A 55,919-nucleotide genomic window follows, 5' to 3' on the forward strand; every position below is an offset into this window, starting at 1 on the left:
CCGAACCCGGAAGTTAAGCTTCTCTGCGCCGATGGTACTGCACTCGGGAGGGTGTGGGAGAGTAGGTCACCGCCGGACAATCTTTATGGAGGGCCCCGACTGGTTCAGTCGGGGCCCTTCTGCATTTGTGCGGTGCCGCAGGGAGTGGGGCGTGGCTGGGAGCGGTGCGAGCAGTCAGTAGGGTTGAGGTGTGGATTATCGTGCCGTCGAACGCGCGATCTTGGAGCGCGGCGTCGAGTGGGACTTCGAGCCGACGCTGGACAGGATCGCGGCCCTGCTGGACCTGCTCGGCTCACCGCAGCGGGCGTACCCGGTCATACACATCGCCGGCACCAACGGCAAGACGAGCACCGCGCGGCTGACCGAGGCGCTGCTCAAGGAGCGCAACCTGCGGGTGGGGCGGTTCACCAGCCCTCATCTGGTGTCCATGCGCGAGCGCATCACCGTCGACGGTGAGCCGCTCAGCGAGGAACGCTTCGCGCAGGTCTACGAGGAGATCATCCCGTACGTCGAGCTCGCCGACACCCAGGGCCGGCGCATTCAGTTCTTCGAGCTGCTGACGGCCATGGCGTTCGCGGCGTTCGCCGACACGCCCGTGGACGTGGCGGTCATCGAGACCGGGATGGGCGGATCGTGGGACGCCACCAATGTCGCCGACGGCACGGTGTGTGTGATCACTCCTATCTCCCTCGATCACACCGACCGGCTCGGGCCCGACATCCCCAGCATCGCCGGGGAGAAGGCGGGCATCATCAAGCCCGGCGCCACCGCGATCCTGGCCCAGCAGGAGCTGGCCGCGGCAGAGGTGCTGATGCGGCGCTCGGCCGAGGTGGGCGCGGTCGTGGCGCGCGAAGGGCTGGAGTTCGGGGTGATGAGCCGCGAGGTCGCCATCGGCGGGCAGCTGCTCACCCTGCGCGGCCTCAAGGGCGTCTACGACGAGGTCTACCTGCCGCTGTACGGCGCTCACCAGGCGGGCAACGCGGCGTGCGCCCTGGCCGCCGTCGAGGCGCTGACGGGCGGCGACGACCCGCTCGACGCCGACCTCGTGCGCCAGGCCTTCGCGCAGGCGTCCTCGCCGGGGCGCATGGAGGTCGTCCGCCGTACTCCGACGGTCGTCATCGACGCCGCCCACAACCCCGGCGGCATGCAGGCGACGCTGGAGGGGCTGCACGAGGCGTTCGACTTCGCGAAGGTCATCGGCGTGGTCGCGGTCATGCGCGACAAGGACGTCGAAGGCCTGCTGGAGCTGCTTGAGCCGATCGTGGACGAGATCATCGTCACGCGTAACTCCTCGCCCAGGTCGTTGACGGCGGACGAGCTGGCGGCGCTGGCCGAGCCGATCTTCGGCGAGGAGCGGGTGCACGTGGAGGACCGGCTGGACGACGCCATCGACAAGGGCATCGGCATCGCCGACGCCGAGGGTGAGTTCAGCGGCACCGGCGTGCTGATCACGGGGTCGGTCGTCACGGCGGGGGACGCGCGGCGGCTGCTGAAGGCGGACGGCGTCTGATGACCGGATGCGACGCGTCGGGCCCGCCGGGCGTACCGGCCCGGTTGATGAGGATGAAGGGGGGTCCGAGATGAGCTTTCAGGTGACGCCGGGCATGCGCAGGCTCGGCGCCAGCGTGCTCGGGATGGAGGCGATCGTCGCCGGGCTGATCACGCCTGTCGCGATCGTCATCGGCAAGGTCGAGCCCGCGCTGGCGGTGACCGTCGGGATCGGGCTGGCCGTGCTGTGCGTGGTCGCCGCCGGCCTGCTCAAGAAGCCGGTCGGCTACCTGCTCGGCAGCGTCGTCCAGGTGCTGGCGATCGCGAGTGGGTTCCTGGTGACGTCCATGTTCTTCCTTGGGGCGATCTTCGCGGCGCTGTGGATCACCGCGATTATGGTCGCTCGCCGTGTCGAGGGCGCTACTACCCGCTAAAGTCGGCCTACATGGCCGTCCCCCCGATCCAGCGGTCGCTCCGTTCGGTTGCGCCCGGAAACAGCTGGTTGCTCGACACTCTGCTCGGGCTGCTGGTCGTCTGCGCGTTGCCGCTGGCGATCACCACGATCCCCAACACGCTCTCCGTCGTCGCGAGGCTGCTGCCCGCCGACATCGACCAGGTCGGGCTCATGCGTACGCACGGGCTCGCCCTGCCCGTGCTCATGCTGGCCGTGCCGCTCGCGGCGGTGGCGCTGCGGCGGGTTCCTGCCGCGCACCTCATGCTCGCCGGGCTGGCGCTGGTGGCGCTGTCCGACGCGGCGGGCGGCTACGCGGTCAGCGAGCTTCTCGTCGGCGTCGTACGCGTGTTGCGCGGCGTCGGGTGCGGCCTGCTCGTGCCCGCCACGCTGGTCGCGGTCTGGACGCGTACGCCGGTGCTTCGCGGTCTGTGGGCAGGGACGTTCAGCCTGAGTCTGCTCACGGCGCAGGCGCTGGCGCTGTGGCCGCTGGACGCGGTCAGCAGCTGGAAGGTGACGTTGCAGCCGTATCCGCTGGTGACGGGGGTCGCGCTGGGGTTGGCGGCGGCGTACCTGCTGGCCTGGATGTTGCTCGGCCGGCCCGAGGCTCCCGTTTTCGCGGTGGGCGAGCGCGGCCGGCTGCTGCTGTGCGTCGTTCTGGCGCTCGGGATCGCCGTGGTGGCGATCAGCACGGCCTCGGCGGGCTGGCGGGCGCCTCCGGTGGTGCTGCTGGCGGCCACGGCCGTGTTCGGGCTGCTGGCGCTGGCGTCGATCGGGCCTGTGGAGAGCCGCCGGGCGGCGTACGTGCTGGTGGCCGTCGGGGTGGTGCTGCTGCCGAGTGCGGCTCAGGTGACGCTGGTGGAGATGGGCGGGCTCGGCGGGCCCGGGTTGCGCGGGCTGTGGATCCCGTACGTCGTCGCGGGAGTGCTGGCGATCGGCGCGGCGGTGGCCGTGCGGCTGTTCGCGGTGGGTGCCGGGAGATGGCTGGCGCCGCTGGGGCTGCTGTCCATGGTGGTGGGGTTGTGCTCGGTCCGGCTGGTGGTGCCGTCGGCCGACGGGATGGTGCTGGCGGTGCCGTTCACGTTGCTGGCGGTGGGAGCGGCGGTGGCCCTGACGGCGACGTTGCAGGAGGTCGGGATCGGGGCGGCGGCGTTCGGGCTGTCGTTGTGCGTGGCCGGGGTGCTGGCCGGGTTCCTGCTGGGGACCGGGGTGCAGATGGCGCTGCTGGACGGGGTCCGGTCGGCGCAGGAGCTGGTGGACAAGTTCGTGGGGGCGTTGCACTGGTGGGCGCTCATCGGCGGGTTCCTGCTGGTGGCGATCATCGTGCTGGCGGCTGTGCTGGCGCGGCGGTCCGAGGGCGACGAAGGAGGCAAACGGGCCTTCGAGGATGTCCTGCTCGTAACGGCCCCGCAGGGTGATCCGGGTGCGGGGAGCGAGGCCGTTGACTGCGCCGGCGAGCGGCGGAAATGGGGAGATGCCTTCGACGCCGCGGACGATTCTGGTCGGGGCGGGGAGCGGGGTCCGGGCGCGACTGAAGGTGGTCGGTCCGTGCCGGACGGGCCTGCGGTCGCCGAGGCCGAGGAGGGGCAGGTGCCCGCTGTTCCGCCTCAGGCGAAGTCACCTGAGGACGACCGTGCCCCCTAGACGGCGCCGTCCGGCCTCCACGACGGCCCGGAGGGCCGGGACGGGATCGCCGTACGAAACGAGGGTGCGGGCCCGGGACGGTAAGCTGAGGGCCCGGCTACGGCGACGTCCGGGCCCGTGCCCGGCCGAGGCGTCCTCGCGATGAGGCCGGGGCGCCGGTAGCCGCGACCCCATTCTGTTCGAAGGAGAACTTCAAGTGTCCGAGCGCACTCTTGTCCTGATCAAGCCCGACGGGGTGAAGCGTGGCCTCATCGGTGACGTGATCGCCCGTGTGGAGCGCAAGGGCCTCAAGGTCGTGGCGATGGATCTGCGCACCCTCGACGCCGACACCGCCAAGGCGCACTACGCCGAGCACTCCGAGCGGCCGTTCTTCGGTGAGCTCGTCGAGTTCATCACGTCGGGGCCGCTCGTCGCCCTGGTGCTGGAGGGCCCCCGCGCCGTCGAGGCCTTCCGCGCGCTGGCCGGTGCCACCGACCCGGTGAAGTCCGCCCCCGGCACGATCCGCGGCGACCACGCCCTGGAGATCGGCGAGAACGTCGTCCACGGCTCCGACTCGCCCGAGTCCGCCGCCCGGGAGATCAAGATCTTCTTCCCCGACCGCTTCTAGTTACCTCGCCCTGACCGTCCCTTTCCGAGGGCCGCGAAGGCAACTCCCGCGCCCGCACAGCACTGCACGCTGTGCGGGCGCGCGTGTTTTTGTCGGTGGTCCCGCGTAGCGTGTGCCGCGAGAGTTGCGGGATGCCATGTGGGGCTTTTGGAACGGTCCAGCGGACGTTCGGGCGTTATGCGACAGTCTGGGCAAAATTGCGGTTGGGCTTGGGGCTGGAGATTTTTGAGGAGCGCGACGGCTCGTTGCACTCAGCGGTGGGTACGTCACGTTACGATTCGAATTCAATCCGTAGTCATTCGCGAACGACGTTACGGAGGGCTCCGTTCCCCATGGGCAGCAAGCTCGCGTTCCTCGGCCGTGACATGGCGGTCGACCTCGGAACCGCCAACACACTGGTCTATGTCCGTGGCCGCGGCATCGTGCTCAACGAGCCGTCCGTCGTCGCGATCAACACCACCACGGGCAAGATCGTGGCGGTCGGCATCGAGGCCAAGCGCATGATCGGCCGTACGCCCGGAAACATCGTGGCCGTCCGGCCGCTGAAGGACGGCGTGATCGCCGACTTCGACGTCACCGAGCGCATGTTGCGCTATTTCATTCAGAGGGTGCACAAACGGCGTCACTTCGCCAAGCCGCGCATCATCATCGCCGTGCCGAGCGGCATCACCAGCGTCGAGCAGCGCGCGGTGAAAGAGGCCGGCTACCAGGCCGGCGCACGCAAGGTCTACATCGTCGAGGAGCCCATGGCGGCCGCGATCGGCGCCGGGCTGCCGGTTCACGAGCCCACCGGCAACATGGTCGTCGACATCGGCGGGGGCACCACCGAGGTGGCGATCATCTCGATGGGCGGCCTCGTCACCAGTCAGTCGATCCGCATCGGCGGCGACGAGCTCGACCAGGCCGTCATCGCGTTCGCCAAGAAGGAGTTCTCGCTCATGCTCGGCGAGCGCACCGCCGAGGAGATCAAGATGGCGATCGGCTCGGCCTGCCCGCACGGCGAGGATCTGCACGCTGAGATCCGCGGGCGCGACCTCGTCAGCGGGCTGCCGAAGACGATCATCGTCTCCGGTGAGGAGATCAGGAAGGCGATCGAGGAGCCGGTCAACGCGATCGTCGACGCGGTGAAGACCACGCTCGACAAGTGCCCGCCCGAGCTGTCCGGCGACATCATGGACCGCGGCATCGCGCTCACCGGCGGCGGCGCTCTGCTCAGGGGCCTCGACGAGCGGGTCAAGGCCGAGACGGGCATGCCGGTCCACCTCGTCGAGAACGCTCTCGACTCGGTGGCCATCGGCTCCGGCAAGTGCGCCGAGGACTTCGAGGCGCTGCAGGAGGTCCTGGTGCCGGAGTCACGGCACTGATGAGGGACTCGCGCCGGGGCCGGCTGATCCTCGGAGTGCTGCTGACGGCGGCGCTGGTCATCCTGACCGTCGATCATCGCACCGGCGAGAGCTCGCCGCTGCGTCCGCTCCGCGCGGTCGGGGCCTGGGTCTTCGGGTCGGCCGAGCAGCTCGGGGGCGGGGTGGTGCGGCCGGTCACCACGTTCGTGCAGGCCGTGTTCACCGCGCCGGCGGCGCAGGAGCGCATCAAGGCGCTGACGGAGGAGAACGCCCGGCTGCGGACCGGGATGCTGTCCGACAAGCTCGACGCCGACCGCTCCAGCGAGCTGAAGAAGCTGCTGGGGCTGGCGGGAGTCGGCGGATACAAGATCGTCACAGGCAATGTGGTCGCGCGGCGAGGTCAGCCGGGGTTCGAGGACACCGTGCAGATCGACATCGGCAGCGCCGACGGGGTGCAGCCGGAGATGACCGTGCTCAACGGCGACGGGCTGGTGGGGCGGGTCATCCACGCCTCCACCACCAGCTCGACGGTGCTGCTGATCAGCGATCCGGCCTCGGCGGCGGGCGCGCGGCTGGAGGGCGGCAAGGAGATCGGCGTCGTCCACGGGGTGGGCGAGTACGGCAGGCTCGTGCAGTTCCGGCTGCTCGACTCCACCGCGCCGCTGGTGCGGGGCGGGCGGATCGTCAGCTTCGGGTCGCAGAACGGGCGGCCGTACGTGCCGGGGGTGCCGGTCGGGGTGATCGAGCGGGTCGAGTCCACGCCTGGAGAGCTGACGCGCATCGCCTATGCGCGGCCGTTCGCGGATCTGACGGCGCTGGACGCGGTGGGTGTGGTGGTCGAGGCGCCGAAGAGGGACCCGCGTGACGCGGTGCTGCCCGCCAAGGAGGGGGGCGCGGTGACGCGGACGCCTACGCGCCGAGGGGGGTCACGGTGATGCGGGCGTCTGTGGGCGGAGGGCGATGCGCGGGGCCGCGGGTCCGGGTGCCTGTGTGCGGGATGCGGGGCCTGGGGGCGCGGGTCCGGGTGCCTGTGTGCGGGATGCGGGGCCTGGGGGCGCGGGTCCGGGTGCCTGTGTGCGGGATGCGGGGGCTGGGGGCGCGGGTCCGGGTGCCTGTGTGCGGGATGCGGGGGCTGGGGGCGCGGGTCCGGGTGGCTGTGCGGCGAGGGCGGGTCGTGGTGCGGGCGCCCTGTGTGCGGGAGGCGGCTTGTGGTGTGTGTGCCTGCATGTGGGAGGTGGGTCCTAGCGGTGCGGGGCTCGGCTTCTGCCGGCGGGTGGGGGCGGTGCGGGGGGCTGCGCGGCGAGGGTGGGTTGTGGTGTTCAGGGGGCTGGGGCACGAGGAGGGGTCGCGGTGATCGGAGGACTGTGCGTGCTGCTGGCGCTGCTGGTGCAGGTCATGCTGGTCAACCGGCTGCCGTTGCCTGGCGGGGGAGCGCCTGATCTGGTGCTGTTGGCCGTGGTCGGGGCGGCTCTGGCGCGCGGGGCGGTGCCGGGGGCGGTGCTCGGGTTCTTCGCCGGGCTGGTGGTGGACATCGCGCCGCCGGGCGCTCATCTGGTCGGGCAGTACGCGTTCGTGCTGGCGCTGGTCGGCTACGTGGCCGGTCGGGGGGCGGGCGGCCCGGTGACCACCGTGGTGCTGTGCGTGCTGCTGGCGCCGCTGCTGGCCGTGGGCGTCAACCTGCTGATCGGGGACTCCCGGGTGACGCTGGCCACGTTGACCGGGGAGGTGCCCGTCACCATCGTCTACACGCTGCTCGTGTCCCCTGTCGTCATCTGGCTGGCCGCCCGCGGCGAGCCGAGGTACTCGACATGATCAGGATGCGGACCCGGCTGCTGGTGCTGCACGTGCTGGTGCTGACGCTGCTCGTGGTGCTGGTCGGGCGGCTCTACCAGGTGCAGGTGGTGCACGGGCAGGAGTTCGTGACGCGGGCGACGGAGACCAGGACGCGCACGGTGATCGTGCCGGCCGTGCGCGGGCAGATCCTCGACTCCTCCGGGCGGCCGCTGGTGCGCAACCGTACGGCGCTGGTCGTGTCGGTGGACCGCGCGCTGCTGTCCAGGACGCCGGACGGCGGGCTGAAGGTGCTGACCAAGCTGTCGCAGGTGCTCGGCAGGCCGGTGCAGGAGCTGCAGCGGAAGATCACGCCGTGCGGGCCGAAGGTGCCGAAGCCGTGCTGGACGGGGTCGCCCTACCAGCCGGTGCCGCTGGACGAGAAGGTGGACACCCGGGAGGCGCTGCAGATCCTGGAGCGCCAGGAGGAGTTCCCCGGGGTGACGGCGGAGATCCACTCCGTGCGGCAGTACCCGGGCGGCCGGGCGGGCGCGCAGATGCTGGGCTACCTGCAGCCGGTCACCGAGGAGGAGCTGGAGAAGCGCGAAGGGCTCAAGGCGGCCTTCTCCGGCGTCGACCTGGCCGGGCGCGACGGGCTGGAGTACGTCTACGACGACGCGCTGCGCGGCAAGGCCGGGCTGCGCCGGGTGCAGGTCGACCGGATGGGCAAGGCGCTCGGGGTGGAGGACCAGGTCACGCCCGTTCCCGGCGACCATCTGGTGACCAGTATCGACTCCCGGATCCAGGCGGTGACCGAGAAGGCCCTCGAAAGGGCCATGAAGTCCGCGCCGCAGGCCGACGGTGGGGCGGCGGTGGTGCTCGACGCGCGGAGCGGCAGGGTGGTGGCGCTGGCCAGCCAGCCCAACTACGACCCGGAGATCTGGGGCGGCGGGATCTCGGCGCGCGGCTACCAGCGGCTGATGTCGGAGAAGTCGGGCAAGCCGTTGGTGTCGCGGGCGATCAACGGGCAGTTCGCGCCCGGTTCGACGTTCAAGATCTCGTCGGTGACGTCGATGCTGCGGGCCGGCTATCCGCTGAACGGCACCTACGACTGTTCGGGGTCGTACAACGTGGGCGGGCGGGCCTTCAACAACTTCCGCGGCATCGGGCTGGGCCCGATGAACCTGCACACGGCACTGGTGAGGTCGTGCGACACGATCTTCTACCGGGCCGCGTACGAGCAGTACCTCAAGGACGGCGGGCGTTATCCGAAGAAGCCGCCGAAGGAGATCTTCGCGAACACGGCCAGGGCGTTCGGGTTCGGCCGGCCGACGGGCGTCGACCTGCCCGGCGAGTCCGGGGGCCGCATTCCCGACCGGGCGTGGAAGAAGAGCCTGTGGAACCAGACCAACGCGGTCACGTGCGAGCGCTCGCGCAAGGGCTATCCGGAGGTCAAGGACCGCGCGCGGGCGGAGTTCCTGAAGCGGTTGGCGCTGGAGAACTGCACGGAGGGGTTCCTGCTGCGGCCCGGCGACTCGGCCAACTTCTCCATCGGGCAGGGCGACGTGCTGGTGACGCCGATGCAGCTCGCGCGGGCCTACATGGCGCTGGTCAGCGACGGGAAGCTGCGCAGCCCGCGCATCGGCTGGGCGCAGGTGCGGCCCGACGGCAAGGTGGTCAGGACCATCCCCGTGCCGGTGGTCGGCAAGCTGCCGCTGAGCGAGAAGGAGCGGCACTACATCAAGAACGCGCTCAGCCAGGTCGCCCAGGACGGCACCGCGGCCGGGGCGTTCGCCGGTTTCCCGATGGACAAGGTGCGCGTGGGCGGCAAGACCGGCACCGCGGAGGTGTGGGGCAAGCAGGACACCTCGTGGTTCGCCTCGTTCGCGCCGACGAAGAACCCGCAGTACGTCGTGGTCGTCATGGTCTCCCAGGGCGGCATGGGCGCGCAGACCGCTGCGCCCGCCGCGCGTGAGATCTACGAGGGCATCTACGGCATCAAACGGTCCCCGGCCGTGCCCGGGGGCAGGCTCACCACCAAACTGCCGGTCTTCCGGCCCGACGGAACGGTGGCGCCACGATGACCGCCCGCACCGCCGCCGTCCAGCGGCCCTCGCTGCTGCGCCGGCTCATGCAGGAGAACTCCGCGGTCCGCAGGCTCGACGGGCTCATGCTGGTGGCGGTCGCCGGGCTGTGCGTGATCGGCACGCTGCTGGTGTGGTCGTGCACCAGGACCTGGGCGCCCGGCTCCACCGGCCTGGTGAAGAAGCACATGCTCAACGAGGCCATCGGCGTGGTGCTGTGCGCCATGGTGGCGACCGTCGACCACCGGGCGATGCGGGCGTACGCGCCGCTGGTGTTCTTCGTGTCGCTGGTCGGGCTGGGGCTGGTGATCACGCCGCTGGGAGCGACGATCAACGGCTCGCACTCGTGGATCCTGCTCGGCGGCGGCTTCGCGGTGCAGCCGTCGGAGTTCGCCAAGGTGGGGCTGCTGCTGATCATCGCCATGCTGCTGGCGCAGCCCGCGGAGGGCACCGACCGGCCGCGCGGGCTCGACGTGATGCTGGCGATCCTGGCGGCGGTGATCGCGATGGGGCTGGTGATGCTCCAGCCCGACCTGGGCACGGCCATGGTGCTGGCGGTGATCACGGCGGCCGGGCTGGTCCTCGGGGGCGTGCGCAAACGCGTCATCGCGGGGCTGGTGGCCACCGCCGCGCTGGGGATCTTCTCGGTGTTCTACTTCCAGTTGCTGGAGCCGTACCAGGTGGCGCGGTTCACGGCGTTCGTCGATCCGAGCGTCGATCCGCGCGGCGTGGGATACAACGCGACGCAGTCGCTGATCGCCATCGGATCGGGGCAGCTGCTCGGCAAGGGGCTGCTCGGCGGCGGGCAGACGACCGGGCGGTTCGTGCCCGAGCAGCACACCGACTTCATCTTCACCGTGGCTGGCGAGGAGTTCGGCTTCCTCGGGTCGGCCGCGGTCGTGGTGCTGCTCGGGGTGGTGCTGGTGCGCGGGCTGCGCATCGCCCGCAAGTGCGAGGACCGGTTCGGGACGCTGGTCGCCGGCATGATCGTGTGCTGGTTCGGCTTCCAGACGTTCGTCAACGTCGGCATGACGATCGGCATCATGCCGATCACCGGGCTGCCGCTGCCGTTCGTGTCCTACGGCGGCACGGCCACGTTCGCCAACCTGATCGCGATCGGGCTGCTGCAGGCCATCAAGGTGCGGGGTCAGTCGTTCCTCTGACCGGCCGGGGGTGGCGCTGACCGGGCGTGAGCGCGGTTGCCGGATTTGCCACCGCCCAGGCCCCGCTACCCTTGACGGTATGCCTGTCGAGTCGATTTTCCACCGCCTGGAAGCGCTGCTGCCCAAGGTGCAGAAGCCCATCCAGTACGTCGGAGGTGAGCTCAACTCGACCGTCAAGGACTGGGACTCCGCCGACGTGCGATGGGCGCTGATGTACCCGGACGCCTATGAGGTCGGGCTGCCCAACCAGGGCGTGGCGATCCTCTACGAGATTCTCAACGAGCTGCCCGGCACGCTCGCCGAGCGCACCTATGCCGTCTGGCCCGACCTGGAGGCCCTCATGCGGGCCGAGGGCGTGCCGCAGTTCACCGTCGACGCGCACCGCCCGGTGCGCGCCTTCGACCTGCTCGGCGTGTCGTTCTCGACCGAGCTCGGCTACACCAACCTGCTGACCGCGCTCGACCTGGCCGGCATTCCGCTGGAGGCGGCGGACCGGGGCGACGACGATCCGATCGTCATCGCGGGCGGCCACGCGGCCTTCAACCCCGAGCCGATCGCGGCCTTCGTCGACGCGGCCGTGCTGGGCGACGGCGAGCAGATCTCCATCGCCATCAGCGAGGTCGTGCGCGAGTGGAAGGGCGAGGGCAGACCCGGCGGCCGTGACGAGCTGCTGATGCGGCTGGCCGAGTCCGGCGGCGTCTACGTGCCCAAGTTCTACGACGTCGACTACCACCCGGACGGGCGCATCAAGCGGGTCGCGCCCAACCGGCCCGACGTGCCCTGGCGGGTCCACAAGCACACCGTGATGGACCTCGACGAGTGGCCCTATCCGAAGAAGCCTCTGGTCCCGCTGGCCGAGACCGTGCATGAGCGGTTCAGCGTGGAGATCTTCCGCGGCTGCACCCGCGGCTGCCGGTTCTGCCAGGCGGGCATGATCACCCGTCCCGTGCGCGAGCGGTCCATCACCACGATCGGGGCGATGGTCGACAACGGCATCAAGGAGTCCGGCTTCAACGAGGTCGGCCTGCTGTCGCTCTCGTCGGCCGACCACTCCGAGATCGCCGAGGTCGCCAAGGGCCTGGCCGACCGCTACGAGGGCACCAACACCTCGCTGTCGCTGCCCTCGACGCGGGTCGACGCGTTCAACATCGATCTGGCCAACGAGTTCTCCAGGAACGGCCGGCGCTCCGGTCTGACGTTCGCCCCCGAGGGCGGCTCGGAGCGGATGCGCAAGGTGATCAACAAGATGGTCAGCGAGGACGACCTCATCCGCACCGTCACCACCGCCTACTCGCAGGGGTGGCGGCAGGTGAAGCTCTACTTCATGTGCGGCCTGCCCACCGAGCAGGACGAGGACGTGCTCGGCATCGCCGACCTGGCCAAGAAGGTCATCAAGGCCGGCCGCGAGGCCACCGGCAGCAGAGACATCCGCTGCACGGTCTCCATCGGCGGGTTCGTGCCCAAGCCGCACACGCCGTTCCAGTGGGCCGGGCAGGCCGACCACGAGACCGTCGACCGGCGGCTCAAGGCACTGCGCGACTCGCTGCGCGGCGACAAGGAATACGGCCGGGCCATCGGCTTCCGCTACCACGACGGCAAACCCTCGATCGTGGAGGGCCTGCTGTCGCGCGGCGACCGCCGGATCGGCGCGGTCATCCGGGCCGTCTGGGAGGACGGCGGCCGGTTCGACGGCTGGAGCGAGCACTTCTCCTACGAGCGCTGGATGGCCGCGGCGGACAAGGCCGGCATCGACGTCGACTGGTACACCACCCGCGAGCGGGAGGAGAACGAGGTCCTGCCCTGGGACCACCTCGACGCCGGCCTCGACCGCGAATGGCTGTGGCAGGACTGGCAGGAGGCGGTCTCCGGAGGCGAGGTCGAGGACTGCCGGTGGACGCCGTGCTACGACTGCGGCGTCTGCCCCACCATGGGCACCGAGATCCAGATCGGGCCGACGGGACGGAAGCTCCTTCCGCTCACCGTGGTCTAGCGCGCTCAGTGGGCGAGCCGTGCCTCGTTGTACACGTCCATACACCGGGGCGGCTTATCCTGAACGAAGGAACTCTTACAAGGGAAGGACGACAGACTCTGAAACCTGTTCCCGAAGGGCCTCCGCCCGCGCCCACGGTGCAGCGCCTGCGTGTGCGTTACGCCAAGCGCGGCCGCCTGCGCTTCACCAGCCACCGCGACATCTCGCGGGCCGTCGAGAGGGCGGTTCGCCGTGCCGGCATTCCGGTGGCCTACAGCGCGGGTTTCTCGCCCCACCCCAAGATCTCCTACGCGGGCGCGGCGCCGACCGGCGTCGCCAGCGAAGCCGAATACCTCGAGATCGGCGTGACCACGCCGTGTGACCCCGAGCAGGTCAGGTCCAGTCTGGACGGATCGCTGCCGCCGGGGCTCGATGTGCTCGACGTCGTGGAGGCGGGTCAGGGTGGGCTGGCCGACCGCTTGGAGGTCTCCGACTGGGAGGTGCGCCTGCCCGGTGCCGATCGCGAGCTCGCCGAGGTGGCGGTGGAGAAGTTTCTCGCGGAGGGCACCGTGGAGGTCGAACGCCTCACCAAGAAGGGACCCCGCCGCTTCGACGCGCGCGGCGCCGTCCTGGGGCTGACGGTTTCCGAGGGAACAGAAAGAACCGCAGCTCAGGTGCAGAGAGAGCCGTGTGTCATACTGCGCATGGTTGTTCGGCACATGACGCCTGCAGTTCGACCCGACGATGTGCTCACAGGGCTGCGCCTTGTGGCCGACTTCGCGCCGCCGGTTCCCCCCGAGGTGACCAGGCTGGCGCAGGGGCCGCTTGACGCCAGCACCGGTGCGCTTGCCGACCCGCTCGGCCTGGACCGCGACACGACGCGCGGCGGCGAGGCGGGACCGGCGGGTGAGCACGTCGGCGGTTGAGGACGCGCCCAGCATGCGCCGGGCACGACCGCTGACAGGACTTGGCGTCGGCGACTCCGTCACGGAGGCGCCGGCGGACAACTGAGACACGATGGCTCCTGCGCGGCGCGGCGACGCGCCCGGGAGCTGACGGGAGAGCGCCCGCATGCTCGACAACGAGCCCAACGCCGGGGCCACTGGCCCCGACGGGGAGACAACTGAACAGTCAACGGGGACCAGGCGCCGCCGCGCCGCCAGCCGGCCCGCGGGGCCGCCGCCCGAGCTGCCCGAGGAGCCGGCGCAGAAGCCGGTCACCGTCATCGCCGCACAGGCCGCGCCGTCGGTGTCGGTGTCGGAGGGCGCGCCGGTGCGGGGCACCGTGGTGCGCAGAGCGGCCGGGTCTCCGGACGCCGAGGTCGCCGTTGCCGTGGAGAACGGAAGCGGAAGCGGCGCCGTGAGCGGCGCTCGCGGGGCCGGTGGGGGTGCGGCTGAGGCCGGCCCTGCTGGTGGCCTTGGTGCTGCCGGGGCTGCTGGTGGCACTGCCGCTGAGGGTGGCGCTGGTGGCGCTGCCGCTGAGGGTGGCGGTGCTGACGGTGGTGCCGGGGCTGGTGTCAGTCCGGTGGAGGCCGCTGTGGCCGGGGCCGTGGCGGACGCGGTGAGCGAGGCCGGAGCCGGCGAGGAGAAGCCCAAGAAGACGTCGCGTACGCGGTCCACCGCGACGACGACGCGGCGGCGTACCACGAAGAAGGGCGCCGAGGCCGAGGAGGCCGGGGCCGAGAGCGGCGCCGGTGCGGCTGTGAGCGCCGAGGGTGCTGCCGCCGGTGCGGTGGAGAGCGGCGTGGCCGCGGCTCCCGCAGAGGAGGCCGCGCCGAAGCGGCGTACCAGGACTCGTAAGAAGGCCGGTGAGGACGTGGCGGCGGAGGCCGTCGCGCCCGCCGGGGAGCAGGGCGTGCCGGCCGCCGGCGCGGCCGAGGCCGCCGCTGGGCCGGTCGCTGGTGTGAGCGCGGCCGAGGGTGCGGGTGCCGGGCAGGTCGGCGCCGAGGGTGCCGGACAGGCTGCGGCACAGGGCGTTGAGGAAGCGCCCGAGGAGGCCGGGAGCGGCCGTGGCACGGGCAGCCGGAGGACGCGCACCCGCGCCACGACGACGCGTAGCCGGCGCGCGGCCGCCGCGGAGGTGGCGCCTGGTGAGACGGGCGAGGACGCGGGCACGGGCACGCAGGGAGCCCTTCCCGACCAGGCTGGTGCCGGTCAGGGTGCGGCGGTCGGCGGTGCTCGGAGCGCCGAGGCCGGCGCCGGTCAGGGCACGGCGGCTGGAGGTGTCCAGGGCACGGAGGCCGGTGCCGGTCAGGGTGTGGCGGCTGGTGGTGCTCGGGGTGCTGAGGCCGGTGTCGGTCAGGGTGCGGCCCCCGGTGGTGTTCAGGGCGCGGTGGCGGCCTCTGGCGGGGATGTCGAGGGGGTTGAGGGGGAGGACATCATCGAGATCCTTCCCGAGGACGAGCCGCTCGATGACGAGCCCGCCGGTGAGGACCTCGACGAGGAACCGACCCGGCCGAGTCTGCTGGCGGACCCGTTCGGGTTCTCGGCTCGCCATCACGACGAGCCCGGAGCCGCGTTCCAGCGGCCCGCGGCCATCTTCGCGCCGCTGTTCCAGGCGCCGGATCCGACGCAGGCCAAGCCGGCCGTGACGCGGCGTCCCGAGCCGCCCCAGCCGGTCGAGCCGGAGGAGGCCGAGGACCTGGTCGAGGAGGGCGTCGAGGACGAGACCGACGCCGAGGCCGCCGAGGAGCCCGAGGAGGAAGAGGGCGGCGGTCGTCGCCGCCGTCGCCGCCGCGGCGGACGCGGGCGCGGCAAGGCGCGTGAGCGTGGCGAGGGCGAGGACGGCGAGGACCAGGACGAGGAGTCCGAGGAGGAGCCCGCCGAGGAGCCGGCCGCGCAGGAGGAAGAGGAGAGCTCGTCCTCACGCCGCCGCCGTCGCCGTCGCCGCAGGGGCGGTGACGAGGGCGCCGAGCCGGCCAGCGACGACCCGCCCAACACGGTGGTGCGCATCCGCGCGCCGCGCTCCGGCCGTACCGGTGCGCTTGAGACCGCCACGGACGGCGTGCAGAGCGTGCGCGGCTCGACCCGGCTGGAGGCCAAGAAGCAGCGCCGCCGCGAGGGCCGCGAGCTGGGCCGCAGGCGTCCGCCGATCATCACCGAGTCGGAGTTCCTGGCCCGGCGCGAGTCGGTCGACCGCATGATGGTGGTGCGCCGCCAGGGCGACCGTACGCAGATCGCGGTGCTGGAGGACGGCGTGCTCGTCGAGCACTACGTCAACCGCGAGGCGAGCCAGTCGTACGTGGGCAACGTCTACCTCGGCAAGGTCCAGAACGTGCTGCCGTCGATGGAGGCGGCGTTCGTGGACATCGGCAAGGGGCGCAACGCGGTCCTGTACGCCGGTGAGGTCAACTTCGACACCGTCGGGATGGAGGGCCAGCCGAAGCGCATCGAGTCGGCGCTGAAGTCCGGCCAGTCGGTGCTGGTGCAGGTCACCAAGGACCCGATCGGGCACAAGGGCGCGCGGCTCACCTCGCAGATCAGCCTGCCTGGGCGTTACCTCGTGTACGTGCCGGACGGGTCGATGACCGGCATCAGCCGCAAGCTCCCCGACAAGGAGCGCACCCGGCTCAAGAGCATCCTGAAGAAGGTCATGCCGGAGAACGCGGGCGTCATCGTGCGCACCGCGGCCGAGGGCGCCTCCGAGGACGAGCTGGCCCGCGACGTGGCCCGGCTGTCGGCCCAGTGGGAGAGCATCCAGAAGAAGGCCAAGTCGGCCAGCCCTCCCGAGCTGCTGTCCGCCGAGCCCGACCTCACCGTCCGCGTCATCCGTGACGTCTTCAACGAGGACTTCACGAACCTGGTCGTCCAGGGCGACGACGCCTGGGACACGGTCGACGACTACGTCAAGTACGTCGCGCCGCACCTGGGCGAGCGGCTGTCGAAGTGGGACGGCGAGCAGGGCGACGTGTTCGAGGCCTACCGCATCGACGAGCAGCTCGGCAAGGCGCTGGAGCGCAAGGTGTGGCTGCCGAGCGGCGGTTCGCTGGTCATCGACCGCACCGAGGCGATGACGGTCGTGGACGTCAACACCGGCAAGTTCACCGGCCAGGGCGGCAACCTGGAGGAGACGGTCACCAGGAACAACCTGGAGGCGGCCGAGGAGATCGTGCGCCAGCTCCGGCTGCGCGACATCGGCGGCATCATCGTGATCGACTTCATCGACATGGTGCTGGAGTCCAACCGCGACCTGGTGCTGCGGCGGCTGCTGGAGTGCCTGGCGCGCGACCGTACGAAGCACCAGGTGGCCGAGGTGACCTCGCTGGGCCTGGTGCAGATGACGCGTAAGCGGGTCGGCCAGGGGCTGCTGGAGGCGTTCTCGACGCCGTGCGAGTGCTGCAACGGGCGCGGGCTGATCGTCTCGACCGAGCCGGTCGAGAGCAAGCCGGAGCCGCGCGGCACGCAGGGCAAGATGGCCGTCGAGAAGGCGGTCTCGGACAAGGTTTCCGCGGCCAAGGACACCTCCGGCCGTGATACCGTGACCGGTGCGCTTGATGATGTCCCGGCTGAGGACGACCAAGCGGGCCAGACTTCCGGCAGAGGGCGGCGACGCTCCCGCCGAGCGAAGTCCGCCGACTAGCCTTTGGCGGACATCCGACGATCCGTCCGGTTCGCCTAGGGGGCCGTTAATCCGGTACCCTGGTGAACCGGTGCGTCAGGTGACGCGCCCTGTTGGCGCGCCTACTCGGTTCGTCGGTTCGAGACAGGACCGAATGGCAGGCGCAGCATTCGGCGGTCGTTCCCTCAGGGGACGGCTGTGGCAACAGCGAGTCAGTAGAAGGGTTCCGCGGTGTACGCGATCGTTCGTTGCGGCGGCAGGCAGCAGAAGGTCTCCGTCGGTGACGTCCTCGAGGTGGACAAGGTCGCCGGCGAGGTCGGCTCTTCGGTTTCGCTGCCGACGGTGCTCGTCGTCGACGATGGCGACGTGACCACCGAGGTGGGCAAGTTCATGGTCAGCGCCGAGATCCTCGGTGAGACCAAGGGCCCGAAGATCCGGATTCTCAAGTACAAGAACAAGACCGGTTACAAGAAGCGCCAGGGTCACCGTCAGCGGTACACCCAGGTGAAGATCACCGGTATCGACCAGGCCTGATCGGGAGTTTGAGAGATGGCACACAAGAAGGGCGCGTCGTCCACCCGGAACGGCCGTGACTCCAATGCTCAGCGCCTGGGCGTCAAGCGCTTCGGCGGCCAGCTGGTCAACGCGGGCGAGATCATCGTCCGTCAGCGTGGCACCCACTTCCACCCCGGCGACAACGTCGGCCGTGGTGGCGACGACACGCTGTTCGCGCTGGCCGCGGGTCACGTGCAGTTCGGCGTCAAGCGCGGCCGTCGGGCCGTGAGCATCGTCCCCGTCGCGGAGTAGTTCTCCGCTCCCGTCACGGGGGTCGTTGCACCATCGCGTCAAAGGGGTGGATCGCGCGGGCGATCCACCCCTTTCGCGTTTCCGGGGCCTGGGTAGGGTCCCGTTCGACGAGTTGAGAGGCCCCCTGGGCGGGGGCGATGGAGGAGTGCTGCTGCATGCCGGACTTCGTGGACCAGGTGGTCCTGCACGTCAAGGCCGGTGACGGGGGAAACGGGTGCGCCTCCATCCACCGGGAGAAGTTCAAGCCCCTCGGCGGTCCTGACGGTGGCAACGGCGGGCGCGGCGGCGACGTCATCCTCGAGGTGGACCCCAACACCGCGACCCTGCTCGACTACCACCGCCGCCCGCACCGCAAGGCCGAGAACGGCAAGCAGGGGCAGGGCTCCAACCGCGACGGCGCCAACGGCGAGGACGTGGTCCTGCCGGTGCCCAACGGCACGGTGGTCAAGGACGCCCGCACCGGCGAGGTGCTGGTGGACCTGATCGGCGCCGGCACCCGGTACGTCATCGCGCAGGGCGGCCACGGGGGCCTCGGCAACGCCGCGCTGGCCACGGCCAGGCGCAAGGCGCCGGGGTTCGCGCTGCTCGGCGAGCCGGGCGACGGGCTCGACGTGATGCTGGAGCTGAAGAGCGTCGCGGACGTGGCGCTGGTCGGCTTCCCGAGCGCGGGCAAGTCGTCGCTGATCGCGGCGCTGAGCGCGGCCAAGCCGAAGATCGCCGACTATCCGTTCACGACGCTCGTGCCGAACCTGGGCGTGGTGACGGCGGGCGAGACCGTGTTCACCGTGGCCGACGTGCCGGGGCTGATCCCGGGCGCCTCGCAGGGGAAGGGGCTCGGGCACGAGTTCCTGCGGCACGTCGAGCGGTGCGACATGCTCGCGCACGTCATCGACTGCGCCACGATGGAGCCGGGACGCGACCCGGTCAGCGACTACGAGGTGATCGAGGCCGAGCTCGCCGCGTACGGGAAGCTGGAGGACCGGCCGCGCATCGTCGTGCTCAACAAGGCGGACGTGCCGGACGCGCGGGAGTTGGCCGAGCTGGTGACGCCGGAGTTCGAGGAGCGCGGGCTGCGGGTGTTCACGGTGTCGGCGGCCACGCATGACGGGCTGCGCGAGCTGACGTACGCGATGGGGGAGTGGGTCGCGGCGGCGCGGGCCAGCAAGCCGGTGGAGGAGCCCACCCGGCTGGTCATCCGGCCCAAGCAGCTCGGGGACGCCGGGTTCAAGGTCCGGCGGGTCAACGAGAACCTGTACCAGGTCACCGGCGAGAAGCCGGAGCGGTGGATCCGGCAGACCGACTTCACCAACGACGAGGCCGTCGGCTACCTCGCCGACCGTCTGGAGCGGCTGGGGGTCGAGGAGGAGCTGGCCAAGGCCGGGGCCACGGCGGGTGCCGAGGTGGTCATCGGGCCCATGGAGGGTGGCTACGTGTTCGACTGGCAGCCGACGCTGAGCGCGGAGTCCACGCGGCAGGGGCCGCGCGGCACCGACAACCGGCTGGGCTGAGGCCCGGTACGCGACGGGGTCAGGGCTTGAGCCCATGAGGCCGGGGACGGCGTCAGGGCTTGAGCCCATGAGGGCGGGGGCGGGGGCAGGGCCTGAGCCCATGAGGGCGGGGGCGGGGGCAGGGCCTGAGCCCATGAGGGCGGGGGCGGGCGGGCGTTGGGTGGGCCGGGGCTTGGATAGGCTTCAAGGCGTGCGGGAACAGATCAGCGCGGCGTCGAAGGTCGTGGTCAAGGTCGGCTCCTCCTCGCTCACCACCCCCCAGGGCACGATCGACGTCGATCGTGTCGATGCCCTGGTGGACGTGCTGGCGGCGCGGCGCCTGGCCGGGACGCAGATCGTCCTGGTCTCCTCCGGGGCGATCGCGGCGGGTCTCGGCCCGCTCGGGCTGAGCGCGCGACCGCGTGACCTCGCCACCCAGCAGGCCGCCGCCTCCGTCGGCCAGGGCGTGCTGGTGGCCCGCTACACCTCCTCCTTCGCCCGGTACGGGCTGCGCGTCGGCCAGGTGCTGCTCACCGCCGACGACATGATGCGCCGCGCCCACCACGTCAACGCCCAGCGGACCCTTCACCGGCTGCTGGAGCTGGGCATCGTGCCGATCGTCAACGAGAACGACACGGTGGCCACCGACGAGATCCGGTTCGGCGACAACGACCGGCTGGCCGCGCTCGTGTCCCATCTGATCCGCGCCGACGCGCTGGTGCTGCTGTCGGACGTGGACGCGCTCTACGACGGCCCGCCGAGCCGCAGCGGCGCGCGCCGGTTGGCCGAGATCCGCGGGCCTGAGGACCTGGCGGGCGTCGAGCTGGGCAGGAACGGCGCGGCCGTCGGCACCGGCGGCATGGTGACCAAGGTGCAGGCCGCCAGGATCGCGACCGGGGCCGGCGTGCCCGTGGTGCTCACCGCGGCCGCTCACGCGGCCCAGGCGCTGAGCGGCGCCGACGTCGGCACCTACTTCCACCCCGGCGGTCGTCATCCCGGCACGCGCCTGCTGTGGCTCGCGCACGCCACCACCGGGCGCGGCCGGCTGAGCCTCGACCCGGGCGCCGTGGAGGCCGTCGTCGGGCGGCGCAAGTCGCTGCTGCCGGCCGGGGTGACGTCGGTGGAGGGCGAGTTCTCGGCGGGTGACCCGGTGGACCTGTGCGGGCCGGAGGGTGACGTGGTGGCCCGCGGGCTGGTCAACTTCGACGCCGCCGAGATCCCCGGCCTGCTCGGGCGTTCCACCCGCGAGCTGGCCTACACGCTGGGTCCGGAATATGAACGCGAGCTGATCCACCGCGACGACATCGTCATACTGGAGACCCACGCTTAGCAGCCGAACGAGGAGCACGTGATGTCCGAAGAGTTCCTGAAGGTCGCCCGCGCGGCACGAGAGGCCGCCGCCGAGCTGGCCCCGCTGCCGCGGGCGCCCAAGGACCGGGCGTTGCGCGCGATCGCCGACGCCCTGGTCGCCCATGCCGCCGAGATCGTCGCGGCCAACGCCGAGGACGTCGAGCGGGCCAGGGCCGAGGGCACGTCCGAGGCCATGATCGACCGGCTGCGGCTGGACGAGGGCCGCATCGCCAAGATCGCCGACGCCGTGCGCGAGGTCGCCGACCTGCCCGACCCGGTCGGCGAGGTGGTCCGCGGCTCCACGCTGCCCAACGGCCTGGAGCTGCGCCAGCTCCGGGTGCCGCTGGGCGTCATCGGCATCATCTACGAAGGCCGTCCCAACGTCACCGTGGACGCCGCCGCGCTCTGTCTCAAGAGCGGCAACGCCGTGCTGCTGCGTGGCTCCTCCAGCGCCTACTCCTCCAACACCGCGCTGGTCGCGGTCATGCAGGGCGCGCTGGAGGGCACCGAGGTGCCCGTCGGCGCGATCCAGCTCGTGCCGGGCCGCACCCGCGACTCGGTCAAGGAGCTCATGCGCGCCCGCGGCCTGGTCGACGTGCTGATCCCGCGCGGCGGCGCGTCCCTGATCAACTCCGTGGTCGAGGAGTCCACCGTGCCGGTCATCGAGACCGGCGTCGGCAACTGCCACGTCTACGTCGATGCCGAGGCCGACGTCGACCTCGCCGTGAAGATCCTGGTCAACGCCAAGGCGCAGCGGCCCTCGGTGTGCAACGCGGCCGAGACGTTCCTCGTGCACCAGGACATCGCGGATGCGTTCGTGCCGAAGGCGCTGGAGGCGCTGGCCGAGGCGGGCGTGACCGTGCACGGCGACGAGCGGATCGCCGCCCACGGCGCTGACGTGGTGCCCGCCACCGACGACGACTTCGCCGCCGAATACCTCTCGCTCGACATCGCCGCGGCCGTCGTCGGCTCGCTGGAGGAGGCGGTGGAGCACATCAGGCGCCACGGCTCGGGCCACACCGACGCCATCGTGACCCGCTCGCAGCGGGCCGCCCGGCGGTTCGTGGCGCTCGTCGACTCGGCGGCGGTGGCGGTCAACGCCTCCACGCGGTTCACCGACGGGGGCGAGTTCGGGTTCGGGGCGGAGATCGGCATCTCGACGCAGAAGCTGCACGCGCGCGGCCCGATGGGGCTGCCGGAGCTCACCTCCACGAAGTGGGTATACACCGGCGAAGGGCATTTGCGCACCTCAGAAGGCACGGTGGTGGCCGGTTGACCGGCGTGTCGGCCTGACCGTGGCCGCGCACCGCGGCTTGACTGGGAGACATGGAGATCATCGTCGCCCTCGTCTTCGTCGCCGCGGTGCTGTTCGGCGCCGATCGCCTGATGCTCCTGCTGGAGAGCCACGGCCACGTACGCTGGCGCCGCAAGGGCCGCAGGCGGCTGTCGGAGGAGCCCACCGCGCGACTCGACAGCATGCTCTCCGACCACTCACGCCGATAAACCTGGACGACCTCCGGCGCGCCGCAAGCGTTGACTCCCGTCCCAACGCTAGGGTTGTGTCCCTTATGGGCGCGCCGGGCGGGGAGGGACGGTGAGCAAGCTCGGCAAGGTCGGGCCGTACACCTTGGTCGAGCGGCTCGGCCGGGGCGGCATGGGCGAGGTCTACCTCGCGACCACCCGCCGGGGCGAGCGCATCGCGCTGAAGGTCCTGCACGACCTGGCCGAGGACGAGACCTCCCGGGTCAGGCTGGAGCGCGAGGTCCGCGCGCTGCGCAGGGTCGAGAGCCCTTACGTCGCCAAGGTGCTGGACGCCGACCTCAACTGCGCGCGTCCCTACCTGGTGATGGAGCACATCGAGGGCGCCACGCTGCTGGAGAAGGTACGCCAGGACGGGCCGCTCGACGTCGCCGAGCTGGTCGAGATGGCGCAGGGCATCGCGGCGGCGCTGGCGATCATCCACGCGGCCGGGGTCGTGCACCGCGACCTGAAGCCGGGCAACATCATCATGTCCGCGCGGGGGCCGGTGCTCATCGACTTCGGCATCGCCCAGGTCCTGGACGCGACCCGGCTGACCATGACCGGCACGTTCCTCGGCACGCCCGGCTACACCGCGCCGGAGATCTTCGCCGACGAGCACGTCGACTCGCCGGCCGACGTGCACGCCTGGGCGGCGACGGTGGCGTTCGCGGCGACCGGGCGGCCCACTTTCGGGCGGGGGACGGCCGAGGCGCAGATGTACGCCGTGCTCAACGGGCAGGCCGACCTCAAGGGTGTGCCGGTCGAGCTGCTGCCGCTGGTGCGCGCGGCGCTCAACCGGGAGCCGGGCAAGCGGCCGACGGCGGCGTTGCTGGCCGACCGGCTGTCGCGGCTGGTCAGGGTCACCAGCGCGACCGAGACGGACGCGGGTGGGGAGGCGGCCGAGGAGGCGCCGCCGTCGCGGGGGCGGGGCACGGACGAGGGCGCGCGGGGCGAGGCCAAGGCGGCGCGTGGGCGGCCCAATCCGACGGGCGCCGACGGGAAGGTGCCGCCGCCTCGGCGCACCGGTGGCGAGGCGGCGCGGCGGGCCGCCGCGGCGGAGGGGAAGACCACCCAACCGCGAGGCCGCACGCCTGTGGACGGGGCTGGGGCTGCCGCGCGCGGGCGCACGCCTGCCGACGGTGGTGGGGCTCGTGGTCGAACTCCTGCGGACGGTGCTGCTGCGCGGGGGCGCCCGCCTGCGGATGGGGCTGCCGCGCGTGGGCGGACACCTGCTGATGGGGCCGGGGCTCGTGGGCGCACGCCTGTTGACGGTGCTGCCGCGCGGGGGCGCCCGCCCGCGGATGGGACTGCTGCGCGCGGCCGGACGGCGGCTGATGGGGCCGCTGCTCGTGGGCGGGCCGCCGCGGATGGGGCTGCGGCGCGAGGGCGTACGGCTGGTGACGGGGGTGCGGGGCGGGGGCGTACGCCGGCTGACGGGGTCGTGGCGCGGAGCAGGATGGACGGGGCCGCGGCGCGGGCCCGGAGCGGGGCGGACGGGAAGGTGCCCGCGCCGCGCGTCCGGGGCAGCGGCGACGGCAAGAACACCGGCCCGCGGCCGAAGCTGACCACCCCGCGCGCCCGTGCGGCCGCCGCCGTACGGACCCGCGCGGCGGCGGCCCGGCCGCAGGTCAGGCGGAAGAGCGACGCGCCCACCACGCTGCCCGCGGGCAACGGCGCGCTGCTGCTGCTCGCGGTGCTGGCGGTGCCGTGCGTGGTGACGTCGGTGATCTGGCCGATCGCCTCGATCGCGATCACCGCCGTGTTCGTGGTGCTGACCAGGACGCTCTGGATGAACCACTGGATGGTCAGGAACCGGGGCTCCCGGCGGGTCCGGGTGACGCTGCGCGTGCTGCTGTTCCCGCTGGCGCTGGCCGGCGCGGCGGCGACCGCGCTGGTGTGGCCCGGTGTGCCCGTCGCGGTGGCGTCGGGCGGGGCGCTCTGGGTGACCGGCGGCGGCCAGATCGACACCGACTGGTGGCAGCAGCCGGCGCCCGTGACGGTGGCGGCCGTGGTGTTCGGGATGCTGTGCGGCGGCATCACCGGTCGCGAGATCGAGCGGATCGGCGGCCGGCTGCCGGACCTGCGCAGGGAGGGACTGCGGGCGCTGGCGGTGCTGGGCGGGTTCGTCGCCCTGTGCGCGGCCGCCGTGCGCGCCATCGCCCTCCTGCTCTGAGGACTCCTGCTCCAGGACTCCCGCTCCAGGACTCCCGCGGCGTCACCGCCGCAGGGCGCGGCCGCTCACGCTGACCGGCCGCGCATGGCGATGGCGCCGGTCAGCCCTGGCCGCCGTCGCGGCGGGAGAAGCGGTTGAAGATGCGCTCGCCCGCGTTGACCGCGCCCTCGGCGACGTCGCGCAGCACGCCGATGAACGGGTCCTGCGACTGCTGCCAGGACGCGCGGTAGGACTCGGCCGCCGCCTTGACCTCGTCGGTCACCCGTGCGCTGGCGTCGTCCTCGCGGCGCGGGTAGTCGCCGCCGAGGATGCGGTCGTACTCGCCGCTGCGCTGCCACTTGTCCAGCTCGGCCACGCGCACCACGGCGAACGGGTGGGTGGTGCCGAGCAGGTTGAGCACCTTGAGGAAGCCGTCGCGCAGGTCGCCCGCGGTGTCGTACTCGTTGTACTGCTCCAGGAACGCCTCGATGTTCATCTCGTGGGTGTAGGCGCCGCCGGCGAGCTTCATCAGCGCCCGCTTGCCCGCGTCGGGGTCCTGGCCGACGAGCAGGCCGCCGCGGTCGGAGGACAGCTCCGACTTGCGGTACCACTCCTCCAGGCCCGCGACGATGGCCCGCAGGCCGATGTAGCCGAGCGGGATCCAGGCGACGCGGGTGGCGAGGCGGGTGAGGATGTCGAGCATCGTCCGGTAGACCGCGTGCCCCGAGAGGATGTGGGCGGTCTCGTGGCCGATGACGAAGCGCTGCTCCTCCTCGTTCATGAGGTTGAGCAGGCCGGTGGTCACGACGATGAACGGGTCGTCGAAGCCGATGGCCTTGGCCTGGACCTGCGGGTCCTGCTGGACGTAGATCTCCGGGATGCGGTGCAGGTCGAGGGTGTAGGCGGCGTCGCGGCCCATGTCGTAGAGCGAGCGGAACTGCGTCTCGCTGACGCGGACGGCCGAGGCGAGGTACATCAGGCGCAGGCGGCGCTCGCTGATGAGACCGGACATCTGCTTGAGAACCGTGTCGAACCCACTCAACTTACGCAGAGCGACCAGGGCGGACCGGTCTGCGGGGTGTTCGTAGGCACGGGACGAGATGCCGGGCAGTTGGACTCGATTGCGGTCCGGGGTGGTCGTCATGCCCGGCATGCTACGTCCGTAACGGGGGTCATGCGCGGACATCACGAAGGGGGGTGCCATCGAGTTGTGGTGGTGCGCCCGCGTAAGGTCCGTTCCATGAAGAACGCGTCTGGTGGGCATGGGATGCGGCGAGTGGGAGTGATGGGCGGGACGTTCGATCCCATCCACCACGGCCACCTCGTCGCGGCCAGCGAGGTCGCCCACCATTTCGAGCTGGACGAGGTCGTCTTCGTCCCGACCGGACGGCCGTACCAGAAGTCCGAGCGCGAGGTGTCCGCCGCCGAGGACCGCTACCTCATGACGGTCATCGCCACCGCCTCGAACCCCCGCTTCTCCGTCAGCCGCGTGGACGTGGACCGCCCCGGGCCGACGTTCACGATCGACACTCTGCGCGACATCGCCAACCTTTACGGTCCGGACGTCGAGCTGTACTTCATCACCGGCGCCGACGCGCTCGGCGCGATCCTCGGCTGGCAGCAGGCCGACGAGCTGTTCGAGCTGGCGCACTTCGTCGGCTGCACCAGGCCCGGCCACACCCTGCACGACCCCGGCCTGCCCGAGGGGCGGGTGACGCTGCTGGAGATCCCCGCGCTGGCCATCTCGTCGTCGGAGTGCCGGCAGCGGGTGGCCAAGGGGGAGCCGATCTGGTATCTGGTTCCCGACGGGATCGTGCAGTACATCAACAAACGGGGGCTGTATCACGCCCACGGGTGAAGGTATCCATGCCGTACGTGAGGGGTTTCGGCCCGGACGGGTACCCTCAACATATAGGCATGCTGCCGACACAGGAGGACAGACCCGCATCGTGACCGCATCTGACAGAGCCGTCCAGCTCGTCCGCATCGCCGCGGAGGCCGCGGCCGACAAGCTGGCCGATGACATCCTCGCCTACGACGTGAGCGAGCAGCTCGTCATCACCGACGCGTTCCTGCTCTGCTCCGCCACCAACGACCGCCAGGTCCGTGCCATCGTCGACGAGATCGAGGAGCGGCTGCGCACCGAGGCCGACGCCAAGCCCGTCCGCCGCGAGGGCGAGCGTGAGGGCCGCTGGGTGCTGCTCGACTACATCGACATCGTCGTGCACGTCCAGCACGAGGAGGACCGTACGTTCTACGCCCTGGAGCGCCTGTGGAAGGACTGTCCGGCCATCGCGCTGCCGGAGAGCGTCATGCAGGCCAACCTGCAGCGGGCGCGCGCGTGAGCGGACGAGCCGGACGTCCCGGCGGGGACACCGCATGAGCAGGCGCATCGTATGTCTGCGCCACGGGCAGACGTTGTGGAACGTCGAACGACGGTTCCAGGGCCACTCCGACATCCCGCTCGACGAGACCGGCATCGCGCAGGCCGCCAGGGCCGCCTCGCTGCTGGCCTCGCTCCGGCCCACCCTCATCGTCTCCTCCGACCTGCAGCGGGCCAACGACACCGCGCTCGCGCTGGGCCGCCTGGCCCGGCTCGACGTGCACGTCGACAAGGACTTCCGCGAGCGCGGAGGCGGCCAGTGGGAAGGGCTGACGCGGGAGGAGATCGCCGCGCGCTGGCCCAAGGAGTACGCCGACTGGGAGGCTCCCGACGGCGAGACGGTCCAGGACGTCGCCGAGCGGGTGGGGTCGGCCATGCGCCGCTGGGCGGCCAAGCTGGACGACGACGGCCTGCTGGTCGTGGCCTCGCACGGCGCGGCGCTGCGGCTCGGCATCTGCGACCTGCTCGGGCTGCCCGAGGAGCTGTGGCCGGCGCTCGGCGGGCTCGGCAACTGCTCGTGGTCGGTGCTCCAGGAAGGGCGCAAGGGCTGGCGGCTGCTGGAGCACAACGCCGGCACCCTGCCCGAGCCCATCAGCAGCGACGACAAACCGGACGCCGAGGTCTGAGAGAACGGCCGTGCGGCTCGGGGGCCGCGCGGCTCGCTCGGTCAGGACGCTCAGGACGCGGCGTACCGCTCCTGCGCGTCGAGAAGCTCGTCCCAGTGCTCGGCCACCCACGCGTATGCCGCCTCCAGCGGTTCCAGCATGCTGCGGCCGAGCGGCGTCAGGGCGTACTCGACCTTGGGCCTCGGGGCGTCGTGGACGGTGCGCGAGACGAGGCCGCTGCGCTCCAGCCCGCGTAGCGACTGCGTGAGCACCTTCGGGGTGACGCGGTGCAGCGGCACGCGGAGCTCCGAGAACCGGCGCGGACCGTCCTCCAGACAGCGGATGATCAACGGCGCCCACTTGTCGCCGAAGCGGAACGGCACCAGCGTGGACGGACACAGCTCGTCGAACAGGTCGGCGGGCAGTGGCTGCCGGTGCGTCATGGTGTCTCTCCCGTGGGTCTCGGTATCCAGGAGGTAACCGCCCTCGCGGCTACCTTTCCGAAGCATCGACGCAACGGGAGGTATTCCGACGATGGGCAAGTACGTGATTTTCGGGGCCGGCGGCCGAGCCGGCCGGCAGGCCGTCGCCGAGGCGCGCCGGCGCGGGCACGAGGTGACGGCGGTGGTGCGCGACCCGTCACGGTACGCCGGCCCGGTGGACGACGGCGTACGGGTCGCCGCGGGGGACGTCACCGACGCGGCGGACGTCGCCGCCCTCGCGGCCGGGCACGACGCCGCGATCAACGCGGCGGCGGCGCTGGACTCGGACACCTTCTTCAGCGACGCGGCGCACGCCCTCGTCAAGGGTCTGCGGCAGGCCGGGGTGGACAGGCTCGTCGCGATCGGGATCGCCACGCTGCTGCCCGGGCCCGACGGGGTCCGGCTGCTGGACGCGCCCGGCTTCCCCGCCGAGTTCCGGCCCTTCTGCCTGGCGCACGCCGCCGGCCTTGAGGTGCTCCGTGCCGAAGGCGGCGGGCTGGACTGGGTGTACGTCAGCCCGGCCGGCGACTTCGACCACGAAGGGGAGCGGAGCGGCCGGTACGAGATCCGCGAGCACGGGGACATGGCGCTGCGCGTCTCGTACGCGGACTTCGCCATCGTCCTGCTGGACGAGGCGGAGACCCCGCGGCACCGGGGCGGCCACCTGGCCGTGACCTGACGGGCGATTAGGCGAATCGGGGCGGATGGCTATATGCTCTCGGAGCGCCGCAACGGGCCGGACTCGTGGCGGTGACCAGGGGCTATAGCGCAGTTGGTAGCGCGCCTCCATGGCATGGAGGAGGTCTGGGGTTCGAATCCCCATAGCTCCACCAGCACCACGACGGCGGCGTCCTCCGGGACGCCGCCGTTTCCGTGTCCGGGGTCAGGTGGTGCAGGCGGCGCCGTTCAGTGCGAAGGACGAGGGGGCCGCGGTGTTGCCGTTGTGGGTGGCCTGGAAGCCGAACTGGGTGGACGCGCCGGGCGCCAGGGTGCCGTTGTAGCTCACGTTCCTGGCCGTCACCGCTCCCGAGGCGGGGGAGACGGTGGCGTTCCACGCGCCCGTGATCGCCTGCCCGGCGGGCAGCGTGAAGGCCAGCGACCAGGACGAGAGCTGCGTGGTCCCGGTGTTGGTGATCGTCACGGCGGTGGTGAAGCCGTTGTTCCAGGTGTTCATGCTGTACGTGACCTTGCAGGCGCCGGGGCTGACGGTCGGGGTGACCGTCGGGGTCGAGGTCGGGGTCGAGGTCGGTGTCTGGGACGGGCCGGGGGTGTCCAGGCCGAAGAAGGCCAGCACCATGGCGGCCATCCCGCCCTGCGGCAGGCTGTGCCCGACGCCCTGGAGGCTGATGCCCTCGACCGCGACGGTGGTGCCGGTGCCGCCGTAGCGGGTCCTGGTCCAGCCGGAGCGGGGCTGGTCGGTCATGGACGGGGTCTGGCTCAGGCCGTGGACGTTGGTCCACTGCTTGATCTCCTCGCCGAAGTTCGGGTAGCGCAGGGTGCTGTCCTCGGTGCCGTGCCACACCTGCATGCGGGGGCGCGGGCCGGTGTAGCCGGGGTAGGCGGCGCGCACCAGGTCGCCCCACTCCTGCGGGGTCTTGATGAGCTGTCCATTGGCGCAGGTGCTGTTCCAGCTCGACCCGTCGGTGGTGGCGAAGCAGCCGAACGGCACGCCCATGAACGCCGCGCCCGCCTTGAACACGTCCGGGTACGCGCCCAGCAGCACGTTCGTCATCATGCCGCCGGAGGAGGCGCCGGTGACGTACGTGCGCGCCGGATCGGCGTTGTAGCGCTGCTGCACGTACCTGACCATGGAGACGATGCCGACCGGGTCGCTGCCGCCGTCGTGCCGCAGCGCCTGCGGCGAGGAGACGTCGAAGCAGGACCCGCTGCGCGTCGCCGACGGGTAGACGACGATGAACTTGTACTGGTCGGCCAGCGAGGCGAACTCGGTGCCCGAGTAGAAGGCCGGGCCGGAGCCCGTGCAGTAGTGGACGGCCACGAGCAGCGCCGGGCGGGTGCCGACGCCGTCGGGCACGTAGAGGTGCATGCGCAGGTTGGTGGGGTTCGTGCCGAAGCCGGTCACCTCGGTGAGCTGGGCCGAGGCGGCCGGGGGCGCCGTGATCAGCATCGCGACGACGAGTGCCATCGCGGCGACCGCGGCGCCGGCCAGCCGAGCTGTCAGTTTCATCCGGGCTCCTCTCGATGGCCTGAAACATTGCGAGTGTGTTGAGAAACTTTCATCCTCGCAACAGGCCAGGTCCATCGGGGACGGGCCGGTCCTTCTGAGCTGCGAAAGCAGCGGGAACTAGGCGGGCTCGGGCGTGAAAGTTTCCCTGGACGCGTAACGCTCGGCCAGGGCCGTGGCGGTCGCGGCGATCCGCTCCCGCAGCTCGGCCGGAGCCAGCACCTCGGCGTCCATCCCCAGGCGCAGGAACTCGGCCAGCGCGTGCTCGACCGACTCGATCGGCACCGTGACCCGCGTCCAGCCCTCCGTGTCCGGCGCCCCGGCGGTGCGCCGGGCCGCCTCCGCCATGCCCGGCGTCATGAGGTCGGGCAGCCGCTCCAGCCCGCGCGGCGACAGCCGCACCACCGCCTCGCCTCGCCGCAGCCGCGCCTCGAACGCCTCCAGATAGGCCGCCCAGTACGCCGCCAGGTCGAACCCCCGCGGCCGGGTGAAGCCCTCCTCCAGCGTGCGCAGGCCGAGGATCTGCGAGACGCGGTAGGTCCGCACGTCCCCGTCCGTCCCGGCGACCAGGTACCACCGGCCCGCCTTGACCACCAGCCCGTACGGGTCCAGCAGCCGCTCCACCTCCTGCGGCTCCTTCCACCGCCGGTAGACGACCTGGATCCGCCGCTCGTTCCACACGGCGTCGGCCACGGCCGGCAGGTGGGAGATCGGCTCCCGCTCGCGGTACCACGTGGGCGCGTCCAGGTGGAAGCGCTCCTGGAGCCGCCCGGCCCGGTCGCGCAGCTCGACCGGCAGCGCGGCCATGAGCTTGAGCTGGGCCGCCGTCACCACCGCGCCGAGACCCAGCTCCGCCGCGGGACCGGGCAGCCCGGCGAGGAACAGCGACTCGGCCTCGTCCGTGGTCAGCCCGGTGAGCCGGGTGCGGTAGCCGTCGAGCAGCTGGTAGCCGCCGTTCGGGCCGGCGTCGCCGTACAGGGGGATGCCGGCGGCGTGCAGGGACTCGACGTCGCGGTAGATCGTACGGACCGAGACCTCCAGCCGTTCGGCCAGCTCGCGCGCGGTCAGCCGGCCCCGGGTCTGCAGGAGCAGCAGGATGGACACCAGGCGGGAGGCACGCATAATCGCTGACATTACCTGTCAGCGACCCCGGCGTACGGTCCCCGCATGAACGATTTCGACTTCCTCGCCGGCCACTGGAACGTCGCCAACCGCCGGCTCGTCAAGCCCCTGTCCGGCAGCGACGAATGGGACGAGTTCCCCGGCCACTCGGTCGCCACCCGGCACTTCGGCGGCGCCGCCAGCTTCGACGAGGTCACCTTCCCCACCAAGAGCTGGAGCGGCCTGACCGTACGCGTCCACCACCCCGGCACCCGCCAGTGGTCCATCTACTGGGCCAGCAGCGCCCGTGGCGAGCTCGACACCCGGCCCATGGTGGGCGCGTTCGACGGTGACCGGGGCCTCTTCTACGGAGACGAGACCGTGGACGGCCGTACGGTCCGCGCCCGGTTCGTCTGGACGCGGCTCGGCCCCGACACCGCCCGCTGGGAGCAGGCGTTCGCCGAGGCGGGCACCGACGACTGGGAGACGAACTGGGTCATGGAGCTGACGCGGACGTGACCGCCGCGCCCGGGACAGGCCCGGCCGCCGAGGACTGCGTGCTGCGCACCCACAGGATCCCGGCCACCGCCAGCGCGCCGAGCAGCAGTACCAGCCCGCCCACCACGACCATCCACCACCAGCCGGTACGCGGCGGCTTGGCCTCGTAGAGCTGGACGTCGGGCAGCATGTCCGGGGTGTAGTCCAGCCGCCGCGTGGCGGGCGGGTCCTGGGGCTCCCGGCTGGGCGGGGGCGACTCGGGGTGGGGGAGGCGGTGCCGGATGGTCTGGTCGGGGTCCGGCTCCTGACGGCCGGGCTGGTGCGCAGTCATGGGCCCCTCGAACGCGCTGGGTGGGGAGTGTCGGGCTTTCCGCCGACATTGTCACACTTTCGCTTGCTGCCCCGTCCAGATCGCATGACACGTGTACTGGTGACGGGGGGCAGCGGCCGGCTCGGCCGCGCGACGCTGGAGATCCTGAAGGAGGGGTACGAGACGCGGGCGACCAGCCGGTCCGCGCGTACCCCGGAGGAGGGCGGCGTGCGGTGGTTCGGCGTGGACCTGACCACCGGGCGCGGCCTGAAGGAGGCGGTGGAGGGGGCCGACGTGGTCGTGCACCTGGCCTCGGCGCCGTACCGGGGGCGTTACACCCGGCGGGTGGAGCTGGACGGAACGGGGGCGCTGCTCGCGGCGGCGCGGGCGGCCGGCGTACGGCACCTGGTCTACCTGTCGATCGTCGGCGCCGACCGGGTGCCGTGGGGCTACTTCCGGGTCAAGGTGCAGGCCGAGCGGCTGGTACGTGACGGCGGGGTGCCGTGGACGGTGCTGCGGGCCACGCAGTTCCACGAGTTCGTGGAGCAGGCGCTGCGCGGCATGGCCCGGCTCGGGGCGCTGGTGGCCGATCCCGGGATCCCGGCGCAGCCGGTGGACGTCAGGGACGTGGCCCGGCGGCTGACGGACGTGATCGAGGCCGGGCCGCGGCGGGGGATCGAGGAGTTCGGCGGGCCCGAGGTGCTGACCATGGCCGAGGCCGCCGAGAGCTGGCTGCGGGCGCGCGGGGTTCGCCGGCCGGTGCTGCGGATGCGGGTCCCGGGCGCGCTCGGCAGGGGCTTACGCGCCGGTCATCTCGTCACCGATGCCCGGCCGACCGGCGAGCTCACCTGGGAGCGGTATCTGCGGGGCGAGTGACGGGGCCGGCGGTGTCAGCCGTAGGGGCCCTGGCCGAAGGGCGGCTGCTGGCCGCCGGGCTGCGGAGGCTGCTGCGGGTAGGGCTGCCCCTGCGGTTGTTGGGGGTAGGGCTGTCCTTGCGGTTGCTGCGGGTAAGCCTGTCCCTGCGGCTGTTGCGGGTAGGGCTGCCCTTGCGGTTGCTGGGGGAAGGGCTGCTGGCCCTGCGGCTGCTGCGGGTACGGCTGAGGCGCCGGCTGGTTCCAGCCCTGCTGCTGCCACCCCTGCGGCCCCTGCGGAGGAGCGGGCGGGGTCGGCGTCCGCCTCGCGACCACCCCGCCGATCAGCAGGCCGAGACCGACGAGCTGGATGACCGAGCTGATCGCGACCCACACGGACAGCCCCGTGACCAGGCCCAGCAGATCGACCAGCTGCCTCTGCAGCAAGCTCTGCGCCAGGGCGAAGCCCGCGCCGACGAGGAGGACGGCGCAGCCGGCGATCCCGAGCACGGCTCCGCGCCCCTGCTCGCGCCGCCGCATCGCCATGAGGACGAGGCCGACGAGCAGGAGGGCGCCGTTCAGCAGCGCGCCGACGAGGCTGATGACCATGAGCGAACCGGTTTCTGTCATGGGAGGAATCCTGCGGGAATCGGGGGGACCTGTCAGGAGGGCTGCGGCGACGGGCGTAGCTCGGCTATCGCCCGGCCGAGCGCGTCCTCGTCGAGCGGCCCCTGGTAGCGGACGCCGTTGAGGAAGAGGGTGGGGGTGCCGCGCGCGCCGCTGTCGCGGCCGGAAGCCTCGTCGAGGGCGATCCTTGCGGCGTGCCGGGGCACGTCCTCCCACGGCTCGACGCCGAGCCGGTCGGCGTAGCGCTCCAGGTCGGCGTCGGTGAGTGCACGCTGGTTGTCGTAGAGCACGTCGTGCATCTCCCAGAAGCGGCCCCGGTCGCCGGCCGCCTCGGCGACGATCGCGGCCGAGGCGGCGCGCGGGTGGATGGTCCGCAGCGGGAAGTGCCGGAAGACCAGGCGCACGTCGGGGTTGTTCGCGAGCAGCCGCGCCAGCACGGGGTGGAGGCGGCCGCAGTAGGGGCATTCGAAGTCGCCGTACTCGACGATCGTGATCGGGGCGTCGATGCGGCCGCGTACGTGGTCGCGCGGCCCGACGGGCACCGACAGCAGCTCGGGCAGCTCCTCGTCGGGCTCGGCCTCGGGCGGGGCGCAGACCCCGCCGCGGTCCCAGGCCATCCGGAAGATCACCCAGCCCAGCGCGGCGGCCAGCAGCGAGCCGGCCAGGATGCCGATCTTGGCCTCGGCGCGGATCACCGGGTCGGGGAAGGCCAGGTCCACGATGAACAGCGCCACCGTGAACCCGATGCCGGACACCGCGGCCCCGCCGAACAGCTGCCCCCACACCAGGTTGCCCGGCAGGATGCCCCACTTGAGCCGGAGCGGCAGCCACGTGCCGAGCGCGATGCCGGCGAACTTGCCGATCAGCAGGCCCGCCGCGATCCCCCACGACACGGGCGAGGTGAGCGCCGCCCGCAGGGTCTCGCCGTCCAGCCGCACCCCCGCGTTGGCCAGCGCGAACACCGGCACGATCACGTAGCTGCTCCACGGGTGCAGGCGCAGTTGCAGCCGCTCGTTGACCGAGACGGCGTGCCGGACGCGCAGGGTGGCCTCCCTGGCGGCGCGGGCGCTCGGCTCGTTCGTGAACTCCTGGACGGCCTCGCCGGCGAGGAGCAGCTTCTGGTCGGAGGGGGCGTAGACGAAGACGAGCACGCCGAGCGCGATGCCGACCAGCGTGGGGTGGATGCCGCTCTCCAGCGTGGCCACCCACAGCCCGAACCCCAGCACGATGTACGCCGGCGCCCGCCAGATCTTCAGCCAGCGCAGCGTCACGATGGCCGCCAGCAGCAGCACCGCGGTGAGCAGGGCGGGCACCGACAGCTCGGCCGTGTAGAACAGCGCGATGATGAGGATGGCGAGCACGTCGTCCACGATCGCCAGCGTCAGCAGGAACGCCCGCAGCGGATCGGGGCACCGCGCGCCCACCACGGCCAGCACGCCGAGCACGAAGGCCGTGTCGGTGGCGATCGGCACGCCCCACCCGGCCGCGCCGGGGCCGCCCGCGTTGAGCAGCAGGTAGACGCCCGCGGGCACGAGCATGCCGCCGAACGCCGCCACCGCCGGCACCGCGATCAGCCGCCGGTCGCGCAGCTGCCCGAGCCGGACCTCGTACGAGATCTCCAGGCCGATGACGAAGAAGAACAGCGTCATCAGCCCGTCGTTGACCCAGTGGCGCAGGTCCAGCGAGAACTCGGCGGTCCCGAACGACAGCCCCATCGGCGTGTGCCAGAACGCCTCGTAGGTGTCCGCCCAGGGCGAGTTGGCCCAGAGCAGGGCGAGCACGGTGGCGATGAGCAGCGCGCTGGTGCTGCCCGCTTCGGTACGGAAAAAGGTGCGCAACATCGTCTCGATCGCCTCCCCGAAGGTCGATCCTAGATGCGCGGATGCGATGCGCCTCGCACGGGAGCGGTCACTCCGGGGCGAAGAACAGGTGAGCCGCCGCGTCGCGGGCGAGCAGGAAGCCGATGATGCCGATCGCCCAGCTCACCATCGACGCCGAGTGCTTGGTCAGCCAGGCCCGCAGCCGCTCCAGCTTCGGCTCCAGCCGGCCCCCGGTGACGGCGCGCAGGCCCATGAGCGCGAGCGGCGGCGTGATCATGACGAGCACGTACCCGGCCAGCAGCGGCAGCCACTGCGCGGCCGGCAGGCCGGAGGTGGTCATGACGCCGACCGCCGCCAGGTAGGGGACCATCGTGGCCACCTCGACCGCCCCGGCCGTCAGCCCGAGCAGCACCATCGTCCGGGGCCCGCCGACGCGCGGCTCGAAGCGGCGCTCGGGCAGGCCCCGCTTGGCGCGGTACTTGGGGTCGAACCGGAAGCTCAGCGCGAACAGGCCCACGCCCAGCGCGAGCTGCACCCCGTAGGCGACCTTGCTGTGCAGCGCCTCGCCGAGGCCGTCCACGGCCGCCGACAGGCCCAGCATGAGCGCGACCCCGACCAGGAAGTAGAAGGCCGCGATCGTCGCCAGGTAGACGAGCTGCCCCGACACCTTGGACCGCTCGCCGGCCAGCAGCAGGTAGAGAGGGATGACCAGCGTCCCGAAGCTGGTGCTGTCGACCAGCGCGAAGGCGGCGAGGGTGAGCAACAGGCCGATCGTCATGACAGGATCATCACGGCCGGGGCCCGCCCCCGCCTCCTACGCCGGTGCGAACCCGGCGTACATCCTTCGATGCACGCCGGGCGCTCTCACGGCGTCACAGGCCGCGCAGGTAGGCCAGCGAGGGCGCGAAGAAGTACTCCCCGCCCTTCAACGTGACCGTCTGCGCCACCTGGGCCTGCGGCGGCGACTGCCCGGGCTTGCCCCAGACCTTCGGGAACGTCACCTTGATCGCCCGCTCGCCCTGCCCGATGACCGGGTCGTGGCCGGTCCCCGGGTTCTCGAAGTCGGGATTGCCGGCCCAGGTCCGCTGGGTGAACTCGAACTGGTCCACCAGGCTGCTGTTGAACGCCATGAACAGCAGCCCGACCCCGCCGCTGGGCCGCGTCTCCGGGGGCGCGTCGTCCCACGGCTGGTCGCCGCGCCGCCCGTACGTCTGGCCGCGCCTCGCCATGAGCACCTCGCGGCCGAACGAGCGCGGGTTGGTCTTCCTGATGTGGCCGCTGAAGGGGCACTTGCTGCCGTCGTCGCCCTCGAAGGTGAAGTCGTTGGCCACCGGGCCGCCGCCGGCCTTGCCCTTGCCGGTCAGCGGCGTGCCGTCCTTGAACCGGCCGACGAGCATCGCGCCCGCCCGGTGCCGGTCCTCGCCCTTCAGCCCGAGGTCGTCGGCGAGCCGCTCCTCGATCTCCTTGAAGGCGCGTACGTTCTGCTCCAGCTTCCTGAAGACCAGGTAGCTGCCGTGGTGGCGGCGCGGGTCGGGCGCGAAGGGGTCCGGCACCAGCACGTTGGCCAGCGGGAAGGCCGGGTCCCAGCGCTTGCGCGGCTCGCGGTCCACCTCGTCCTTGAGGAACAGCGGCTGGCTGCGGCCGTCCACGTAGCCGAAGTGCTCGATGCCGTCGCCGGCCGGGTTGCGCATGCCCCTGCCGGTCTCCTCGCCGAGCAGCCGGGCGCTGGCCGGCAGCGCGCCGAGGATCTCGTCGCGCAGCGTCGCCACCGGGCCGGGCCGGTCGTCGCCGATGAGCACGACGGCGTGGATCTCGCGCTGGTAGGCGCGGTCCCACTGCTCGACCGGCGGGTCCTCGACCTCGGCGACGCGCCGCTTCATGCCGTCGCGGAACGCCTGGTCGCCGAAGGCGCGCACCTGCTCGACCGAGTGGCCGAGGTCGCGGTAGCCGGCCTTGCTGATGCCGATCCCGACGTACGGGGTGCCGCGCCGCCCCTTGCCCGCGAAGTCGCGCACCTCCTTCAGGTGATCGCGCGCCGACTTCATCCACGTGGTGGCCACGTGCCGCAGGAAAGCCCTGCCTTCGGCCGCGTCGTTGAACCGGACGAACAGGACGGACAGGTGCTCGCGGACGTGCGCGCGCAGGATGTTCGGCTGGAGATTGTCGAGCATCGCCTTGGTGTCCGCGTCGAGCGTGGCCGAGTCCCAGGCCAGGGGTAGTGCGTTGTTCAGGTCGACTGGCATCGCCAAGTCCCTTTCCCCGTTTCGGAATGGAATTTTCCGAGCCCCCATTTCTAGGACTCCCAGGAGGCGGAGAAAGTTTCCCGCGCAGCTGATACACCGCGAGGCGTACGCGGGCGGCCTCCTCCGGGACGATGGCCGGCCGCGTCCGTGGTGGGAGCGTGGTGCCATGGACGCGATCCGCAGAGCCCTGGGCCGGCTCTCCCTGCTGTACGCACTGATCTTCCTGGCGGCGGCGCTGCTGCACGCCGGGGCCGGCCCCGGGCCGCTGCGCCGGCCCCCGATACCGCCCGCCGTGATCGTGGAGACGCTGTGCTGCGCCGCGATGCTGATCGGCGCGTACGGCGCGCTGAAGCCCCGGCCGTGGGCGTGGGACGGGCTGATCTACACGCACGCGGCCGCGCTGGGCGGCGTGCTGCTCGGCATCCTCGCGACGGCGTTCGCGCCGGGGGCCCAGGCGGGCACGCTGCTCGTGGTGTACCACGGCACGGTCGCCACCCTGCTCGCCGCCGGCCTCGGCGCGGCCTTCTACCTCTCCAGGGTGCGCAGGTAGCCGGCCGCCTCGTCGAGGCGGTCCTCGCCGAACACGCGGATGCCGTGCTGCTCCAGCAGCGCCGTGGTGACGCCCTGACCGGGCATCCTGCGGCCCGCGAAGGAGCCGTCGTGGATCGCCAGCGCGCCGCACGACGGGCTGCCCTCCTTGAGCACCGCCATCCGGGCGCCCGCCGACCGGGCCGCCTCCAGCGCCGCCCGCGCCCCCGCGAGGAACTCCGCCGTCACGTCGTCGCCGCCGGACGTCAGGACCCTGGCCGTGCCCGCCAGCACCGCCGCGCCGCCCGCGCCCCCCTCGATCTCGGCGGCCGGGCGCGGCACCGGCAGCCCGCCCGCCACCTCGGGACAGAACGACACCAGCCGCCCTTCCGCCCGCCAATCGGCGAGCACGGCGGCCGAGCTGGTCTTGGCGCTGCCGTCGTAGCGGACCTTGCGGCCCATCAGGCAGGCGCTGACGAGGATCTTCTCCACGCCTTCGATCCTATGAGCCCGATCGGCACCAGCGAGAGCGCGGCCAGCGCGGCGGCGCAGCCGAAGGCGTAGCCGAAGGGCCGGGCCGCGCCCGCCGCGGTGAGCAGTTGCAGCAGCACCGCGAGCGCCGCGACGCCGAAGGAGGAGGCGAGGCGGAGCGCGATCGTGCTCAGCGTGGTCGCCGCAGGGATGGCCGCGCGCTCCAGCGTGGCGTACGCCGCCGCGAGCACCGACGTCGACACCAGCCCGTGCCCCAGCCCGGCCACGAGGATCGGCACCGGCCCGGGGAACGCCGCGAACGCCGCCATCCCCGCCACCACGGCGGCCACGCCGGTCGCCGCGACCCCGCGCGCTCCCCGGCTGTCGGTGAGCTTGCCGGCGATCGGCAGCGTGAGCGCCGCCCCGATCCCGAGGGGGGCCAGCAGCAGCCCGGCCTCCAGCGGGCCGCCGCCTCCGGCGAGCTGGCTGTGCAGCGGCACGAGCACGGTGAAGCCGAGCATCGCCGCCGAGTAGCAGGCCAGCGCCGCGACCGCCGCGGCGAACGTACGGTCGCCGAGCAGCCGCAGGTCCACCAGCGCGCCCGGCACCCGCAGAGCCCGCACGGTGAACGCCGCGACCAGCGCGAGCCCGATCCACAGCGCCGGATGCGCGAAGGAGGCCCCGTCGCCCGCCTCCGACAGGCCGTGGATCAGCGCGGCCAGCCCGGGGGAGAGCAGCGCCAGGCCGAGCACGTCGAGCGGCTGCCGCGGCGCGGCGGCCGGGTCGGGCTCGCGCGGCAGCAGCAGCGCGGCCGCGATCAGCGCCACCGCGCTGATCGGCAGGTTGACCAGGAACAGCCACCGCCAGCCGAGCCCTTCGACGACCAGGCCGCCGAGCGGCGGCCCGAGCACCGGCGCCAGCATGGACGGCACCGTGATCAGCGCCATGGCGCGGCCCATCCGCTCCTTGCCCGCCGCCTGCGCCAGCATCGCCTGGCCCACGGGCATGAGCAGGCCGCCGCCGACCCCCTGGACGCCGCGGGAGACGACCAGGCTGCCGGCCGACCAGGCCGCGGCGCAGAGCGCGGAGCCTCCGGCGAACAGCACGAGCGAGACCAGCCAGACGCGCCGCGAGCCGAAGCGGCCGACGGCCCAGCCGGTCACCGGGACGGTCATCGACATGGCCAGCAGGTAGCCGGTGACCGCCTGCTGCATGGTGGCGGGGGTGGTGCGGAAGTCGTGGGCGAGCGTGGTGAGCGCCACGTTCACCACCGTCGAGTCCAGCATCGTCATGACGCCGCCCAGGAAGACCACCAGGGCGGTCGTCACGAAGGGGGTTCGTACGCTGTATCGCATGTCGTACACCGTAACACTTTCGTACGGTGTAGCGCCTGGCTTAGGATCGGGTCCTGTGAGCTCTGTCTGGTCGCGTCCCGCGCCGCCCCGCCGCCCGGCTCTGACCAGGGAGGCGATCGTGGCCGCCGCCGTCGCGCTCGCCGACGCCGAGGGCCTCGCCGCCGTCTCCATCAGGCGGGTGGCGACCGAGCTGGGGGCGCGGACGATGACGCTCTACTCCTACATCGAGCGCAAGGAGGACCTGCTCGCGCTCATGCTCGACGAGGTCGCCGCCGAGCTGCGCGCCGACGGGCCCGCGCCGGACGACTGGCGCGAGGCGCTGCTCGCCATCGCCCGCCGCGAGCGCGACCTCGTCCGCCGCCATCCCTGGCGGATGGACCTGGTCGCGCAGGGCCTGCCCGCGGGGCCCAACGCGCTGCGGCACGTCGAGCACAAGCTCGCCGTCTTCGCCCGGCTCGGCGTCGAGCCGCCCGCCGCCTGGCGGTTCCTGACCGCCTACACCGACTACATGACCGGCTACATGGTCCGCGAGGCGCAGGAGCGCGCCGCGCCCCGGCACGAGGGCGTCAGCGACGCCGAGCGGGCCGCCGTCGCGGAGCCGTACGTCAGGGAACTGGTCGACGGCGGCGAGCTGCCGCACCTGGCGCCCATGCTGGAGCGGGGCGTCCCCGGCGCGGACGACAACTTCGAGCGGGGCCTGCGCTGGCTGCTCGACGGCATCGAACGCGAGCTGCCGCGCTGAGGGGCGAGGCCCCCTGGCGATAGCCTTACCCCCGATGAACACCACTGTCTCCGCGATCGTCATCACCGTCGCGCTGCTGCTCATGCTGGCGAGCCTGATCACCGCGATCCGCGACCGGCCCATGGGCATGGTGCTGCTGATCGGCTTCGGCGTGCTGGAGGTCGCCGTGCTGGTGCAGGTCGGCTTCGTGATCGCGGCGCTGGCCGGGGGAGCGGAGACGCCTGAGCCGGCGACGCTGTGGGGCTACCTCATCGGCGAGGTCGTCATCCCGCCCGCGGGGGTGTTCCTGGCGCTGGCCGAACGGTCCCGGTGGGGGACCGCGATCCTGGTCGTGGCCGGCTTCGCGATCGCGGTCATGAACGCCAGGCTCGGGCAGATCTGGCAGGGCGTGGCATGAGCTCCATCAGCAGCGGGCCGGGGCGGGCGCTGATCGCCGTCTACGGGCTGTTCTCGCTGGCCGCCGGCGCGCGGGCGGCGGTGCAGATCGCCACCAGGTTCGGGGAGGCGCCGCTCGCCTACAGCCTGTCGGCGTTCGCGGCGGCCGTCTACATCCTGCTCACGGTCGCGCTCTGGCGCGGCGCGCGGCGGCTCGCGCTGGCCGCGCTCCTGGTCGAGCTGGCCGGGGTGCTGATCATCGGCACCGCCAGCGTCCTCGACCCCGCGGCCTTCCCCGACGAGACCGTGTGGTCCGTCTACGGCAAGGGCTATCTCTTCATCCCGCTCGTGCTCCCGCTCGTCGGGCTCTACTGGCTGCGCCGGCAACGGCATTGAGGCGTTAACGTCGGGCCCGGCCGGGAAGTGGCTGAACCCATGAGTACGATCGAGCATTCCGTAGACGTCGAGGTCCCCATCCGGGTGGCCTACAACCAGTGGACGCAGTTCGAGAGCTTCCCCGAGTTCATGGAAGGCGTGGAGTCGGTCAAACAGGTGACCGACACCCGTACGCATTGGGTGGCGGAGATCGCCGGGGTCCGGCGCGAGTTCGACGCCGACATCACCGAGCAGCACCCGGACGAGCGGGTCGCCTGGCGCAGCGTCGACAAGCCGAACCAGGCGGGCGTCGTCACCTTCCACCGCATCGACGACGGCCGCACGCGCGTCACGCTCCAGATGGAGTACGACCCCGAGGGCTTCGTCGAGACCGCCGGCGACTGGCTGCAGCTGGTCCGCCTGCGCGTCAACGGCGACCTCAAGCGGTTCAAGCAGTTCATCGAGTCGCGCGGCGCTGAGACGGGCGGCTGGCGCGGCGACGTGCCCGGCCCGCACCAGCACGACGGCGCAGCCCCGCGCACGCACGAGCACGGCTCCACGTACGGCGGCGCGCAGCAGGTGCCGCCCGGCACGATCGGCGGCACCGACCCGTCCATGCCGGGCGGCGACACGACCCTGCCGGCTCCCGGCGCCTTCCCTCCGCGTGACGAGCCCCCGCAGGGGCCCCGGCCGGTCCTGTAGGACTCCTCGACCGGTCCTGCAGGACACCCTCGACCCGAACAGCGGCCGCCCAAGTGGCGGCCGCTGTCGTGTGTCCGGGGACCGGCACGTGGGGCGGAATAAACGCACATTTCGGTCCTGTTAAGGTGGTGATTCGTCCCATGACTTGATGAATGGAGGACTTGTCCGGCATGAGCGTTCTGGCGTCAGAGCCCCGAGGCAGGACGACCACCCCCCTCGCCTGGCTCCTCGTGCTGGGAATCGTCCTCGCCGCACTCAACCTGCGGACCGCCGTCACCAGCGTCGGCCCGCTCCTCGACCAGCTCGCGGGCGCGCTCGGCATGACGAGCGTCGGCACCGGCCTGCTCACCACCCTCCCGGTGCTGGCCTTCGCCGGCGTCGGCGCCGTCACCCCGACGCTCGCCCGGCGGGTCGGCGAGCACCGGCTGCTCCTGCTGGCCCTGGTCACGCTGGGCGTGGGAATGCTGGTCAGGTCGCTGGTCGGCTCGGCCCCCGTGTTCCTGCTGAGCAGCGCGGTCGCGCTGTCCGGCGGCGCCGTGGGCAACGTGCTGATCCCGACGCTGATCAAGCGGCACTTCCCGGCGCGCACCGGGATCATGACCACCGTCTACACCACGGCCCTGGCGGCGGGCACGATGCTGGCCGCCGCCGCGACCGTGCCGATCGAGCGCGCGTCGGGGAACTGGCACGTCGCGCTCGGCGTGTGGGCCGCCCTGGCCGCCGTGGCCGCCATTCCGTGGCTTGCGCTGTTGCGCAGTGAGCCGGAGCGGGACACGGGAGGCCGGGACGCGGGGATCCGGCGGCTGCTGGGCAGCCGGCTGGCCTGGATGATCGCGATTTACTTCGGCACCCAGTCGATGATCGCGTACATCATGTTCGGCTGGCTCGCCACCATCCTCACCGACGGCGGCTACAGCACCTCCGAGGCCGGAGTGCTCCTCGGCGTGTTCACCGCGCTGAACATCCCGGTGTCGGTCGTCGTGCCCATGATCGCCGCGCGGTTCCGCGACCAGCGGCCGATGGTGGTCGGGCTCGTCGCCTTCTACGCGGTCGGTTTCGGGGGTCTCTGGGCGGGGCCGGCCTCGTGGGCGCCGCTCTGGGTGACGCTGATCGCCGTCGGCATGGGGTCGTTCCCGCTGGCGCTGGTGATGCTGGGGCTGCGCACCCGTACGCCGGAGGTGACCGCCGCGCTGTCGGCCTTCGGCCAGAGCGCCGGCTATCTCATCGCGGGCGGCGGGCCGCTGCTGGTCGGCGTGCTGCGGGAGGCGTCGGGGGGCTGGGCGCTGCCGTACACGCTGATCTTCGTGGTGCTGGCCGTCCAGCTCGTCGCCGGCCTGTACGCCGGCCGCGAGCGGCACCTGGAGGACGAGCGGGCGCTGGGATGATGGACGGGTGAACTCGACTCTCGTCACCTTCCCCAGCGGCCGGACCTCGGGCCGCTCCGAGCTCGTCGGGGTCGTGCCGGTGGGGGACCGGCACGGCCTCGTCGTCGCCGAGACGCCCTTCCACCCCCTCGACCACACCTGGCCCGACCAGCCCGCCGACCGCGGGACGGTCGGCGGGACGCCGGTCATCGACTGCGTGACAGGGGCCCAGTCGGCGACCGGCGAGACCTTCCTGGGGGCGGACATCCCGGTGCGGCGCGGGGACGAGGGCTGGCGGTGGCTCGTCGTCCACGTGACCGGCGAGGCGCCGCCGCCCGTGGGGACCGAGGTCGAGCTGGAGGTGGACGCCGCCCACCGCGCGGCGCTCTCGGCCGGCCACACCGCCTGCCACCTCGCCGCGCTCGCGCTCAACGCGGCCCTCGCCGGCCACTGGCGCAAGGAGGCGAGGCTCGACCGGCTCGGCCACCCCGACTTCGACCAGACCGCGATCACCTCGTCGCGCATCGTCGAGGGCGGCAGCGTCGACGTCTACCGCCTCGGCAAGTCGCTGCGGAAGAAGGGCTTCTCCGCCGAGGGGCTCGACGTCGACGCGGTCGCCGGCGAGGTGAACGACCGGCTCAAGACCTGGGTCGCCGCCGACGCCCCCGTCCGGATCGACGTCCCGGGCCCCGAGCTGACCGCCCGCCGCACCTGGCGCTGCGAGCTGCCCGAGGGCGAGGCGGCCATCCCGTGCGGCGGCACCCACGTCGCCCGCACCGGCGAGCTGGGCCGGGTCCAGGTCTCGCTCACCCTCGACGAGGCCACCCTGACCATGCACACCACCTGCGGCTAGAGCTTCCGGGGCGCGGGCGCTCCGGAAGTCCTATACACTTGGTGATCGCAAGGGGCTATAGCGCAGTTGGTAGCGCGCCTCCATGGCATGGAGGAGGTCTGGGGTTCGAATCCCCATAGCTCCACCCCTCTTGGCGAGCCACCGATGTGGCTTGCGCGGCTCGGCCCTTCACCCCGCCCGGCGACCACGCGGCCGGGCTGCGGTGGCGTCCGGTGGCGCACTTCTTCGATTTGCCGGGTCGCTGCCGTACGCGCACACCTCGCGCAGCACGCACTCCTCGCACCGGGGCCGGCGTGCCTGGCAGACCGTACGCCCGTGCCTGATCAGCGCGATGTGCAGCTCGTGCCGGACCTGCGGCGGCACCATGGGCCGCAGGAGACGGTGCGCCTCCGCGGCGGAGGTGCCCGGCGGGATCCAGCCGAGCCGGGTGGTGACGCGGTGCACGTGCGTGTCCACGGGGAACGCCGCCCGCCCCATGGAGAACATCAGCACGCAGGCCGCGGTCTTCGGGCCGACGCCCGGCAGCGAGGTCAGGTACGACTCCGCCGCCTCGTCGTCGAGCCCGTCCAGCCGGTCCAGGGTGATCGCGCCCTCGCGGTCCTCGATCGCGGCCAGGATCTCCTGGATGCGGCGGGCCTTGCGCTCGGCGATGCCGCCGCAGCGGATGGCGTCGGCGATCTCCTCCGGCGGCGCGTCCGCCACCTGCTCCCACGCGGGGAACCTGTCCTTGAGACGGGCGAAGGCGCGGCCGGAGTTGACGTCGGAGGTCGCCTGCGACAGGACCGTCGCCACGACCTGGTCCACGACGGGCAGCGCCGGGCCCGGCGCGAACGCCTCCCGCCCGGCCCGCAGCCGCCGCAGCACCTCCATCACCCGATCGGTCACCCTTTCCCCCCTCCGTGGACATGGGAACGGACCGGAGGGGGGCCCTCCGGTCCGTCCTATGGCGAACGGTCAGCGACCGTTGGTGGTCTTGCGCCAGTGAAAGCCGCCGGGCAGATTGACCGACAGCGTACGACGCCCGTCGGCTCTCCGCGTCACCCGGAACAGCCGGTTGCCCCAGCTGTGGCCGACCCCGCCGCGGGACAGGTTCAGCCGTAAGGGGCCCACCTTGATCGACTTACGGTAGCTCCAGCCCATCTCGAACTCCTCCATCGAATTCGCGAGGGCACTCCACTACCCACGAAAAGCGCGTTGTATCGAATTCAGTAATGTCCGCGGTATTTCCGGCCGCCGAACGTCTTGCCGACGTGGAAGCCGCCGGGCAGGCGCACCGACACGTGCCGCCGGCCGTCGGGGGTCGCGGTCACGTGGAAGCGGCGGTTGCCGTAGCTGTGGCTGATGCCGTGCCGCGAGAGGTTGATCCGGAAAGGTCCTACTTTGATGGATTTCCTGTAGTGCCAGCCCAAGGCCCCTCCTTCGCTGTTCGTCCGGTTCAACGGGCGGCGGGTGACCGGAGTTCCGACGGCGTCCCCGGCGTACGGTGGGGTGCGTGATTGTGATCGCGCACCTGAGTGACATCCACATCGGCGCCACCCCCGAGAGCGTCGCCCGCGCGCGGGCCGTCATGCGTCACCTCGACGCGCTCCCCGCCGACCTCGACGCCGTGCTGGTGACCGGCGACATCGCCGACCACGGCACCGCCGACGAGTACGAGCAGGCCCGCAAGCTGCTCACCTCCCGCCACACCGTGCTGATCGGGCCCGGCAACCACGACGTGCGCGAGGAGTTCCGCCGCGTCCTGCTCGGCGACCCCGACCCGGGCCCCGGCCCGGTCAACCAGGTGCTGCGCACCCCGCGCGCGATCTACGCGATGTGCGACTCCTCCATCCCCGGCCAGAACCCCGGCCACCTGGAGGAGGAGACCCTGGACTGGCTGGAGGGCGTGCTCGCGGACAGCGACCGCCCGGTCTTCGTGGCCTTCCATCACCCGCCGGTGCCGCTGCACGCGCCGCTGCTCGACGACATCATGCTGCGCCCCAGCCCACGCCTGGAGGAGCTGGTCGGCCACCCCAACGTGGCGGCGGTCCTGGTCGGCCACGCGCACACGGCCGCCGCCACCACGTTCGCCGGCCGGCCGCTCCTCGTCGCGCCCGGCGTGGTCTCCACCCTGACGCTGCCCTGGGAGGGCGGCACCACGTGGGAGACCTGTCTCGACTACGTCCTGCCCCCGTCGCTCGCCTTCCACGTGCTCGACGACGAGGGCAGGATCACCACCCACTACCGCGCGGTCATCGCTCCGTGAGCTCGATGAACGTCACGGAGTGGGCGGGGAAGTCGTAGCCGAAGGAGGCGGACAGGCCGTTCTCCCGCCACTCCTCGGCCGCGACGCGCTCGGGCTCGGCGAGGGTGTTGACGTCGGACGGCGATCCGGTGAGCGAGGTGACCACGGCGGCCGGCCGGAACCGGGCGCCGCCGAGGTCCACCGCCGTGCGGACCGCGCTGTCCTGGGCGTTGACGACCTTGAGCGTGACCCGGTCGCCGTCCCTGGACACCACCTGGTACAGCGGCTCGACCTGGGCGCTGTCCACGAAGTCGTGCACCTTGCGCCCGTCCAGCCAGGTCGTGATCCTCCGCCCGTCCACCTGCACCTTGAGGCGGTAGTCGCGGCCGGTCTGCACGGTGTCCGCCGAGGTGACGAGCGCCGACTTGCCGCCGTCGACGGCCTTCTCGATCGCGGTCTGGGTGTTGTTCCAGCCGCCGACGTTCCACCAGTAGAAGTTTCCGGTGTCCCGCACGCCGAACATCACCAGGAAGCCCTCGTCGCCACCGGTCTTGCGGGCGGTCACCTCGATCGTGTAGTTCGACCAGCCGGCCGACCCGGCGGTGGAGCGGGCGTCCTCGACCAGGGCGCTCTGCGTGTAGGCCCCGTCCCCTGCCGTCCAGGTGCCGGGGCCTGGCGTCCAGCCGGGCGCGCCCGCCGAGAAGTCCTCCGCGAGCAGGACGCTCCCGTCGGCGGCGGTCACCTTCACGTCGTCGTAGCGGACCTGGGTGCGCCAGGAGCCGAGCCCGACCGCGCCCCTGATGTCCTCGACCGGCCTGGCCTCGCCGGTGAAGGAGCTCGGCAGCACCCGGTCGCCGACGTGGCGGGAGAACAGCCGCTGCACGTGGTAGCTGGGGGAGCCGTACGCCTGGTCGTTGTCGAACCAGATGAGGTCGGGCGTCCAGTCCACGTAGTCGACGTTGGCCAGCAGCGGCGCGTACGACGCCAGCTCGATCACGTCGGAGTTGCGCTCGACGCCGGTCAGGAACGACGCCTCGGCGAGGGCGTTGGAGAAGGCGTTGCCGCGCGAGGCGTACTCGCCGACGAACACCTTGGGCCCGCTGCGGTCATAGGTGTCGTAGCGGTGGTTGTTGGCGAGGAACCAGTCGGGGTTGTTGTAGTAGTGCTCGTCCACGAGGTCGGCCTTCTGGTCGCGGGCGAACTGCCACATCCGGTCGAACCAGGCCCCCTGGGAGGTCTGCCCGGAGTTGCTGATGATTTTGATCTTCGGGTACTTCGCCCGGACGGCGTCGGCGAACTTCGGATAGTTCGTGAAGAACTCCGGATAGATCTCCTCGTTGCCGAGCCCGATGTACTCCAGCCCGAACGGCTTCGGATGCCCCATCTCGGCGCGCTTCTTCCCCCAGGTGGAGGTGACCGGGCCGTTGGCGTACTCGATGAGGTCCAGCGTGTCCTGCACCCAGCGGGCCAGCTTGGCCTCGTCGGTGAGCGGCCGGTTCTCGCCGCAGCCATTGACGCCCACCGACAGCACCGGCAGCGCCTCGGCCCCGATGTCCTCGGCGAACTGGAAGTACTCGTGGTAGCCGATGCCGTACGACTGGTTGTAGCCCCAGAAGTTGAAGTTCGCAGGCCGCTCCTCGACCGGGCCGATCGTCTCCTTCCACTGGTAGATCCGCCGCCGGTCCTGGTTGAGTGAGTACGGGTCGTAGGTCCCGACGTTGGTCACGCAGCCGCCGGGGAAGCGCAGGAAGCGCGGCTTCAGGTCGGCGATCAGCTTGGCCAGGTCGGCCCGCATGCCGTGCCCCTTGTACGTCTCGCGCGGGAACAGCGAGACCATGTCGAGGTCGGTGCGCCCTTCGGGGGCCTGGATCACCAGCCGGCCGGCGTCGGTGGTCGCCGAGGCGGTGAACGAGGCCCGGTACTTCGTCCAGCCGCCCGCCTTGACCCGCACCGAAGCCGTGCCGAGCACGGCCGTGCCGGCCTCGGCGGTCACCGTCAGCGTGGCGGCCGAGTCGCGCCGCGCCCACAGCGACAGGTCGTAGCGCTCGCCGGCCTTGAGCGGCAGGCCCCGGTTGAAGCCCGCGTTGACGACGCCGGCGGTGCCGCCGCCGGTCACCTCCAGCCGCAGGTAGTTGCGGTTGTTCGGGTTGAGCGGCTGCTCGCCTGAGACCGTCAGGGCGGCGGTGGCGCCGCGCTCGGCCTTGCTCCACGCGGTCAGCCCGGTGTAGGAGGGCTCGTCGGTGGAGTTGAACTCGAACGAGCGGTTCTGCACCAGCTCGGCGTAGAGCCCGCCGTCGGCCGCGTGGTTGATGTCCTCGTAGAAGACGCCGTAGAGGTTGGGGGAGACCTTCGTGCCCGCGGCCCTGGTGTCCGCGGTGAGCTTGCCGGTCGTGTAGCCCTCGACGCGGAACTTGGCCGCCTGGCTCCCCATGACCAGTCGGCCGCCGGTCACGGCAACGGCGCGGTCGCCGGAGGTGAGCGTGACCTTGCCGCCGCCCGCGTCCTTGAGCAGGAAGACCGAGCCGGTCCCGGCCAGGCTCACCCGGTCGGCGGCCCGCAGGAAGCGGCCGGTGGCGACGTCCTTGAGCAGCACCCCGTCCCCGCTCGGGACGGCGGTGAGCGCGAGGCTGGTCCGCGGCGGCCGGGCCGCGGCCGTGATCGCGCCGGAGCGGTCGGCCGCCAGGTACGGCAGCGCCGCCGCCCGCAACGTGAACGGCCCGTCCGGCACCACGGGCCGGCCCTCGGCCGCCTTGATCGCGATGTAGTCGAAGTCGACCCGCATCGAGGCGCCGTTCTGCGCCGAGAGCCCGAACAGCCCGAGCCGGCGCACCTCCAGCCTGGCCGTCATGCGGGACGCCTGCACCCAGGCCGTGCCGTCCCAGTACGAGGAGGTGAACTCGTCCCCGTGGCGCGCCAGCTTCAGCGTCTCGGCCGTCGATCCCGGCCGGGCCGCGAACGCCGAGGTGAAGGCGGCCCCCACCTCGGTCGCGGTCTCGATCACCGGCCCGCCGGCGAAGCCGACGTGGGCGAGCCCGGCCCGCACGTAGTTGTCCCAGTCCTGCCAGGCCAGCAGGCCCGCGCTCTGGTAGTCGAGGGCGACGTGCGCGCTCAGCCTGGTCACCACCTCGAAGTCGCCGTCGGGGACGTCGACGAGGAAGAGGTTGCGCGCGTTGTTGGTGCCCTGGTGGGTGTCACCGGTCAGGGTGTCCAGGTGCAGCGCCCCGCCGGACAGGCTCCAGCGGGACTCGTCGGGGGACAGGACGGTCCAGTCCTGTCCGAGGGCGTCGCCGTCGAACGGGTCGACGACCGCGCCTTCGGGCACGGGGTCCGCGAGCGCCGCCGCCGCGGGAGGCGGCGCGGCCAGCAGGGCGGCCACCAGCAGGGCCGACAGGGCGATGCGCATCATGAGTCGGGGGGCTCCTCAAGATCGTGTTAGCGCTAACAATGAGTGAGCGTTAACATCGGCGATCCGCGCCACCGTAAAGACCGGCCGCCCAGCACGTCAAGAGCGAGTTTGCGTAACCCGACCGTAATCCGGCGACCTCTTGACGAGACCGGTTGTTAACGTTCACAGTCGGGGCCAAGCCAGGGAAGGAGCATGGCAGTGGGATCCCGCCTGGGGCGTCGCTTACCGGTCATGGCCGATGTGGCCAGGGAGGCCGGCGTGTCGCACCAGACCGTGTCCCGCGTGCTGAACGATCACCCGAACGTGCGCAGCGAGACCCGCGCCCGGGTGCTCCAGGCGATCGACAAGCTCGGCTACCGCCGTAACCTCGTCGCCCGCGCCCTGGTGACCAAGCGGTCGCGGACGCTCGGCGTGGTCAGCTTCGACACCACGCTGTACGGCCCGGCCAGCACGGTGTACGGCATCGAGCAGGCGGCCAGGTCGGCCGGCTACTTCGTCAGCATCGTCAGCCTCAAGTCCATCGATTCCGGAGGCGTCCGTGACGCCCTCGACTACCTGGCCGACCAGGGCGTGGACGGGGTCGTGGTGGTCGCGCCGCAGCGCTCGGCCGCCCGGGCCCTCGCCGACCTGCCGCTCGCCATCCCCACCGTCGCCGTCGAGGGCGGCCAGGCGGGGGAGGTGTCGGTGGTCAGCGTGGACCAGGTCGCGGGGGGCAGGCTCGCCACCGAGCATCTGCTCTCCCTGGGACACGAGACGGTCTGGCACGTCAGCGGACCGTCGGACTGGCTGGAGGCCGAAGGACGCGTGGCCGGGTGGCGGGCCGCGCTGGAGCAGGCGGGCCGCGAGGCCCCGCAACCGCTCGCCGGGGACTGGAGCCCGCGCTCGGGATACGAGGCGGGCCGCAGCCTGGCGCGCATGACGGACGTGACCGCGGTCTTCGTCGCCAACGACCAGATGGCGCTCGGAGTGCTGCGGGCGTTCACCGAGCAGGGGGTGAGCGTGCCCGGCCAGGTGAGCGTCGTCGGCTTCGACGACATCCCCGAGTCGGCGTACTTCTCGCCGCCGCTCACGACCATCAGACAGGATTTCGACGCGGTCGGCAGGCACAGCATCGAGGTGCTCGTGCGGCGACTGGAGGACGGCCTCCAGGAGCGGGAGCGCCTTGTGGTGCCGCCGGCGTTCGTCCGCAGGGCCAGTACGGCCCAGCCCCCGGAAGGTCGCTAGCGGCCGCGCGCGATGACGGCGGTCCCTGGCCCCAGCAGGGGTGTTAGCGTTCACATCAGAAGGGAACCCCCCAGTGTTCAAGAGGATCTCGGCCCTGGTCCTCGCCGGGCTCACCGCGCTGTCGGTGGCGTCCTGCGGCAGCGGCGACGGCACCACCAGCGCCGGCACCAGCGGTGGCGGCGACGACACGATCACCATGGGCTTCGCTCAGGTCGGCGCGGAGAGCGGCTGGCGGACCGCGAACACCAAGTCCGTCCAGGAGTCGGCGAAGAGCGCGGGCATCACGCTGAAGTTCTCCGACGCCCAGCAGAAGCAGGAGAACCAGATCAAGGCCATCCGCTCCTACATCCAGCAGAAGGTGGACGTCATCGCCTTCTCGCCGGTGGTGGAGTCCGGCTGGGACCCGGTGCTCAACGAGGCCAAGAACGCCAAGATCCCGGTCATCCTGACCGACCGCGCCGTGGACTCCAAGGACACCTCCCTCTACAAGACCTTCCTCGGCTCGGACTTCGTGGAGGAGGGCAAGAAGGCCGGCCAGTGGCTGGTGGAGCAGTACAAGGACAGCCAGGACACCGTGAACATCGTCGAGCTCCAGGGCACCACCGGCTCGGCCCCGGCCAACGACCGCAAGGCCGGCTTCCAGGAGGTCATCGGCGCCGAGCCCAAGTTCAAGATCATCGCCTCGCAGACCGGCGACTTCACCCGCGCCAAGGGCAAGGAGGTCATGGAGGCCTTCCTGAAGTCCAACCCCGACATCGACGTGCTCTACGCCCACAACGACGACATGGGTCTCGGCGCCATCGAGGCCATCGAGGGCGCGGGCAAGGTCCCGGGCAAGGACATCAAGATCATCACGGTCGACGCGGTCAAGGACGGCATGCAGGCGCTCGCCGACGGCAAGATCAACTTCATCGTCGAGTGCTCCCCGCTGCTCGGCCCGCAGCTCATGGACCTGGCCAAGAAGGTCGTCAAGGGCGAGCAGGTGCCGGCCCGCGTGGTGACCGAGGAGACCACGTTCACCCAGGAGCAGGCCAAGCAGGCCCTGCCCTCCCGCCAGTACTGATCGTAAGGACGCCGGGCCGGCGAGCCCGCCGGCCCGGTCTTCATCTGGAGGCTCCATGGCAGTACCCGCGCCGGTCCTGACGATGAGCGGGATCGGCAAACAGTTCCCGGGGGTGAAGGCCCTCGACGACGTGGACCTGCGGCTGCTCCCCGGCGAGGTGCACGCGCTCATGGGCGAGAACGGCGCGGGCAAGTCCACTCTCATCAAGGTGCTCACGGGCGTGCACCCCGCCGACGCGGGCACCATCGTGCTGGCCGGCCGGACCGTCACCTTCGGCAGCCCGCTGGAGGCGCAGCAGGCCGGCATCAGCACGGTCTACCAGGAGGTCAACCTCTGCCCCAACCTCTCGGTGGCCGAGAACATCCTGCTCGGCCGCGAGCCGCGCCGCCGGGGGCGCATCCACTGGAAGCGCATGCGCGCCCGCGCCGCCGAGCTGCTCGCCCGGCTCGACGTCCGGCTCGACGTCTCGGCGCCGCTGTCGGTCTACTCGCTGGCCGTCCAGCAGATGGTGGCCATCGCGCGGGCCGTGGACATCGACGCCCGCGTGCTCATCCTCGACGAGCCGACCTCCAGCCTCGACGCCGACGAGGTCCAGCAGCTCTTCCGGGTGATGCGGCGGCTCAAGGAGGAGGGGATCGCGATCCTCTTCGTCTCCCACTTCCTCGACCAGATCTACGAGATCTCCGACCGCATGACGATCCTGCGCAACGGCCGGCTGGTCGGCGAGTACCCGACCAGCGAGCTCAGCCAGGTCCAGCTCGTGTCCAAGATGATCGGCCAGGAGCTGGCCGCGCTGGAACGCCTGCACGGCGAGGCCAAGACCTTCGACCGCCCCCTGGTCGAGGCGCGCGGGCTCGGCCGGCCCGGGGCGATCGAGCCGTTCAGCCTGACCATCCACGAGGGCGAGGTCGTCGGCCTCGCCGGGCTGCTCGGCTCGGGCCGCACCGAGGTCGCCCGGCTGCTGTTCGGGGCCGACCACGCGGGCTCCGGCGAGCTCGCGATCGGCGGCGTGACCACGTCGCTGCGCACCCCGCGCGCGGCCATGACGCACCGCATCGCGTTCTGCTCGGAGAACCGCAAGGAGGACGGGCTCGTCCCGGACCTCACCGTCCGCGAGAACATCGTGCTGGCGCTCCAGGCCACCCGCGGCTGGACCCGTCCGGTGCCCCGTGAGACGCAGGACGACCTGGTCGGCAAGTACGTCAAGGCGCTGCGCATCAGCCCGCCCAACCCCGAGATCCCGGTGCGCAACCTGAGCGGCGGCAACCAGCAGAAGGTGGTGCTGGCCCGCTGGCTCATCCTCGAACCCCGGCTGCTCATCCTCGACGAGCCCACCCGCGGCATCGACGTCGGGGCCAAGACCGAGATCCAGCGGCTGGTGGCCGAGCTGTCGGACGGCGGCATGGCGGTGCTGTTCATCTCCGCCGAGCTGGAGGAGGTGCTGCGGCTCAGCCACAAGGTCGAGGTGTTGCGCGACCGCCGCCTGGTGGCCGAGCTGCCCAACGACGAGACCTTGACCACCGACGTGCTGCTGGAGACGATCGCCAGCGGAGGGCGAGTGTCATGAGACGCCTGCTGTGGCCGGTGGTGGTCCTCGTGCTGCTGCTGGCGCTCAACATCTTCTACACGCCGAGCTTCTTCTCCGTCCAGGTCAGGGACGGTCACCTGTACGGCAGCCTGATCGACATCCTGCGCTTCGGCGCGCCGCTGATCCTGGTCTCGATCGGCATGACCCTGGTCATCGCCACCGGCGGCATCGACCTGTCGGTGGGCTCGGTGGTGGCGATCTCCGGCGCGCTCGCCTGCCTCCAGATCAGCGAGGACGCCGGGGTGACCACGGCCGTGGCCGCGGCGCTCGGGCTGTGCCTGGTGCTGGGGGCCTGGAACGGGTTCCTGGTGGCCGCGGTCGGCATCCAGCCGATCATCGCCACGCTGATCCTCATGGTGGCCGGGCGGGGCCTCGCGCAGCTCATCACCGACGGGCAGATCATCACGATCAACGACCCGGCGTACAAGGTGATCGGCGGCGGCTACTGGCTGACCGTGCCGTTCGGCATCCTCGTGGTGATCGCCGTGCTGGCGATCACCGCGTTCCTGACCCGGCGGCTCGCGCTCGGCATGCTCATCGAGGCGGTGGGCGGGAACGCCGAGGCCAGCCGGCTGGCCGGCATCCGCTCGCGCGGGATCGTCATCATGGTCTACGCCTTCGCGGCTCTGTGCGCGGGCGTGGCCGGGCTGATGATCAGCTCGAACGTCTCCAGCGCCGACGGCAACAACGCCGGCCTGTGGATCGAGCTCGACGCGATCCTCGCCGTGGTGATCGGCGGGACCTCGCTGGCGGGCGGCCGGTTCTCGCTGTCCGGCACGGTGCTGGGCGCGCTGATCATCCAGACGCTGACCACGACGATCTACTCGATCGGCGTGCCGCCGGAGACCACGCTGCTGTTCAAGGCGCTGGTCGTGACGGCCGTCTGCCTCATCCAGTCCCCGTCCTTCCGCGCCAAGGCGTTCCGCCGCCGCGGCCGGGCGGCGCCCGCGGAACCGACCCCGGAGGAGAGAGTCTTGGCAGGCCGAGGAGGCACGGCGTGACCGCGCTGACGTTCGGGCGGGCCTCCGTCCCGGTGAAGTACCTGCCGGTCCTGGTGACCGGGTGCCTGTTCGTGGCGATGTTCGTGGCGGGCGGGATCCGCTACGAGGGGTTCGCCAGCGGGCAGGTCGTGCTCAACGTCTTCATCGACAACGCCTTCCTGCTGGTCGTGGCGGTGGGGATGACGTTCGTGATCCTGACCGGCGGCATAGACCTGTCGGTGGGCTCGGTGGTGGCGCTGTCGACGATGATCGCGGCGAGCCTGATGGAGGGGCCGGGGTGGCCGCCGTACGTGGTGGTGCCGCTGGTGCTGCTCATCGGGTCGGGGCTCGGGCTGGTGATGGGCTGGATCATCCAGTCCTTCGACATCCAGCCGTTCATCGTGACGCTGGCGGGCATGTTCCTGGCCCGCGGGCTCTGCTACACGATCGGGACCGACTCGATCCCGATCAGGGACGCCACGTTCACGGCGTTCGCGCAGACCAGGATCGACCTGTTCGCCGATCTGTGGATCTCGCCGAGCGTGGTCATCGCGCTGGTCGTGGTGGCGGTGGCGGCGTACGTGCTGCACTACACGCGCTTCGGCCGGTCGGTCTACGCGACGGGCGGCAACGAGCAGTCGGCGCTGCTCATGGGGTTGCCGGTGGCCCGTACGAAGATCACGGTGTACACGGTCAGCGGGTTCTGCTCGGCGCTCGGCGGCGTGCTGCTGTCGTTCTACATGCTCTCCGGCTACGGCCTGCACGCGGTGGGCATGGAGCTCGACGCGATCGCGGCCGTGGTGATCGGCGGCACGCTGCTCACCGGCGGCACCGGGTTCCTGCTCGGCACCGTGCTCGGGGTGCTGGTGCTCGGGCTGATTCAGACGATCATCAGTTTCGAGGGCACATTGAACTCCTGGTGGACCAAGATCTTTATCGGACTGTTGCTCTTCGTGTTCATCCTCCTGCAACGCCCGTTCTCCGGGCGGTCCAGGCGCTGAACTGGGAGAACGCGCGCTTGGGTGTTACCTGAATGTTTCCGGCAGGTGATGCCCGAGCGTTGACATAGTCTTTGTTAGCGATAACAATCGGCGGAAACGAACGCGAAGTTTGTTCTGCTTCGTCACGTTCTCACGCGACGAACTGATCTTCTACACCGGCGGCCGCCGCG

The 55,919-nt window shown here is 71.7% G+C and carries 54 protein-coding genes, 2 tRNA genes and 1 rRNA gene; 42 read left to right on the plus strand and 15 right to left on the minus strand.

Annotated features, from left to right (window positions below):
- The 21 genes from rrf to ABD292_RS44475 form a co-directional block, all read left to right on the plus strand.
- Window positions 1–78 (plus strand): 5S ribosomal RNA (gene rrf / locus ABD292_RS44375); the annotation flags it as partial.
- A gap of 112 nt (window positions 79–190) precedes the next feature.
- On the plus strand, window positions 191–1,510 hold the full coding sequence (locus tag ABD292_RS44380) for a bifunctional folylpolyglutamate synthase/dihydrofolate synthase (RefSeq protein WP_344218610.1): 1,320 nt from the start codon (window positions 191–193) through the stop codon (window positions 1,508–1,510).
- Between the two features lie 70 nt (window positions 1,511–1,580).
- Entirely contained in the window at window positions 1,581–1,922 is a 342-nt protein-coding gene (locus ABD292_RS44385) for a DUF4233 domain-containing protein (protein WP_344218612.1), read from the plus strand.
- 11 nt (window positions 1,923–1,933) lie between these two features.
- A complete protein-coding gene (locus tag ABD292_RS44390) occupies window positions 1,934–3,583 on the plus strand; it encodes a hypothetical protein (protein ID WP_344218614.1) in 1,650 nt (549 codons plus the stop codon).
- A gap of 196 nt (window positions 3,584–3,779) precedes the next feature.
- Window positions 3,780–4,190: a nucleoside-diphosphate kinase gene (gene ndk, locus ABD292_RS44395; protein ID WP_090773482.1), complete on the plus strand. Its 411-nt coding sequence runs from the start codon at window positions 3,780–3,782 to the stop codon at window positions 4,188–4,190.
- A 332-nt stretch (window positions 4,191–4,522) separates the two neighbouring features.
- Window positions 4,523–5,554, plus strand: coding sequence for a rod shape-determining protein (locus ABD292_RS44400; protein WP_344218620.1), 1,032 nt, complete (start codon window positions 4,523–4,525; stop codon window positions 5,552–5,554).
- Complete coding sequence (gene mreC, locus ABD292_RS44405) at window positions 5,554–6,468, plus strand: rod shape-determining protein MreC (protein WP_344218622.1); 915 nt, start codon at window positions 5,554–5,556, stop codon at window positions 6,466–6,468. Before ABD292_RS44400 ends, mreC begins: the two co-directional genes overlap by 1 nt.
- A 415-nt stretch (window positions 6,469–6,883) precedes the next feature.
- A complete protein-coding gene (gene mreD / locus ABD292_RS44410) occupies window positions 6,884–7,345 on the plus strand; it encodes a rod shape-determining protein MreD (RefSeq protein WP_344218624.1) in 462 nt (153 codons plus the stop codon).
- Window positions 7,342–9,387, plus strand: coding sequence for a penicillin-binding protein 2 (gene mrdA, locus ABD292_RS44415; protein WP_344218626.1), 2,046 nt, complete (start codon window positions 7,342–7,344; stop codon window positions 9,385–9,387). Before mreD ends, mrdA begins: the two co-directional genes overlap by 4 nt.
- Entirely contained in the window at window positions 9,384–10,550 is a 1,167-nt protein-coding gene (rodA, locus tag ABD292_RS44420; RefSeq protein ID WP_329592039.1) for a rod shape-determining protein RodA, read from the plus strand. Before mrdA ends, rodA begins: the two co-directional genes overlap by 4 nt.
- Before the next feature lie 79 nt (window positions 10,551–10,629).
- On the plus strand, window positions 10,630–12,540 hold the full coding sequence (locus ABD292_RS44425) for a TIGR03960 family B12-binding radical SAM protein (RefSeq protein ID WP_344218628.1): 1,911 nt from the start codon (window positions 10,630–10,632) through the stop codon (window positions 12,538–12,540).
- Window positions 12,541–12,677: 137 nt separating this feature from the next.
- Window positions 12,678–13,445 (plus strand): TIGR03936 family radical SAM-associated protein, encoded by a 768-nt coding sequence (locus ABD292_RS44430; RefSeq protein ID WP_344218630.1) that lies wholly within the window; start codon window positions 12,678–12,680, stop codon window positions 13,443–13,445.
- Window positions 13,446–13,906: 461 nt separating this feature from the next.
- The gene (locus tag ABD292_RS44435; RefSeq protein ID WP_344218632.1) at window positions 13,907–14,083 is read left to right on the plus strand and encodes a hypothetical protein; all 177 of its coding nucleotides are present in this window, start codon (window positions 13,907–13,909) and stop codon (window positions 14,081–14,083) included.
- Complete coding sequence (locus ABD292_RS44440) at window positions 14,056–17,097, plus strand: Rne/Rng family ribonuclease (RefSeq protein WP_344218634.1); 3,042 nt, start codon at window positions 14,056–14,058, stop codon at window positions 17,095–17,097. Before ABD292_RS44435 ends, ABD292_RS44440 begins: the two co-directional genes overlap by 28 nt.
- Before the next feature lie 210 nt (window positions 17,098–17,307).
- Window positions 17,308–17,610 (plus strand): 50S ribosomal protein L21, encoded by a 303-nt coding sequence (rplU, locus tag ABD292_RS44445; RefSeq protein WP_020546368.1) that lies wholly within the window; start codon window positions 17,308–17,310, stop codon window positions 17,608–17,610.
- 15 nt (window positions 17,611–17,625) lie between these two features.
- Window positions 17,626–17,883 carry a 50S ribosomal protein L27 gene (gene rpmA / locus ABD292_RS44450; RefSeq protein WP_012893687.1) on the plus strand — a complete coding sequence of 86 codons (258 nt, stop codon included), beginning with the start codon at window positions 17,626–17,628 and terminating at the stop codon, window positions 17,881–17,883.
- Between the two features lie 155 nt (window positions 17,884–18,038).
- Window positions 18,039–19,391 (plus strand): GTPase ObgE, encoded by a 1,353-nt coding sequence (obgE, locus tag ABD292_RS44455; protein ID WP_344218647.1) that lies wholly within the window; start codon window positions 18,039–18,041, stop codon window positions 19,389–19,391.
- Between the two features lie 133 nt (window positions 19,392–19,524).
- Entirely contained in the window at window positions 19,525–20,700 is a 1,176-nt protein-coding gene (gene proB, locus ABD292_RS44460; protein ID WP_425565249.1) for a glutamate 5-kinase, read from the plus strand.
- Window positions 20,701–20,721: 21 nt separating this feature from the next.
- Window positions 20,722–21,996 carry a glutamate-5-semialdehyde dehydrogenase gene (locus ABD292_RS44465; protein ID WP_344218651.1) on the plus strand — a complete coding sequence of 425 codons (1,275 nt, stop codon included), beginning with the start codon at window positions 20,722–20,724 and terminating at the stop codon, window positions 21,994–21,996.
- 50 nt (window positions 21,997–22,046) lie between these two features.
- Entirely contained in the window at window positions 22,047–22,223 is a 177-nt protein-coding gene (locus ABD292_RS44470; protein WP_329592055.1) for a hypothetical protein, read from the plus strand.
- 91 nt (window positions 22,224–22,314) lie between these two features.
- Window positions 22,315–24,414 (plus strand): serine/threonine protein kinase, encoded by a 2,100-nt coding sequence (locus ABD292_RS44475; RefSeq protein ID WP_344218653.1) that lies wholly within the window; start codon window positions 22,315–22,317, stop codon window positions 24,412–24,414.
- 100 nt (window positions 24,415–24,514) lie between these two features.
- Here ABD292_RS44475 and ABD292_RS44480 read toward each other — a convergent pair whose 3' ends face one another.
- Entirely contained in the window at window positions 24,515–25,537 is a 1,023-nt protein-coding gene (locus tag ABD292_RS44480) for a M48 family metallopeptidase (protein WP_344218655.1), read from the minus strand.
- Window positions 25,538–25,660: 123 nt separating this feature from the next.
- Here ABD292_RS44480 and nadD point away from each other — a divergent pair, with 123 nt between their 5' ends.
- From nadD to ABD292_RS44495, 3 genes are all read left to right on the plus strand, one after another.
- Window positions 25,661–26,251 carry a nicotinate-nucleotide adenylyltransferase gene (gene nadD, locus ABD292_RS44485; RefSeq protein ID WP_344218657.1) on the plus strand — a complete coding sequence of 197 codons (591 nt, stop codon included), beginning with the start codon at window positions 25,661–25,663 and terminating at the stop codon, window positions 26,249–26,251.
- A gap of 91 nt (window positions 26,252–26,342) precedes the next feature.
- Window positions 26,343–26,738 (plus strand): ribosome silencing factor, encoded by a 396-nt coding sequence (gene rsfS / locus ABD292_RS44490; RefSeq protein ID WP_329592062.1) that lies wholly within the window; start codon window positions 26,343–26,345, stop codon window positions 26,736–26,738.
- Window positions 26,739–26,772: 34 nt separating this feature from the next.
- Window positions 26,773–27,402 (plus strand): histidine phosphatase family protein, encoded by a 630-nt coding sequence (locus ABD292_RS44495; RefSeq protein ID WP_344218659.1) that lies wholly within the window; start codon window positions 26,773–26,775, stop codon window positions 27,400–27,402.
- A gap of 50 nt (window positions 27,403–27,452) precedes the next feature.
- On the opposite strand, the gene ABD292_RS44500 is transcribed toward ABD292_RS44495, so the two are convergent.
- The gene (locus ABD292_RS44500; RefSeq protein WP_344218661.1) at window positions 27,453–27,824 is read right to left on the minus strand and encodes a winged helix-turn-helix transcriptional regulator; all 372 of its coding nucleotides are present in this window, start codon (window positions 27,822–27,824) and stop codon (window positions 27,453–27,455) included.
- Window positions 27,825–27,915: 91 nt separating this feature from the next.
- On the opposite strand from ABD292_RS44500, the gene ABD292_RS44505 reads away from it, so the two are divergent.
- On the plus strand, window positions 27,916–28,542 hold the full coding sequence (locus tag ABD292_RS44505; RefSeq protein ID WP_344218663.1) for an NAD(P)-dependent oxidoreductase: 627 nt from the start codon (window positions 27,916–27,918) through the stop codon (window positions 28,540–28,542).
- A 78-nt stretch (window positions 28,543–28,620) separates the two neighbouring features.
- Window positions 28,621–28,696 (plus strand) — tRNA-Ala (locus ABD292_RS44510).
- 50 nt (window positions 28,697–28,746) lie between these two features.
- Here ABD292_RS44510 and ABD292_RS44515 read toward each other — a convergent pair.
- Complete coding sequence (locus ABD292_RS44515) at window positions 28,747–30,051, minus strand: extracellular catalytic domain type 1 short-chain-length polyhydroxyalkanoate depolymerase (protein ID WP_344218666.1); 1,305 nt, start codon at window positions 30,049–30,051, stop codon at window positions 28,747–28,749.
- 117 nt (window positions 30,052–30,168) lie between these two features.
- Window positions 30,169–31,170, minus strand: a complete 1,002-nt coding sequence (locus tag ABD292_RS44520; RefSeq protein ID WP_344218668.1) for a helix-turn-helix transcriptional regulator — start codon at window positions 31,168–31,170, stop codon at window positions 30,169–30,171.
- Window positions 31,171–31,215: 45 nt separating this feature from the next.
- Here ABD292_RS44520 and ABD292_RS44525 point away from each other — a divergent pair, with 45 nt between their 5' ends.
- Complete coding sequence (locus tag ABD292_RS44525; RefSeq protein ID WP_344218670.1) at window positions 31,216–31,668, plus strand: hypothetical protein; 453 nt, start codon at window positions 31,216–31,218, stop codon at window positions 31,666–31,668.
- Here ABD292_RS44525 and ABD292_RS44530 read toward each other — a convergent pair.
- The gene (locus ABD292_RS44530; RefSeq protein WP_344218672.1) at window positions 31,646–31,978 is read right to left on the minus strand and encodes a hypothetical protein; all 333 of its coding nucleotides are present in this window, start codon (window positions 31,976–31,978) and stop codon (window positions 31,646–31,648) included. The genes ABD292_RS44525 and ABD292_RS44530 overlap by 23 nt on opposite strands.
- Window positions 31,979–32,062: 84 nt before the next feature.
- Here ABD292_RS44530 and ABD292_RS44535 point away from each other — a divergent pair, with 84 nt between their 5' ends.
- Window positions 32,063–32,833, plus strand: coding sequence for an SDR family oxidoreductase (locus tag ABD292_RS44535; protein ID WP_344218674.1), 771 nt, complete (start codon window positions 32,063–32,065; stop codon window positions 32,831–32,833).
- A 14-nt stretch (window positions 32,834–32,847) separates the two neighbouring features.
- Here ABD292_RS44535 and ABD292_RS44540 read toward each other — a convergent pair whose 3' ends face one another.
- The 4 genes from ABD292_RS44540 to ABD292_RS44555 all read right to left on the minus strand — a co-directional run bounded on the left by ABD292_RS44540 (window position 32,848) and on the right by ABD292_RS44555 (window position 37,498).
- Window positions 32,848–33,438, minus strand: coding sequence for a hypothetical protein (locus ABD292_RS44540; RefSeq protein WP_344218676.1), 591 nt, complete (start codon window positions 33,436–33,438; stop codon window positions 32,848–32,850).
- A gap of 32 nt (window positions 33,439–33,470) precedes the next feature.
- Window positions 33,471–35,276, minus strand: coding sequence for a Na+/H+ antiporter NhaA (gene nhaA / locus ABD292_RS44545; RefSeq protein WP_344218678.1), 1,806 nt, complete (start codon window positions 35,274–35,276; stop codon window positions 33,471–33,473).
- A gap of 67 nt (window positions 35,277–35,343) precedes the next feature.
- Window positions 35,344–36,033: a GAP family protein gene (locus tag ABD292_RS44550; protein ID WP_344218680.1), complete on the minus strand. Its 690-nt coding sequence runs from the start codon at window positions 36,031–36,033 to the stop codon at window positions 35,344–35,346.
- A gap of 94 nt (window positions 36,034–36,127) precedes the next feature.
- Window positions 36,128–37,498, minus strand: a complete 1,371-nt coding sequence (locus ABD292_RS44555; RefSeq protein WP_344218682.1) for a Dyp-type peroxidase — start codon at window positions 37,496–37,498, stop codon at window positions 36,128–36,130.
- A gap of 166 nt (window positions 37,499–37,664) precedes the next feature.
- Here ABD292_RS44555 and ABD292_RS44560 point away from each other — a divergent pair, with 166 nt between their 5' ends.
- A complete protein-coding gene (locus tag ABD292_RS44560) occupies window positions 37,665–38,048 on the plus strand; it encodes a hypothetical protein (RefSeq protein ID WP_344218684.1) in 384 nt (127 codons plus the stop codon).
- Here the strand turns inward: ABD292_RS44560 and ABD292_RS44565 are convergent.
- Both ABD292_RS44565 and ABD292_RS44570 read right to left on the minus strand, forming a co-directional pair.
- Window positions 38,024–38,518, minus strand: coding sequence for a 2-thiouracil desulfurase family protein (locus ABD292_RS44565; RefSeq protein ID WP_344218686.1), 495 nt, complete (start codon window positions 38,516–38,518; stop codon window positions 38,024–38,026). The two genes, ABD292_RS44560 and ABD292_RS44565, sit on opposite strands and share 25 nt — an antisense overlap.
- Window positions 38,488–39,852, minus strand: a complete 1,365-nt coding sequence (locus ABD292_RS44570; protein WP_344218689.1) for a DHA2 family efflux MFS transporter permease subunit — start codon at window positions 39,850–39,852, stop codon at window positions 38,488–38,490. Before ABD292_RS44570 ends, ABD292_RS44565 begins: the two co-directional genes overlap by 31 nt.
- Before the next feature lie 55 nt (window positions 39,853–39,907).
- Here ABD292_RS44570 and ABD292_RS44575 point away from each other — a divergent pair, with 55 nt between their 5' ends.
- From ABD292_RS44575 to ABD292_RS44605, 7 genes are all read left to right on the plus strand, one after another.
- Window positions 39,908–40,594, plus strand: coding sequence for a TetR/AcrR family transcriptional regulator (locus ABD292_RS44575; protein ID WP_344218691.1), 687 nt, complete (start codon window positions 39,908–39,910; stop codon window positions 40,592–40,594).
- A gap of 34 nt (window positions 40,595–40,628) precedes the next feature.
- Window positions 40,629–40,991 carry a hypothetical protein gene (locus ABD292_RS44580; RefSeq protein ID WP_344218693.1) on the plus strand — a complete coding sequence of 121 codons (363 nt, stop codon included), beginning with the start codon at window positions 40,629–40,631 and terminating at the stop codon, window positions 40,989–40,991.
- Window positions 40,988–41,365, plus strand: a complete 378-nt coding sequence (locus ABD292_RS44585; protein WP_344218695.1) for a hypothetical protein — start codon at window positions 40,988–40,990, stop codon at window positions 41,363–41,365. The genes ABD292_RS44580 and ABD292_RS44585 overlap by 4 nt, the downstream gene beginning before the upstream one ends.
- Window positions 41,366–41,404: 39 nt before the next feature.
- Window positions 41,405–42,046, plus strand: a complete 642-nt coding sequence (locus tag ABD292_RS44590) for an SRPBCC family protein (protein ID WP_344218697.1) — start codon at window positions 41,405–41,407, stop codon at window positions 42,044–42,046.
- 170 nt (window positions 42,047–42,216) lie between these two features.
- The gene (locus tag ABD292_RS44595; RefSeq protein ID WP_344218699.1) at window positions 42,217–43,431 is read left to right on the plus strand and encodes a CynX/NimT family MFS transporter; all 1,215 of its coding nucleotides are present in this window, start codon (window positions 42,217–42,219) and stop codon (window positions 43,429–43,431) included.
- Window positions 43,432–43,438: 7 nt separating this feature from the next.
- Complete coding sequence (locus tag ABD292_RS44600) at window positions 43,439–44,263, plus strand: alanyl-tRNA editing protein (RefSeq protein ID WP_344218701.1); 825 nt, start codon at window positions 43,439–43,441, stop codon at window positions 44,261–44,263.
- A 51-nt stretch (window positions 44,264–44,314) separates the two neighbouring features.
- Window positions 44,315–44,387 (plus strand) — tRNA-Ala (locus tag ABD292_RS44605).
- A gap of 44 nt (window positions 44,388–44,431) precedes the next feature.
- Here ABD292_RS44605 and ABD292_RS44610 read toward each other — a convergent pair.
- The 3 genes from ABD292_RS44610 to ABD292_RS44620 form a co-directional block, all read right to left on the minus strand.
- Window positions 44,432–45,148, minus strand: coding sequence for an endonuclease III domain-containing protein (locus tag ABD292_RS44610; protein WP_344218703.1), 717 nt, complete (start codon window positions 45,146–45,148; stop codon window positions 44,432–44,434).
- A 69-nt stretch (window positions 45,149–45,217) separates the two neighbouring features.
- Window positions 45,218–45,418 carry a DUF4236 domain-containing protein gene (locus ABD292_RS44615; protein ID WP_329592107.1) on the minus strand — a complete coding sequence of 67 codons (201 nt, stop codon included), beginning with the start codon at window positions 45,416–45,418 and terminating at the stop codon, window positions 45,218–45,220.
- A gap of 50 nt (window positions 45,419–45,468) precedes the next feature.
- The gene (locus ABD292_RS44620; protein WP_329592109.1) at window positions 45,469–45,672 is read right to left on the minus strand and encodes a DUF4236 domain-containing protein; all 204 of its coding nucleotides are present in this window, start codon (window positions 45,670–45,672) and stop codon (window positions 45,469–45,471) included.
- An 83-nt stretch (window positions 45,673–45,755) separates the two neighbouring features.
- Between ABD292_RS44620 and ABD292_RS44625 the strand changes: the two genes are divergently transcribed.
- Complete coding sequence (locus ABD292_RS44625) at window positions 45,756–46,508, plus strand: metallophosphoesterase (protein WP_344218705.1); 753 nt, start codon at window positions 45,756–45,758, stop codon at window positions 46,506–46,508.
- Here the strand turns inward: ABD292_RS44625 and ABD292_RS44630 are convergent.
- A complete protein-coding gene (locus tag ABD292_RS44630; RefSeq protein WP_344218707.1) occupies window positions 46,495–49,893 on the minus strand; it encodes an alpha-L-arabinofuranosidase C-terminal domain-containing protein in 3,399 nt (1,132 codons plus the stop codon). The two genes, ABD292_RS44625 and ABD292_RS44630, sit on opposite strands and share 14 nt — an antisense overlap.
- A gap of 231 nt (window positions 49,894–50,124) precedes the next feature.
- Between ABD292_RS44630 and ABD292_RS44635 the strand changes: the two genes are divergently transcribed.
- From ABD292_RS44635 to yjfF, 5 genes are all read left to right on the plus strand, one after another.
- Entirely contained in the window at window positions 50,125–51,117 is a 993-nt protein-coding gene (locus ABD292_RS44635; RefSeq protein WP_344218709.1) for a LacI family DNA-binding transcriptional regulator, read from the plus strand.
- A 73-nt stretch (window positions 51,118–51,190) separates the two neighbouring features.
- Window positions 51,191–52,180, plus strand: coding sequence for an ABC transporter substrate-binding protein (locus ABD292_RS44640; protein ID WP_344218710.1), 990 nt, complete (start codon window positions 51,191–51,193; stop codon window positions 52,178–52,180).
- A 55-nt stretch (window positions 52,181–52,235) separates the two neighbouring features.
- Window positions 52,236–53,747 (plus strand): sugar ABC transporter ATP-binding protein, encoded by a 1,512-nt coding sequence (locus ABD292_RS44645; RefSeq protein ID WP_344218712.1) that lies wholly within the window; start codon window positions 52,236–52,238, stop codon window positions 53,745–53,747.
- Window positions 53,744–54,769 (plus strand): ABC transporter permease, encoded by a 1,026-nt coding sequence (locus tag ABD292_RS44650; protein ID WP_344218714.1) that lies wholly within the window; start codon window positions 53,744–53,746, stop codon window positions 54,767–54,769. Before ABD292_RS44645 ends, ABD292_RS44650 begins: the two co-directional genes overlap by 4 nt.
- Window positions 54,766–55,749: a galactofuranose ABC transporter, permease protein YjfF gene (gene yjfF / locus ABD292_RS44655; protein ID WP_344218716.1), complete on the plus strand. Its 984-nt coding sequence runs from the start codon at window positions 54,766–54,768 to the stop codon at window positions 55,747–55,749. Before ABD292_RS44650 ends, yjfF begins: the two co-directional genes overlap by 4 nt.
- Window positions 55,750–55,919: the final 170 nt, after the last annotated feature.

It is taken from the genome of Nonomuraea bangladeshensis (assembly GCF_039529455.1).
Lineage (GTDB): Bacteria > Actinomycetota > Actinomycetes > Streptosporangiales > Streptosporangiaceae > Nonomuraea > Nonomuraea bangladeshensis.

Coding starts and splice junctions, on each gene's coding strand:
- ABD292_RS44385 (WP_344218612.1), top strand. CDS start 1,581: ATGAGCTTTCAGGTGACGCCGGGCATGCGCAGGCTCGGCGCCAGCGTG.
- ABD292_RS44390 (WP_344218614.1), top strand. CDS start 1,934: ATGGCCGTCCCCCCGATCCAGCGGTCGCTCCGTTCGGTTGCGCCCGGA.
- ABD292_RS44400 (WP_344218620.1), top strand. CDS start 4,523: ATGGGCAGCAAGCTCGCGTTCCTCGGCCGTGACATGGCGGTCGACCTC.
- mreC (WP_344218622.1), top strand. CDS start 5,554: ATGAGGGACTCGCGCCGGGGCCGGCTGATCCTCGGAGTGCTGCTGACG.
- mrdA (WP_344218626.1), top strand. CDS start 7,342: ATGATCAGGATGCGGACCCGGCTGCTGGTGCTGCACGTGCTGGTGCTG.
- rodA (WP_329592039.1), top strand. CDS start 9,384: ATGACCGCCCGCACCGCCGCCGTCCAGCGGCCCTCGCTGCTGCGCCGG.
- ABD292_RS44425 (WP_344218628.1), top strand. CDS start 10,630: ATGCCTGTCGAGTCGATTTTCCACCGCCTGGAAGCGCTGCTGCCCAAG.
- rpmA (WP_012893687.1), top strand. CDS start 17,626: ATGGCACACAAGAAGGGCGCGTCGTCCACCCGGAACGGCCGTGACTCC.
- obgE (WP_344218647.1), top strand. CDS start 18,039: ATGCCGGACTTCGTGGACCAGGTGGTCCTGCACGTCAAGGCCGGTGAC.
- proB (WP_425565249.1), top strand. CDS start 19,525: ATGAGGGCGGGGGCGGGCGGGCGTTGGGTGGGCCGGGGCTTGGATAGG.
- ABD292_RS44465 (WP_344218651.1), top strand. CDS start 20,722: ATGTCCGAAGAGTTCCTGAAGGTCGCCCGCGCGGCACGAGAGGCCGCC.
- ABD292_RS44470 (WP_329592055.1), top strand. CDS start 22,047: ATGGAGATCATCGTCGCCCTCGTCTTCGTCGCCGCGGTGCTGTTCGGC.
- ABD292_RS44480 (WP_344218655.1), bottom strand. CDS start 25,537: ATGACGACCACCCCGGACCGCAATCGAGTCCAACTGCCCGGCATCTCG.
- nadD (WP_344218657.1), top strand. CDS start 25,661: ATGCGGCGAGTGGGAGTGATGGGCGGGACGTTCGATCCCATCCACCAC.
- ABD292_RS44495 (WP_344218659.1), top strand. CDS start 26,773: ATGAGCAGGCGCATCGTATGTCTGCGCCACGGGCAGACGTTGTGGAAC.
- ABD292_RS44500 (WP_344218661.1), bottom strand. CDS start 27,824: ATGACGCACCGGCAGCCACTGCCCGCCGACCTGTTCGACGAGCTGTGT.
- ABD292_RS44505 (WP_344218663.1), top strand. CDS start 27,916: ATGGGCAAGTACGTGATTTTCGGGGCCGGCGGCCGAGCCGGCCGGCAG.
- ABD292_RS44515 (WP_344218666.1), bottom strand. CDS start 30,051: ATGAAACTGACAGCTCGGCTGGCCGGCGCCGCGGTCGCCGCGATGGCA.
- ABD292_RS44520 (WP_344218668.1), bottom strand. CDS start 31,170: ATGCGTGCCTCCCGCCTGGTGTCCATCCTGCTGCTCCTGCAGACCCGG.
- ABD292_RS44525 (WP_344218670.1), top strand. CDS start 31,216: ATGAACGATTTCGACTTCCTCGCCGGCCACTGGAACGTCGCCAACCGC.
- ABD292_RS44530 (WP_344218672.1), bottom strand. CDS start 31,978: ATGACTGCGCACCAGCCCGGCCGTCAGGAGCCGGACCCCGACCAGACC.
- ABD292_RS44535 (WP_344218674.1), top strand. CDS start 32,063: ATGACACGTGTACTGGTGACGGGGGGCAGCGGCCGGCTCGGCCGCGCG.
- ABD292_RS44540 (WP_344218676.1), bottom strand. CDS start 33,438: ATGACAGAAACCGGTTCGCTCATGGTCATCAGCCTCGTCGGCGCGCTG.
- nhaA (WP_344218678.1), bottom strand. CDS start 35,276: ATGTTGCGCACCTTTTTCCGTACCGAAGCGGGCAGCACCAGCGCGCTG.
- ABD292_RS44550 (WP_344218680.1), bottom strand. CDS start 36,033: ATGACGATCGGCCTGTTGCTCACCCTCGCCGCCTTCGCGCTGGTCGAC.
- ABD292_RS44555 (WP_344218682.1), bottom strand. CDS start 37,498: ATGCCAGTCGACCTGAACAACGCACTACCCCTGGCCTGGGACTCGGCC.
- ABD292_RS44560 (WP_344218684.1), top strand. CDS start 37,665: ATGGACGCGATCCGCAGAGCCCTGGGCCGGCTCTCCCTGCTGTACGCA.
- ABD292_RS44570 (WP_344218689.1), bottom strand. CDS start 39,852: ATGCGATACAGCGTACGAACCCCCTTCGTGACGACCGCCCTGGTGGTC.
- ABD292_RS44580 (WP_344218693.1), top strand. CDS start 40,629: ATGAACACCACTGTCTCCGCGATCGTCATCACCGTCGCGCTGCTGCTC.
- ABD292_RS44585 (WP_344218695.1), top strand. CDS start 40,988: ATGAGCTCCATCAGCAGCGGGCCGGGGCGGGCGCTGATCGCCGTCTAC.
- ABD292_RS44590 (WP_344218697.1), top strand. CDS start 41,405: ATGAGTACGATCGAGCATTCCGTAGACGTCGAGGTCCCCATCCGGGTG.
- ABD292_RS44595 (WP_344218699.1), top strand. CDS start 42,217: ATGAGCGTTCTGGCGTCAGAGCCCCGAGGCAGGACGACCACCCCCCTC.
- ABD292_RS44615 (WP_329592107.1), bottom strand. CDS start 45,418: ATGGAGGAGTTCGAGATGGGCTGGAGCTACCGTAAGTCGATCAAGGTG.
- ABD292_RS44630 (WP_344218707.1), bottom strand. CDS start 49,893: ATGATGCGCATCGCCCTGTCGGCCCTGCTGGTGGCCGCCCTGCTGGCC.
- ABD292_RS44635 (WP_344218709.1), top strand. CDS start 50,125: ATGGCCGATGTGGCCAGGGAGGCCGGCGTGTCGCACCAGACCGTGTCC.
- ABD292_RS44645 (WP_344218712.1), top strand. CDS start 52,236: ATGGCAGTACCCGCGCCGGTCCTGACGATGAGCGGGATCGGCAAACAG.
- ABD292_RS44650 (WP_344218714.1), top strand. CDS start 53,744: ATGAGACGCCTGCTGTGGCCGGTGGTGGTCCTCGTGCTGCTGCTGGCG.